The sequence below is a fragment of the Chryseobacterium pennae genome, assembly GCF_003385515.1.
Lineage (GTDB): Bacteria > Bacteroidota > Bacteroidia > Flavobacteriales > Weeksellaceae > Chryseobacterium > Chryseobacterium pennae.
Genome location: NZ_QNVT01000003.1, coordinates 115,344 through 173,014, shown reverse-complemented (window position 1 = coordinate 173,014; position 57,671 = coordinate 115,344). Strand labels below are relative to the sequence as shown.

Annotated in this window: 57 protein-coding genes and 1 riboswitch (2 of these 58 cut by a window edge); of the genes, 21 read left to right on the top strand and 36 right to left on the bottom strand. The window is 35.1% G+C overall.

Going from position 1 to position 57,671, the window contains the following annotated elements; genetic code table 11:
• Positions 1-7, top strand: the 3' end of a protein-coding gene (locus DRF65_RS05365; RefSeq protein WP_115969505.1) for a hypothetical protein. It extends 371 nt beyond the left edge of the window; only the last 7 of its 378 coding nucleotides appear in the window; the start codon falls outside the window, past its left edge; it ends in the stop codon at positions 5-7.
• 29 nt (positions 8-36) lie between these two features.
• Here the strand turns inward: DRF65_RS05365 and hemL are convergent, their stop codons facing one another.
• The 4 genes from hemL to DRF65_RS05345 all read right to left on the bottom strand — a co-directional run bounded on the left by hemL (position 37) and on the right by DRF65_RS05345 (position 4,005).
• Complete coding sequence (gene hemL / locus DRF65_RS05360; RefSeq protein ID WP_115969503.1) at positions 37-1,326, bottom strand: glutamate-1-semialdehyde 2,1-aminomutase; 1,290 nt, start codon at positions 1,324-1,326, stop codon at positions 37-39.
• Between the two features lie 72 nt (positions 1,327-1,398).
• A complete protein-coding gene (locus tag DRF65_RS05355; protein WP_115969501.1) occupies positions 1,399-2,457 on the bottom strand; it encodes a glucosaminidase domain-containing protein in 1,059 nt (352 codons plus the stop codon).
• A 15-nt stretch (positions 2,458-2,472) separates the two neighbouring features.
• Positions 2,473-3,381, bottom strand: coding sequence for a 1-aminocyclopropane-1-carboxylate deaminase/D-cysteine desulfhydrase (locus tag DRF65_RS05350; RefSeq protein WP_115969499.1), 909 nt, complete (start codon positions 3,379-3,381; stop codon positions 2,473-2,475).
• 285 nt (positions 3,382-3,666) lie between these two features.
• A complete protein-coding gene (locus tag DRF65_RS05345) occupies positions 3,667-4,005 on the bottom strand; it encodes a hypothetical protein (RefSeq protein ID WP_115969497.1) in 339 nt (112 codons plus the stop codon).
• A gap of 40 nt (positions 4,006-4,045) precedes the next feature.
• On the opposite strand from DRF65_RS05345, the gene DRF65_RS05340 reads away from it, so the two are divergent.
• The 3 genes from DRF65_RS05340 (at position 4,046) to DRF65_RS05330 (ending at position 6,942) form a co-directional block, all read left to right on the top strand.
• Entirely contained in the window at positions 4,046-4,228 is a 183-nt protein-coding gene (locus DRF65_RS05340; protein ID WP_034745671.1) for a DUF5522 domain-containing protein, read from the top strand.
• Position 4,229: 1 nt separating this feature from the next.
• Entirely contained in the window at positions 4,230-4,757 is a 528-nt protein-coding gene (locus DRF65_RS05335; protein WP_115969659.1) for a DUF4136 domain-containing protein, read from the top strand.
• A gap of 394 nt (positions 4,758-5,151) precedes the next feature.
• The gene (locus DRF65_RS05330; protein ID WP_115969495.1) at positions 5,152-6,942 is read left to right on the top strand and encodes an endonuclease; all 1,791 of its coding nucleotides are present in this window, start codon (positions 5,152-5,154) and stop codon (positions 6,940-6,942) included.
• 425 nt (positions 6,943-7,367) lie between these two features.
• Here the strand turns inward: DRF65_RS05330 and DRF65_RS05325 are convergent, their stop codons facing one another.
• From DRF65_RS05325 to namA, 21 genes are all read right to left on the bottom strand, one after another.
• Positions 7,368-7,751, bottom strand: a complete 384-nt coding sequence (locus DRF65_RS05325) for a hypothetical protein (protein WP_115969493.1) — start codon at positions 7,749-7,751, stop codon at positions 7,368-7,370.
• The gene (locus tag DRF65_RS05320; protein ID WP_115969491.1) at positions 7,735-8,295 is read right to left on the bottom strand and encodes a LemA family protein; all 561 of its coding nucleotides are present in this window, start codon (positions 8,293-8,295) and stop codon (positions 7,735-7,737) included. Before DRF65_RS05320 ends, DRF65_RS05325 begins: the two co-directional genes overlap by 17 nt.
• Complete coding sequence (locus DRF65_RS05315) at positions 8,295-9,074, bottom strand: hypothetical protein (protein WP_123947283.1); 780 nt, start codon at positions 9,072-9,074, stop codon at positions 8,295-8,297. The genes DRF65_RS05320 and DRF65_RS05315 overlap by 1 nt, the downstream gene beginning before the upstream one ends.
• 106 nt (positions 9,075-9,180) lie before the next feature.
• Positions 9,181-9,702 (bottom strand): hypothetical protein, encoded by a 522-nt coding sequence (locus DRF65_RS05310; protein ID WP_123947282.1) that lies wholly within the window; start codon positions 9,700-9,702, stop codon positions 9,181-9,183.
• 305 nt (positions 9,703-10,007) lie between these two features.
• Positions 10,008-11,027 carry a hypothetical protein gene (locus tag DRF65_RS05305; RefSeq protein ID WP_115969485.1) on the bottom strand — a complete coding sequence of 340 codons (1,020 nt, stop codon included), beginning with the start codon at positions 11,025-11,027 and terminating at the stop codon, positions 10,008-10,010.
• The gene (locus tag DRF65_RS05300; protein WP_115969483.1) at positions 11,028-12,005 is read right to left on the bottom strand and encodes a hypothetical protein; all 978 of its coding nucleotides are present in this window, start codon (positions 12,003-12,005) and stop codon (positions 11,028-11,030) included. It lies immediately after the preceding gene.
• 7 nt (positions 12,006-12,012) lie between these two features.
• Complete coding sequence (locus tag DRF65_RS05295; RefSeq protein ID WP_115969481.1) at positions 12,013-14,865, bottom strand: OmpA family protein; 2,853 nt, start codon at positions 14,863-14,865, stop codon at positions 12,013-12,015.
• Between the two features lie 11 nt (positions 14,866-14,876).
• Positions 14,877-15,365: a DUF4280 domain-containing protein gene (locus DRF65_RS05290; protein WP_115969479.1), complete on the bottom strand. Its 489-nt coding sequence runs from the start codon at positions 15,363-15,365 to the stop codon at positions 14,877-14,879.
• Positions 15,366-15,367: 2 nt separating this feature from the next.
• Complete coding sequence (locus DRF65_RS05285; protein ID WP_115969477.1) at positions 15,368-16,429, bottom strand: hypothetical protein; 1,062 nt, start codon at positions 16,427-16,429, stop codon at positions 15,368-15,370.
• Positions 16,430-16,442: 13 nt separating this feature from the next.
• On the bottom strand, positions 16,443-17,483 hold the full coding sequence (locus DRF65_RS05280) for a hypothetical protein (RefSeq protein WP_123947281.1): 1,041 nt from the start codon (positions 17,481-17,483) through the stop codon (positions 16,443-16,445).
• Between the two features lie 73 nt (positions 17,484-17,556).
• Positions 17,557-18,504, bottom strand: coding sequence for a DUF2931 family protein (locus tag DRF65_RS05275; protein WP_228438545.1), 948 nt, complete (start codon positions 18,502-18,504; stop codon positions 17,557-17,559).
• 194 nt (positions 18,505-18,698) lie between these two features.
• Positions 18,699-19,817, bottom strand: coding sequence for a DUF2931 family protein (locus tag DRF65_RS05270; protein ID WP_115969471.1), 1,119 nt, complete (start codon positions 19,815-19,817; stop codon positions 18,699-18,701).
• Between the two features lie 302 nt (positions 19,818-20,119).
• Positions 20,120-21,079 (bottom strand): DUF2931 family protein, encoded by a 960-nt coding sequence (locus DRF65_RS05265; protein WP_228438544.1) that lies wholly within the window; start codon positions 21,077-21,079, stop codon positions 20,120-20,122.
• A gap of 362 nt (positions 21,080-21,441) precedes the next feature.
• Entirely contained in the window at positions 21,442-22,902 is a 1,461-nt protein-coding gene (locus DRF65_RS05255; RefSeq protein ID WP_115969465.1) for a phospholipase effector Tle1 domain-containing protein, read from the bottom strand.
• 14 nt (positions 22,903-22,916) lie between these two features.
• Positions 22,917-23,234 carry a hypothetical protein gene (locus tag DRF65_RS05250; RefSeq protein ID WP_115969463.1) on the bottom strand — a complete coding sequence of 106 codons (318 nt, stop codon included), beginning with the start codon at positions 23,232-23,234 and terminating at the stop codon, positions 22,917-22,919.
• Positions 23,191-23,958: a DUF2931 family protein gene (locus tag DRF65_RS05245; protein ID WP_115969461.1), complete on the bottom strand. Its 768-nt coding sequence runs from the start codon at positions 23,956-23,958 to the stop codon at positions 23,191-23,193. Before DRF65_RS05245 ends, DRF65_RS05250 begins: the two co-directional genes overlap by 44 nt.
• Complete coding sequence (locus DRF65_RS28385) at positions 23,945-24,115, bottom strand: hypothetical protein (protein ID WP_165852175.1); 171 nt, start codon at positions 24,113-24,115, stop codon at positions 23,945-23,947. The genes DRF65_RS05245 and DRF65_RS28385 overlap by 14 nt, the downstream gene beginning before the upstream one ends.
• A 1-nt stretch (position 24,116) precedes the next feature.
• On the bottom strand, positions 24,117-26,045 hold the full coding sequence (locus DRF65_RS05240; RefSeq protein WP_115969459.1) for a type VI secretion system Vgr family protein: 1,929 nt from the start codon (positions 26,043-26,045) through the stop codon (positions 24,117-24,119).
• 133 nt (positions 26,046-26,178) lie between these two features.
• Positions 26,179-26,583, bottom strand: coding sequence for a type VI secretion system tube protein TssD (gene tssD, locus DRF65_RS05235; RefSeq protein ID WP_115969457.1), 405 nt, complete (start codon positions 26,581-26,583; stop codon positions 26,179-26,181).
• Between the two features lie 193 nt (positions 26,584-26,776).
• Complete coding sequence (locus DRF65_RS05230) at positions 26,777-27,055, bottom strand: DUF2752 domain-containing protein (RefSeq protein WP_115969455.1); 279 nt, start codon at positions 27,053-27,055, stop codon at positions 26,777-26,779.
• 30 nt (positions 27,056-27,085) lie between these two features.
• The gene (gene namA / locus DRF65_RS05225) at positions 27,086-28,138 is read right to left on the bottom strand and encodes an NADPH dehydrogenase NamA (RefSeq protein ID WP_115969453.1); all 1,053 of its coding nucleotides are present in this window, start codon (positions 28,136-28,138) and stop codon (positions 27,086-27,088) included.
• Positions 28,139-28,237: 99 nt separating this feature from the next.
• Here namA and DRF65_RS05220 point away from each other — a divergent pair, with 99 nt between their 5' ends.
• Positions 28,238-28,720: a cytidine deaminase gene (locus DRF65_RS05220; RefSeq protein ID WP_115969451.1), complete on the top strand. Its 483-nt coding sequence runs from the start codon at positions 28,238-28,240 to the stop codon at positions 28,718-28,720.
• 579 nt (positions 28,721-29,299) lie between these two features.
• On the opposite strand, the gene DRF65_RS05215 is transcribed toward DRF65_RS05220, so the two are convergent.
• From DRF65_RS05215 to DRF65_RS05185, 7 genes are all read right to left on the bottom strand, one after another.
• Positions 29,300-29,608 (bottom strand): barstar family protein, encoded by a 309-nt coding sequence (locus DRF65_RS05215; RefSeq protein WP_115969449.1) that lies wholly within the window; start codon positions 29,606-29,608, stop codon positions 29,300-29,302.
• Positions 29,605-30,225, bottom strand: coding sequence for a Zn-dependent protease (locus tag DRF65_RS05210; protein WP_115969447.1), 621 nt, complete (start codon positions 30,223-30,225; stop codon positions 29,605-29,607). The genes DRF65_RS05215 and DRF65_RS05210 overlap by 4 nt, the downstream gene beginning before the upstream one ends.
• A 76-nt stretch (positions 30,226-30,301) precedes the next feature.
• Entirely contained in the window at positions 30,302-30,817 is a 516-nt protein-coding gene (locus tag DRF65_RS05205; RefSeq protein WP_228438542.1) for a ribonuclease domain-containing protein, read from the bottom strand.
• A 79-nt stretch (positions 30,818-30,896) separates the two neighbouring features.
• Positions 30,897-31,691, bottom strand: coding sequence for an NAD(+) synthase (gene nadE, locus DRF65_RS05200; protein ID WP_115969445.1), 795 nt, complete (start codon positions 31,689-31,691; stop codon positions 30,897-30,899).
• Between the two features lie 13 nt (positions 31,692-31,704).
• A complete protein-coding gene (locus DRF65_RS05195) occupies positions 31,705-32,238 on the bottom strand; it encodes a GNAT family N-acetyltransferase (protein WP_165852174.1) in 534 nt (177 codons plus the stop codon).
• 6 nt (positions 32,239-32,244) lie between these two features.
• Complete coding sequence (locus tag DRF65_RS05190) at positions 32,245-32,766, bottom strand: GNAT family N-acetyltransferase (protein WP_115969653.1); 522 nt, start codon at positions 32,764-32,766, stop codon at positions 32,245-32,247.
• Positions 32,767-32,776: 10 nt separating this feature from the next.
• Positions 32,777-33,415: a leucine-rich repeat domain-containing protein gene (locus DRF65_RS05185; RefSeq protein ID WP_115969443.1), complete on the bottom strand. Its 639-nt coding sequence runs from the start codon at positions 33,413-33,415 to the stop codon at positions 32,777-32,779.
• A 52-nt stretch (positions 33,416-33,467) separates the two neighbouring features.
• On the opposite strand from DRF65_RS05185, the gene gldB reads away from it, so the two are divergent.
• The 12 genes from gldB to DRF65_RS05125 all read left to right on the top strand — a co-directional run bounded on the left by gldB (position 33,468) and on the right by DRF65_RS05125 (position 44,832).
• Positions 33,468-34,454: a gliding motility lipoprotein GldB gene (gene gldB, locus DRF65_RS05180; RefSeq protein WP_115969441.1), complete on the top strand. Its 987-nt coding sequence runs from the start codon at positions 33,468-33,470 to the stop codon at positions 34,452-34,454.
• Positions 34,455-34,532: 78 nt separating this feature from the next.
• Complete coding sequence (locus DRF65_RS05175; RefSeq protein ID WP_115969439.1) at positions 34,533-35,435, top strand: ABC transporter ATP-binding protein; 903 nt, start codon at positions 34,533-34,535, stop codon at positions 35,433-35,435.
• A gap of 11 nt (positions 35,436-35,446) precedes the next feature.
• Positions 35,447-37,645 (top strand): thioredoxin-like domain-containing protein, encoded by a 2,199-nt coding sequence (locus DRF65_RS05170; RefSeq protein WP_115969437.1) that lies wholly within the window; start codon positions 35,447-35,449, stop codon positions 37,643-37,645.
• A gap of 24 nt (positions 37,646-37,669) precedes the next feature.
• Positions 37,670-37,996 (top strand): gliding motility protein GldC, encoded by a 327-nt coding sequence (gene gldC / locus DRF65_RS05165; RefSeq protein ID WP_115969435.1) that lies wholly within the window; start codon positions 37,670-37,672, stop codon positions 37,994-37,996.
• 105 nt (positions 37,997-38,101) lie between these two features.
• On the top strand, positions 38,102-38,893 hold the full coding sequence (locus DRF65_RS05160) for a T9SS type A sorting domain-containing protein (RefSeq protein ID WP_115969433.1): 792 nt from the start codon (positions 38,102-38,104) through the stop codon (positions 38,891-38,893).
• Between the two features lie 144 nt (positions 38,894-39,037).
• Complete coding sequence (locus tag DRF65_RS05155) at positions 39,038-40,177, top strand: cystathionine gamma-synthase (RefSeq protein WP_047492187.1); 1,140 nt, start codon at positions 39,038-39,040, stop codon at positions 40,175-40,177.
• Positions 40,178-40,244: 67 nt separating this feature from the next.
• The gene (locus DRF65_RS05150; RefSeq protein ID WP_115969431.1) at positions 40,245-40,691 is read left to right on the top strand and encodes a GNAT family N-acetyltransferase; all 447 of its coding nucleotides are present in this window, start codon (positions 40,245-40,247) and stop codon (positions 40,689-40,691) included.
• 98 nt (positions 40,692-40,789) lie between these two features.
• A complete protein-coding gene (locus tag DRF65_RS05145; RefSeq protein ID WP_115969429.1) occupies positions 40,790-41,302 on the top strand; it encodes a DinB family protein in 513 nt (170 codons plus the stop codon).
• 250 nt (positions 41,303-41,552) lie between these two features.
• Positions 41,553-42,143 (top strand): hypothetical protein, encoded by a 591-nt coding sequence (locus tag DRF65_RS05140; RefSeq protein WP_115969427.1) that lies wholly within the window; start codon positions 41,553-41,555, stop codon positions 42,141-42,143.
• Positions 42,144-42,296: 153 nt separating this feature from the next.
• Positions 42,297-42,845, top strand: coding sequence for an L-threonylcarbamoyladenylate synthase (locus DRF65_RS05135; protein ID WP_115969425.1), 549 nt, complete (start codon positions 42,297-42,299; stop codon positions 42,843-42,845).
• 183 nt (positions 42,846-43,028) lie between these two features.
• A complete protein-coding gene (locus DRF65_RS05130; RefSeq protein ID WP_115969423.1) occupies positions 43,029-43,373 on the top strand; it encodes a nuclear transport factor 2 family protein in 345 nt (114 codons plus the stop codon).
• Positions 43,374-43,410: 37 nt separating this feature from the next.
• On the top strand, positions 43,411-44,832 hold the full coding sequence (locus DRF65_RS05125; RefSeq protein ID WP_115969421.1) for a CCA tRNA nucleotidyltransferase: 1,422 nt from the start codon (positions 43,411-43,413) through the stop codon (positions 44,830-44,832).
• A gap of 169 nt (positions 44,833-45,001) precedes the next feature.
• Here the strand turns inward: DRF65_RS05125 and DRF65_RS05120 are convergent, their stop codons facing one another.
• The 3 genes from DRF65_RS05120 to DRF65_RS05110 all read right to left on the bottom strand — a co-directional run bounded on the left by DRF65_RS05120 (position 45,002) and on the right by DRF65_RS05110 (position 49,680).
• A complete protein-coding gene (locus tag DRF65_RS05120) occupies positions 45,002-46,063 on the bottom strand; it encodes a hypothetical protein (RefSeq protein WP_115969419.1) in 1,062 nt (353 codons plus the stop codon).
• Between the two features lie 18 nt (positions 46,064-46,081).
• On the bottom strand, positions 46,082-47,914 hold the full coding sequence (locus tag DRF65_RS05115; RefSeq protein WP_115969417.1) for a TonB-dependent receptor plug domain-containing protein: 1,833 nt from the start codon (positions 47,912-47,914) through the stop codon (positions 46,082-46,084).
• A gap of 32 nt (positions 47,915-47,946) precedes the next feature.
• A riboswitch (cobalamin riboswitch) is annotated at positions 47,947-48,123 on the bottom strand.
• Positions 48,124-48,378: 255 nt separating this feature from the next.
• Positions 48,379-49,680 carry a T9SS type A sorting domain-containing protein gene (locus tag DRF65_RS05110; RefSeq protein ID WP_228438540.1) on the bottom strand — a complete coding sequence of 434 codons (1,302 nt, stop codon included), beginning with the start codon at positions 49,678-49,680 and terminating at the stop codon, positions 48,379-48,381.
• Positions 49,681-49,883: 203 nt separating this feature from the next.
• On the opposite strand from DRF65_RS05110, the gene DRF65_RS05105 reads away from it, so the two are divergent.
• From DRF65_RS05105 to DRF65_RS05090, 4 genes are all read left to right on the top strand, one after another.
• The gene (locus tag DRF65_RS05105) at positions 49,884-51,488 is read left to right on the top strand and encodes a helix-turn-helix domain-containing protein (RefSeq protein ID WP_115969413.1); all 1,605 of its coding nucleotides are present in this window, start codon (positions 49,884-49,886) and stop codon (positions 51,486-51,488) included.
• Complete coding sequence (locus tag DRF65_RS05100; protein ID WP_115969411.1) at positions 51,485-52,615, top strand: tetratricopeptide repeat protein; 1,131 nt, start codon at positions 51,485-51,487, stop codon at positions 52,613-52,615. Before DRF65_RS05105 ends, DRF65_RS05100 begins: the two co-directional genes overlap by 4 nt.
• 147 nt (positions 52,616-52,762) lie before the next feature.
• Entirely contained in the window at positions 52,763-54,592 is a 1,830-nt protein-coding gene (locus DRF65_RS05095; RefSeq protein WP_115969409.1) for a DUF262 domain-containing protein, read from the top strand.
• Positions 54,582-56,822, top strand: a complete 2,241-nt coding sequence (locus DRF65_RS05090) for a DUF262 domain-containing protein (RefSeq protein WP_115969407.1) — start codon at positions 54,582-54,584, stop codon at positions 56,820-56,822. The genes DRF65_RS05095 and DRF65_RS05090 overlap by 11 nt, the downstream gene beginning before the upstream one ends.
• A gap of 199 nt (positions 56,823-57,021) precedes the next feature.
• Here DRF65_RS05090 and pafA read toward each other — a convergent pair whose 3' ends face one another.
• On the bottom strand, positions 57,022-57,671 hold the final stretch of the coding sequence (gene pafA / locus DRF65_RS05085; RefSeq protein ID WP_115969405.1) for an alkaline phosphatase PafA. It continues 997 nt past the right edge of the window; the window shows 650 of its 1,647 coding nt (coding positions 998-1,647); its start codon lies beyond the right edge, outside the window; its stop codon occupies positions 57,022-57,024.

Genomic DNA, 57,671 nt, shown 5'->3' with positions numbered 1-57,671 from the left:
AAAATAGACTGTCTTAAAAGGCAGTCTATTTTTTTATTATAAATTAGAATATTCAAATTTTCTTACAGCTTCCAGCGTCATATCAATTTCTTTTTCTTTGATCGCATCACTGATGAAGTACGTTTCATAACCGCTTGGTGGCAGATATACTCCATTCTGAAGCATCTGATGGAAGAAGTTATTGAACAATGAATGATTAGCTTCCTGTGCCTCATCAAAGTTAGAAACTCTGTTGGTATGGAAGAATACAGACATCATTGAACCTTTTCTGTTGATCTTATGAGCAATTCCTTTTTCATTTAAAATCTTTCCGATTTCAAGATCCAAAGTTTGTGTTGTTTTGCTTAATCTGTTAAAAAATTCAGGATCATTTTTAATTAGCTGAAGTGTTTTTAATCCAGCTCGCATGGCCAATGGATTTCCGCTTAATGTTCCAGCCTGATATACACCTCCTTTTGGAGCCAGATGATCCATGATTTCGTTTCTTCCGGCAAAAGCGCCTACTGGCAATCCGCCTCCGATTACTTTTCCATAAGTTACCAGGTCAGCTTTTACATCAAAAAGTTCCTGCGCTCCTCCGAATGCTAATCTGAAACCGGTCATTACCTCATCAAAGATCAGTAAAGCTCCGTTTTCATCACAGATTTGTCTTAAATTCTGCAGGAAATTATTTTCTGGCAATACACACCCCATATTTCCGGCAACGGGCTCAATGATTACCGCAGCAATTTCTCCCGGATTGTGACGGAATAAATCCTGAACCTGTTCAAAATCATTATAACGGGCTAATAAAGTATCTTTAGCAGTACCTTCTGTTACTCCCGGAGAATTTGGATTTCCAAAAGTAGCAGCACCGCTTCCCGCTTTGATCAGAAATGAATCTGAATGCCCATGGTAACAACCTTCGAATTTTACGATCTTATCTCTTTTGGTATATCCTCTTGCCAGTCTTACAGCACTCATACATGCTTCTGTTCCTGAAGAAACCATTCTGATCTGATCGATATTCGGAACGTTTTCAACAATGAATTTTGCAATTTCAGTTTCCAGTTCTGTAGGAGCCCCGAAAGAGAAACCTTTTTCAGCCTGGATTTTCAGTTCTTCCAATACTTCAGGATGTGTGTGTCCCAGAATAGCTGGTCCCCATGAATTGATATAATCAATATAAGTATTATCATCGGCATCAGTAAGATAAGCACCTTTTGCCGATTTCATGAACACGGGAACTCCTCCCACTGATTTAAATGCTCTTACCGGAGAGTTTACCCCTCCCGGAATGTATTTGTAGGCTTCATCAAATAAAGCCGAACTTCTTTGATACTTCATATATATTTGTCGTTGGTTGACAGTTGCTGGTTGGCATAAATGTCAACAATAAACTCTCAACAAAAAATTAAATTAGTTTCTTGGTTTTTTATCAATCAGATAAATCAGCTGTCCTGCAGATGGCTGTTGTCCTTCATCCATTCTGTTTTTAGCATATAATTTATGTAATTTGATTCCGAATTTCTGAGCGATATCATGCATATCCTCTCCAGAGATAGCTTTGTAAGTCGCTGTATTTCCTGATGAGTTTTTAGACTCCAAAAAGACAATATCGTTTTTCTTCAAGGTTTCATTGTCCAGTTCATTCCACTTCATCAGACGGCTTTCACTGACCTTGAATTTATTGGCAATGAATCTAATATCGGTATCTTCAGGAATTACAATATATTTCAACCCGTCATTCGGGTGACTTTTAATGAGAATAGAGTTTAGAATCTCAGCTTTTGTCTTGATTCTTTCCACTCTTTTTTGCTGTTGCGCGTAAGAAGTCTGCTTATAAGGAACTTCAACAGTCACCGGTTCTTTGGCTTTCTTTGTAGCTTTTGAAGGCTCCAATTGTGCCATGAAAGTTCTGTCATCTTTCAGATCCGGGTACATTTTAAGAACAGCATACAACACTTCATTAGAATTGGTGTTGTCATATTCGTATAACTTATACTTTTCAATTTTAGTGATCAAGATGGATGCATAACGGGGATTGGTTGCATATCCTGCTTTTTTTAATCCTGTAGCCCATGCTCTGTAATCTTTCATATCAAGCTTGAAAAGATTGGCGTAGTATTTTCTGGTGGACAAAAATATAGAATGATCTTCGTAAGACTGTCTTGGATCGTCATATACCCGGAAACATTCATTGGGAGCATCGTCCGTGTGTTTCATCGTTTTACCGGTCCAGTCTTCTTTACATTTTATTCCGAAGTGATTTTTACCTTCCTGTGCCAATCTGCTCTGTCCGCCTCCTGTTTCAAGAAGTCCCTGAGCAAGAGTAATAGAAGCCGGAATTTTATATTTTTCCATTTCCTCTACTGCATATTTAGCAAATTTCTGAATGTACTGATCTTCGGTTGCCCAGCTTTGGGCAGAAAATTTTGATAAAACTAAAAGGCTTATGGATAGGAAAAGTCTTTTCATGTTTTTCAATTTTACTTATATAATTAAATTTCTATTCTGTTTTTCTAAAAGCAGATTAGCTCCCTCAATCCCCTGTAATCCACCAGTATGAAAGCACAATATTCTGCTGTCTTCAGGAAAATACTCTTCTTCTATCAGTTCAAAAACTCTCTGCATCATCTTTCCTGTATAAATCGGTTCCAGAGGAATATCGTATTTCTCTTTGAAATCATTGATAAAACGGATATTTTCATCACTTATTTTACCATAACCTCCAAAACATGAATCTATTAGATCAAAATTATGTTTCAAAGTTAATTCAAATATTTTATTTTCAAGTGAAGCATCATCAACAACGTTACATCCTATAACTTTCTGATTGTCTTCACAGAATTTTGAAATTCCGGCAATGGTTCCTCCTGTTCCAACTGCGGTGCAAAGATAGTCAAAATCTTTGGTTTGCTCATTGAGCATCATTTTCACCCCTTCTACAGCCTCTTCATTGGTTCCTCCCTCCGGAACTACTAAGGCCTCCGGAAACTCCTGTTGCAGGAATTCTGTAAGTTTTTCTTTGTGACGATATTCTTCACGGGTGACAAATTTCAGGTTCATGCCGTTTCTTTTGGCAAAAAGTAAAGTGGGATTATCCCTCCATTTGTGCTGTAATTCTTCTCCCCTGATGATTCCCAACGTGGGAATTCCTGCAAGGTTTCCAACTGCAGAAACAGCAGCAATATGATTGGAAAAAGCGCCCCCAAATGTAATGATATAAGGCTTTTCAGGATTGTTTTCCAGATAACGATTGACATTATAAAACAGTTTCCAGTATTTATTCCCTGAAATCTGAGGATGAATAAGGTCTTCTCTCTTAATAAAGAGTTTTACATTTCTATGAATCGGGATTTCCTGAATAGGAATAGGTTCTGTAGGGAATTGTAATAGCATTTTAGTTTTTTGGACTACTCATGGTTTATAGAGTACAAAAATAATAAAAGATTAATTATTGAGTTTTTGTGGTGTTGCCATTATTCTTTGCTGTTTTTTTAACCACAGATGGCTGGGGTATAATGCTGTGCAAAATGTTTGTGTTATTTGTGCAATTATTTGTGATGTTTGTGTTTAAATTTTCAGGTTTTGGCTAAAGCCCGCCCCTATTAATGTTGATATCCGAATGCATAATTGTTGTTTAACAACAAGATCTTTTATCTTTTATCTTTTATCTTTTATCTTTTATCTTTTATCTTTTAAATACTTCCTGAAATTCCAGAATTTTCTTTTCTGTAAATAATCCAGGTTGCTTTCATTCGCGTAAGCTTCTCTTTCAAATGAGATTCTCATATAAGCTTTATAGCCGTTTTTGAGTTTGAAAAACCAGTAATAATATTCGATGACGTAAAAGATGTAGAAAAATATGACCAGCATCTCCAGCTGTTGTCGTAAATGGATCTTTTCGTGATTAATAAGTGTATTATTTTCCTTATCTTCGGGTTTCCTAATGAAGATAAAGGGAAAAAGAGCAATGCCGTTAATTTTTAGTTTTTTTAATGGCTTTTGGCATACAATTATCATACTAACAAATATAAAAAGTTTTTTGACTTACATTTAACTTATGGCCCATTATGACATCAAAGAAGGTGAAGACTTTTATTATAATGAACAGGGATACAAGGTTTTTACAGAAAAATTCCATCTGAAAAGAGGACATTGCTGTAAAAGCGGCTGCAGACACTGTCCTTATGGGTACGATAAAAAGACTGATACATTCATTAAAAATGATAAAAAAAATAAATAAAATGAAAAAATATATTTTTATTTTGTTGGCTTCCGCTACATTAGGTTTAACTTCCTGTAGCCCTTTTCAGGTACGTTCAGACTACGCTGAAACTGCCAATTTCAATTCTTACAAAACGTATAAAATAAGAATTGATGATCTAAAACTGAATGATATTGATAAAGACAGAGTTCTGAATGAGCTTTCAAGACAGCTTCAAACCAAAGGACTTCAATCGGGAGAAAATCCAGATCTCATTATCAACGTAAAAGCAAACCATAAAAAAATCACTGATGTGAATTCTTCTTCTCCTTACGGAATGTGGGGATGGGGCGGACCTTTCGGATGGGGTGTTGGAATGAACAGAACATGGACAAGCAATTATAATGAAGGTGCCATTATTGTAGACCTTATTGATTCAAAATCCAATAAACTGGTTTGGCAGGGTATCGGAAGCGGAATTTCTGTAGATTCACCAAAATCTAAACAGAGACAGATTCCTGAAATAATGGCTGAGATTATGAAAAATTATCCGCCACAGAGAAAATAAGATTTTTAGCTATTATTATATATGCCGGTACTTTTGTGCCGGCTTTTTTGCTTTAATTAAACATAGATCTGCATGGATAAGAATATTATTTTAATTCCGAGTACAGGAGATGGATATTACATTTTCAGAGGTGAGGTTTAAGGTCATTTCTTACCTTTTTTAATTAGGCTTATGAACAACTAAGTTTAGATTCTTACAGAATGACAAAGACCGGGAATCTATTGATTTTTTAATGATATTCATCTACTGTACCTGCTAATTGGATATCAATTATCATGCATCAATCATCACTTATCATTTATAGGTGAAAGCTGAATGCGGTACATTTCAAAATTAACGATAATGTAATTTTTTATTCATGAAAATGTAGTAATCTTGTTGGAAATTAATTAATATGAAAAAAATTATCTTATTCACTTTATTCTCGGGACTTGCGTATGCACAGGCTCCTGCAGGATACTATAATTCGGCCAACGGACTGAACGGTGCCGCACTTAAAACTGCTTTGAGCAGCATTATCACCAGCGGACATCAGGATAAAGGCTACAACGGATTATGGACTGCCTATAAAACTACTGATATTGACAAAGATTACGAAAATGACGGATCTATCCTTGATATTTATTCGGAAAGACCTGTAGGTACTGATCCTTATAAATATACTCCGGGTTCTAACCAGTGCGGAACTTATTCTACGGAAGGGAACTGCTACAACAGAGAACATGTTGTTCCTCAAAGTTTATTTAATCAGGCATCTCCAATGGTTGCTGACATTCATTTCATCAGAGCTACAGATGGTAAAGTAAATGGAATGAGAAGCAACTATCCGTTTGGTAAGGTTGGAAGTACAACTTTTACGTCTATGAACGGATCAAAACTGGGTAATTCTGCTTCTTCTGGATATTCAGGGACGGTTTTTGAGCCGATTGATGAATTCAAAGGGGATGTAGCCCGTATGATCTTTTATTTTGTAACGCGTTATCAGAGTAAACTTTCTTCTTTTTCTTCAGGAAATATGTTGGGAAGTTCTGCATTTCCAGGGCTTCAGTCATGGGAGCTGAATGTTCTTCTGGCATGGCATAATCAGGATCCGGTTTCTCAGGCTGAGATCAAAAGAAATAATGCGTCTTATTCTTATCAGGGGAACAGAAATCCTTTTATTGATAATCCAGGCTATGTGAATCTTATCTGGGGTTCTCAGCAGCCTACAACTGATACTCAGGCTCCAACAGCTGCTACAGGTTTAGCTATTTCTGCAAAGACATCCAACAGTATTTCTCTTACATGGAATGCTGCTACGGATAATGTGGGCGTTTCTTCTTACAATGTTTACATGAACGGAAGTCTGAAAACAACAATAAGTTCAACTTCTACTACAATTTCAGGATTAAATCCTTCAACAGCTTACAGTTTCTATGTTGTAGCCAAGGATGCTGCAGGAAATTCATCTTCCAACAGCTCTACAGTTTCCGGAACAACCAATACGGGAACGTCTACTCCATCTACGGATTGCGCCAATGAAAATTTTGAATCAATTCCTGCGGCAAGTTCTACCTATTCTAACAAAACATGGAGCAATGGTGGTATTTCCTGGACCGCTACAGATTCAAGAACTGATCAGACAATCAATAATAAAGCTATAACTGTAAGAAGCGGATCATTAACATCCGGAAGCTCAGCGAATGGTATTGGATCTTTAACTGTTACTACACAACTGAAATTCTCCGGAAGCAATGGCGTGCTTGATGTAAAAGTAAACGGAACAACGGTAGGAACAGTTCCTTACAGTACTTCAGCTACGACAACAACCATCAGCAATATTAATATTTCAGGAAATGTAACGGTAAGCCTTGTGAATAATTCTACCAGCAACAGAGTGGCTATTGATGATCTGAAATGGACTTGTTATTCAGGGTCTTCTGCCAGGCAAGCCCAAAATATTGCAGCAGAGACCTCAGCGTCGAGTTTTAAAATCACCCCTAACCCGGTAACCAATCAGGAGATTGCTGTAAAAGGTGATGTTCAGAATGTTAAAAAGGCAGAGATCTATACCCTGCAGGGGAAAGTTCTTCAGACCATTGACAGACCTTTCAGAAATGGAAATGTAATCAGAACGGGAAACCTTAATCAGGGAGTTTATATTTTAAAACTGGATGGTGCTTCGATGCAATTTATAGTAAAATAATTCAAGTATATTTATTATAGAAATGGCTGGTCTTCTTGTGAGACCGGCCATTTTTTTAATGTAAATGTTTTATTTCCTAATGCTTTGTTTTAGGAATGGAGATTTAAATCAGTAAGCTAATCTGATGAAACTGGCAGATAGTTTGGTAAAATAATTCAGGAAACTTATTATAGAAATGAATTGCCCTGGCATCATTGTTAAACGCAAAGTTTTTATTATCAGACTGAATATTTTAAGGGAGCAAAAGATGGAATCAATTCATTGATTCTTATTAAGCGAGTGCATATCCATAAAGGCTATATGTAATGCAAGACTCTGCAATAAATTTATCATTCAAATATCATTGCTGCTCTGTTCTCACGAATTCATATGTTTATCAGACTTCAGAAACTCCCATACTCCGGCTTCCCTCTTCCTTACCACTCTTACCTCCTGCTCTTGTCTTTTTCTTCAATCAATTTAGACCAATCGGCAAACATTTTAGTGATGGTATTTTCATTAATCAGGCTGAAAAAGAACATTCCTGCGAAAACGGTTAGCCAGCAGTAGGCCAATTTAATTCCATTTTTATCTGTAATGAAATAAAGGACAAAAATGGTAAGTATTCCCAATAAAAAGGTAAACATCATTGTGTACAATAGTACATTGATGATATACATATTGAATTTAAGTTTTCTAAAAATCCAGCCTACTAAAGCAATGGGAAGCATCAGCAATATCGGGATAAGAAGTGCCGCAAAAATCAGCATTTCGGGGTGAGCTGTAAGGTCTTTTTCAAGACCGAAAAAGGTATTAAAACTGAACTCCATGGTATTCTTTTTCCTGATTGGTTACTGCTAAAAGGGTTTTATCTTTATACCCTAACATTTTTGCCAGTATTACATTCGGGAATTCATGGATTCCAATGTTATAAAGATTAACACTGTCATTGAAAAATTCTCTTCTGTCTGAGATCTTGTTTTCCAATTCGGAAATCCGCTTCTGAAGTTCCAGAAAATTATTATTGGATTTCAGTTCCGGATAGTTTTCTGATACAGCAAAGAATGAATTTAGAGCCTTGGAAGTTTCATTAGCCACTTCTGTTTTCTTATCTGAATCGGTGGTGCTATTGTAAACAGTTCTCAATTCGGTAAGTCTGGTAAGCAGATCTTTTTCATAATTCATGAAGCCTTTGGCTATGTTGACGAGGTTGGGAATTTCATCTGCTCTCTGCTTCAGAACAACATCGATATTGTTGTATGCTTTATCTACATTGAATCTGAGCAATACCAGTTTATTATACAGATTAATCAAAAAGCTTATGACTGCTACAGTCAGCAGTACGAGTAATATGATAGCTACAGTCTGGTTCATTATTGTATAAGGATATAAATGATAATTAATAAAATAATTGAGCACGTGAAAAGAAATGACCTCAACAACGGCTGGTATTTGTTCCACACTGTGATTCCTGATGATGAGGTGATTCCAAGAACTTTATAATGTTCATCTTTTCTGATGAATGGAACTCCATTTTTTGAATCAGCATACCCTACCAGCAGCATTTTCTGACCGTGTTTTAAGAGGGTTTCTTTATATCTTTTGTTGTAAGTACTGCTTATATTGGTTTCTCCCAGTAAGACCAGTTCAATTCCTTCCGGTTGTATTTCTATTGTTCCTGTCTCATCTTTGATTTGAAAGAGATTACATTGAGTTTCTCTATGCACAGTGGTATATGTATTTTTACCATCCGAGTCTTTGTCTACGTCTTCAATGGTGTAATAATATCCGATACATTCTTCATTATTTACCGGAGAACGCAATGGAGCTTGCATCATCAGGGTTCCTTCTACTTCCACCAAACCTTTTGCCAGGGATTGTATTTTAGAGGTGGGAAGTGATGCCTGTAATCTTAAAAACCGTTTGGAAGCGGAAGGTTTCAGAATGGTAAAAAATATCAGGATAAAGATCACCAGGGGTATACAATACAAAACACGACCTGCATACTCATCATAGTGGGTATTAATATCTGAAAGGTATTCATGAAACGGCATTTTTTCCTTAAAGATCAGCCATAAGATATAATAGAGAAAGCAGAACAGAATTATTCCCAGAACGGAATAGCTTGCTGGTGACATTTTCTTATTCTCCATAGATATTTTTAAGTTTGAATCCTATTTTGGGTTAGTTTTATTCCAAAAATACATTTTATTTCAAAATAACACTATGTTTTATTCTATTCATTGATGTTTCTAAGCATCAATATTTCAACCACATCAGCAATATACATACTCCATTGAGGACCCATATCACAAGAGCTCCGTATAGGGAGATACTCACCCTTTTTTTAAAAGCTTCATTTCGAAGATAGGTAGTGAGCAAACATGCAAAAAAGGCTGTCAGTCCTGTGAAAACACTTCCAAAAGCCATCATGATCCAATTGAGTTCAATCCTGTTGGCTTTTTCACTGACTTCAGTATCCGTAATTTTCAGAGTCTGTCCTATTGCAGGGGGAATGTTATCTGTAAGATCCAGTGCTTTTATGACTTCTTTCCCATTGACATTGATATATTTCACTTCCGGAAAATATACCTGTTTGTTATAATATCCTGAAGTAGAAAAATTACGGGTTGCAATGGTTTCTTTTTTATAGCCAATGACAACAGCTTCGTACTGTTTCTCTGAAATACCCCTGTACGCTTTCTCCCAAAAGAAACTATAGGACAGAACCAACGTTAAGGAATTAACAGTAATGATCAGCAGGCTTATAAAAATCAGCATAAAACCTTTTTCTATAAACCCAATTTTCCCTTTTACTGCACTTTTGCTTTTTAGAATTTTATTAAAAATCCTATATGCAATATAAAGGGAAAACAAGCATACGGCTGAAAAGAAGTATCCTAAAAAGGTCATATTTTATATTGATATAAAGGTCAGAGATGTTTAATTAATCCCTAGTATTTAGCAAGTCCTCATGTTTATAAATGACAACAATTTCGTTGTAATGAATTCTTTCTTTTATTTCAGATCAAACTTATTGTTTCAAAGACTAAACCAGAGATTTCTTCCTGTTTTTAACGGGCAGACTAATATACTTTAAATTCAGTTTCGCCCTGAGGGATATAAAAATATCTGTTCAGGAAAAAACCTCTTGTACCGCCATCATAATTTACCTTGGCCCACAGTGCTGTATTTCCTCTCAACTGATTATCGTTAGTATCAAGCATTAATGCAGCCAATTTACCATCAGCAAAAAATTCTAATTTATATTTTTCAATAGGCTGCATTTGAAATGAACTATTTTTATAGATATCATTAAACATGGTTGAAATATTCTTGTTAATCACTTCCTTTGAATCATAGGTAGAAACATATAAATCATGCAGTGTATTATATTCTAATCGCGCAATATTATCTAATTCTTTATTTTGATAGATATTCCAAACTTCCTTGTACTTTTTCAGTAATTTTTCTTGCAGCTCTTTTTTATCAACTTTTCGTAAGTCCTGCGCTTTTTCAAAAGCTGAATGAGAGGTATAAGGCACATCTATATTAATTTCAAAGCTACCTTCGTAAAAAGTTTTTCCTGAGCCTGCAAATTTGTCTTTAAAATATCCAGGCGATAGCTCTTGTGAAATCTGTGGAGCTTTATGAGTGGTATATTCTACATCCTGTGCATTTGCATTCTTTTTATCATAAGAGGTCAAATCAAATTCTAATGTGGTACCATCTACTAAAGTATTAAACACCTCTTCATATTCTTTAGATTTACCCAGCGGATACATTTTATAGGAAACGGTATGTTTCCCACTTTTAAAAATAACATTATTGATTTCGACAGCTGTATTTCCAAGCGCCTTATTAAAAGCCTTACTGAGCTTTACCCCATCAATATACATATCGAAATAACATTTATCATTTGAATATCCCAGATTATATATTTTTTCTGAAGGATAATGTTTTACCTGCTTTGCAATTTCTTCTACAATGTTATCTGCTGTAATGTCTGGATTTTGATTGATAATATCTTCTTTCTTTTGGGAACAGGATAGAAAACTTATTCCCAATAAAAGAAGTAATATATATTTTTTGTTGACAGATTTCACTTAGTAAACTTTAAATTCAGTTTCACCCTGAGGGATATAGAATAAATGTTTAAGCTCAAGAAATCCTTTCCCATAACCAGATTTCAAGTGACAAACCAAAGCATTCCCTCCTCTTGTATTTGGATTTGAACCGTCTGCATAGAGTGCTACAAGCTTACCATTACCAAAAAATCTCATCTCATACTTTTCTATTGGCAAAATTTCCATATCACTATTAAACAGAATTTCTTTAGCTTCTTCCCACGTTGCCTTTACTTTTTGAGGAGAAGCGTATTCTGTTACCATTTGATTTTTAAGTTTATCATACAGCAGTCTTGCCACCTTATCTTTATCTTTACTTTGATAGATATTGCGTATTTTGTTATATTCTTTCACTAATTTCTCTTCAAGGCTCTTTTTATCTATTTTTCTAAGATCCTGAGCATTTTCAAATGGAGACTGTAAGTCATATGGAACTTCTACATTAACGTCAAAACTACCTTCGTAATATGTTTTTCCAGCCCCTGAAAATTTGAATTTAGAATAGTTTTCTGCTATTTTTTCTTCTATTTGAGGAAGCGTGAATTTTGAATACTCTACATCATCCGCATTTTTATTTTTTTGATCATAGGACAATAATGTGAGTTGCAATTCTGTATTATCCTTTAATTCTGTTCCCTCTGAAGGCAATAGTTTATATGACACCTTTTGTTTGCCGCTTTTAAAAATCAAATCATTAATCAAAAATGCGGATCCGTTTTGTGAACTTTGATAGTCTTTAAATGATGGAATATCATTAATAGATATTTCAAAATAGCACATACTGTTATTATACCTGTATTTATATTGTTTTTCAACAGGATAATGTTTTATTTGTTTTGTAATTTCTTCTGCTATATTATTGGCAGTAATATTCGGATTTTGCATCATATCATTTTTATTTTGAGAACATGCAATAATGCTCGCTATAAGTATAAAGCCTAAAACTATTTTTTTCATTTATTTTTTATTTATTAAATAATTGAACTTTATATAAGGAAACTTCAAACGGCTCAATGAGTGTAAAAGGTGTTGGCTTTCCATCATTTGTTTCAATTTTATTTACACCAAAAATAGACGTTCCCATCAAACTTCCTTTATATTTTCCTTCTATTCCGGAACATGCCAAAATTTTCTCTAAGAAAAGTCCTTTTCCCTCTCTGGGATTAGCTCCATACTTTAGCTTGGACCCTACTCCTCCACTCAGTTGAACATCTATTTTCCCTTCAATTTTTGTTTGAAGAGGACCAAATGTAAATAATAACTCATGCTCTCCTGTTATGGTAGCTTCAAATTTAATCTGTTCCTGAATTAAAACCTCATCTTTTGCAGTAAAAACACCATTTTTTAACTTATCTTCTATTTTATAAGTATTGGTCAATACATTATACTTAATATTATGTTCAAATATTATATCTCCTTTTATATTGATAGTTCCTTTTATTTTTGGTACTCCTATTTTTTCAAAATATTGCGAAATTTTACTGTTATTATTTTTATTGCGCTCCATTTTTTTCTTCGCAGCGGCATCATCTGGGTATTTTGCATTTTTTATGTCCTGTATAGTCTTGGTGATCAACTGCAATAAATCAAATTCTCTTTTGAAATTAACTGCAATCAATGGATCTGCCTTTATATTAGCTTCATAAACAACTCCTAACCTGCCATCTTTCTGCTTTTGATAATACATCCCCGCATTCACTGCTATTGCCGGTGGAATAAGCTCTACTCCTGCATCTTCCATTCTTTTCAGAACTGCCTGTGCCTTTCTTGCCATTTTAGCAAACTTTTGAAGCTTGGTAGCAATATTTCGACCTCTTGTTAAATAGATCATCAACAGTTCTATAAGAATTCCTACAACTACAAAACCATAAATAACTGCTGCTGCTGCAAACCTTGTATAATCGGTCTGCTTAATAATGTTTGTTTGCGTACCAACAAGAGAAAGTTCCTGTCCTGATTTCTCCACGGTACGGTTATGAATGGTATGAATTCCGTAGAAATAGCTTTTTGCCTGGCTTTCAATATATTTCAACAGGGTATGTTCCATGATAAAGTTTGCAGGGAACAGCCTGAATATTTTATAGAATGTTGTATCCTTCAACTCATTAAGAACATCAGAGATTCCTTGTTCCAGATCAAAGTTTTTTTGATGGAAATAATAAGGCATTACTTTCTCTTCACCATTATACTGAAAATGACCGATCCAGATAATATCCGGATATACTCTTACTTCCAGGGTAGCATTTTTCTTACTGGCATAATAGGCACAGCTATTGATAAAAAAAGCAAATTTATAATCAATTCCGGACCACGGATTGAGATACCTCATCAAGATTCCCGCATAGTTTTTAGGGAATCCGGACTGCTGTGAAAATACAGTTTGTTTTACTTTGTCCCCTTTCTTCGGAATTAAGTCTTTGCCATTTGTTTCATTAATATAGATAATGGTTTTATCATGCTTTTCTTTTCTGAAACATCCTTTGTCTACCCGATCTATGACATTCACAGTAATATCCTTGGCCTTTTTTGCGTCCGGACCGATGGTTTCATAGATCAATGCTTCCTGATTATATTCCAGATAACTGAAATCTATTTCTACTCTTCGGTTCTTTTTATAGGCATCTTCTGTTTTCCCAGTTACAGCAGGGTTTACTTCGCCATAGCCTCTTGTTTTAATTCTGCTTTTAACAAGCCCTCCCTTTACAAAGAAATCTTTTACCGCATTTGCTCTTCTTTCTGAAAGTGCCTGGTTGTAGTCCAGTGTTCCCCTGTCATCGGCATGTCCGGAAAGGGTCATATCCAAATGCTGGTTATACAGCAGAAAATCAAGAAGGGTCTGCAGGAATGCTCTTTCCTCTGTACGAATTTCTGATCTGTCAAAGGCAAAATGTATTCTCCTCGTTACCAGCTGAGTTTCGGAAGTTACTTTTTTAAATTTGGTACTTCCTTCTTTAAAGACTACAAAATGTTCTCCATTATCATCTACACTTATTTCCTTGTATTTACAGGAATGGGTATTCTTTTGATTTTTATCGGGTAAATCAACTTTTGTCGGGGTATTATTAGTTGAGCTTTCTACTCCTTTACTTACCACTCTGTTCTGAATTCTCAAAAAACGGGCATGAACTTTATCTTTACCGTCAGTTACCACAAGTCCTGAAGCTGTTTTTACTTTTACATAAAACTCCTCTTTATCTTTGGGTCTGCCGATTTTACCATACCATTGGTAGGTATTTCCAATTTTCAGATTTACCTGCCCATCAATTACTTTTGCCGTATAAACAGACATAAGCTTATCATCATTAAGACCTCCACCTCCTGTTACTACTTTATAAACTTCCACAATCAGGCTGTCTCCATTAAGGCCTTCTGTATCTAAATGAAGATAGATAAGATGTCCGTAGGAAAAGACATACGTTTTCCGTTCATCTTCACCACCTGGCTGCTTACACCATCTGCTGTCTGCAATTCTGGGTTCACACCATCCTTTTACATAAAGTCCTGAATTATGAGTGGTATCTCTTTTCCCCGAAAAACTGGCTTCTATATAATAATGATAATTTCCACAGTATTTTTTCCCAATCACAAATCTAAATCCGGATGCTGATTCCTTCTTAGTGAGCACTGAAAGCCTATCCATACTCTGGCTCATCCACACTACAGGTTTCTTTTTATCTTCAGCGGTAGTCCCCGGAAGCCATTGGTCTACTTCAAAAAGCCCAGGCTGATCAGCCTTTAAAGTGATTCTCTTTCCAGGTACAGTCATAGCCGGATAATGTGGACCCTGAAATTTTATTGTTTTAACTCCTTTCGCCATTTTTTTTCATTTTAGATTACGCCATCCTCTCCCTGGTGAGCAGGCTGATCTTTATACATTGATTCTGTATTCACCAAAGGATTGATCTGCTGCTGCACATCCTTATTGGCATTTTTAAAGTTCTGCTGGCTGGCTTCTGTTCTCTGGCCATGGTCTGTAATTTCGATACATGGAGTTCCGGCAACAGCACAGATGGCTTTGCTGTCTTCCAGAATCATATATCCGCCATTGCTTAGCTGTACTTTGTCATAGAAGTTCTGCCATTCGGTGACCATGATCTTGCATGGCGGTGGTGGGCCTCCGTTTTTGGTACAGTTTCCGAATGTATTTTTCTCAAATGTTGTTCCACCTATTTCTTTTGTGGTAACGATGAGTTTTTTGGACGCATTTTTATCGTTAGCGTATTCTTTCTGGTGTGAAAGTACTTTGAGCATATCCGGAGCCTGTCCGAACTGGCATTTGCACATTGCTCCCTGTACTACAATATGTTTTTCAGCCATGGTTATTGTTCTTTATTTGATACGTGAAGTCTCGTCAGATATTGATTTCCGAATTCAAGACGGATAAAGCTGCCATTCATTTTGAAGGTAACCACCGTTAATGCACTGGATGTATTGGCATCAACTTCTACTGCAGTCTGGTATAGCTGTGCATTATATCTTTCAAATTTGGCTTTACATTCTGAGGGTGAACTTTCATTGAATACAAGCCCGTAAGGTAAACCTGAAACTTTTTTATCACCATAATACTGTAGCGCATAATATTCCTGTCCGTCATTCATTTTAGCATAGATCAGATTAAAAACATCTTCAATATCCCAGCTTGAATATTTTCCTCCTTTACAATCCTCACACTCCGGTTCAGTTGGCTGTATCTGTAAGAGTTTTGTAAAGCTATCTGCTGTGGTTGGCAGAGTGATAAACTGCTTTTTACTGAATAGTGCCTGCAGTTTTTTTGAAGTTGTTTTCTGGATAATTTTTCTGTTTTCAAGCTCTGCCATCTGAGCAACTGCCTGTGCTTCTGCTGCGGCAATCTGTTCTGCTGTAGGCTCTGCTGCCGCATCTGCTGTAGCATGAGCGGATGAAGATTTTGGTTTCTTATAATGTAAAAGAAATTCTTTGATTTCGTTTTCTACTTTTCCTGTGGACTGGGTAAGCTTTACATCTACTTCTTTCTTTGACCATCGATCGGGAATGATGGATTCAATATCGATGCTTACTTTTGTACTTTTTTTGGAAATCTTTTTAAAGGTTACGGTCCAGCTTGCTCTTTCGATGAACTGTTTGGCTTTTGCACCTTTATTTAATGCCAGATTCAGGTAAGGATTTTTGTTGTTATCATCATATTTCAGATCAAAAAGATCAACGGTCGTTGAGAAATCATCAGGTGTAGCAGCGGCATCTACTGCAATAGGTTTCGTAAAGTCGTTCTGAAAATCAAAAATGATATTTTCCAAAACGTCAATACTCTTTGGTACGGTAAATTCTACTTTTTGTGCAAAAGATAAACTGCAGCAAAGCATACCGATGAGCGTAAAAATTTTATGGTCTAATTTAAATTTCATTGTATTTGTTTTTTTATTCTGTTATAGCAGTTACCACCACTGATATTTTCTTTTCTTCTTCCTGCATAATACTGCATTCCAGATATAGGGATTCGGGAAGTAATGTTTCTCCGTTCAGATAATACTCTATCCTGAAGTTTCCCTCTTCTTTCATTACCGGATCATCTGCAATAATCATTGAGAAAGGATATCCGTTGATCAGATCGGATACGGATCTTTCATCATTTAATTTCCCCTCTCCTGCTATATGCACCAGATCATATTGGTCTTTTACCGGATCTGTTTCTATGTGGATTTTATATTTTGGTTCTATCGGGTTATTGATGATTGGAAAACTTTTTTCAATTTCAATCTGAAAGGTATTTCCGAAACTCTGATAGATTCCGAGAAATATCGTTCTGAGGAAATAATCATTTTTAAGATAAAGATTAATAGCATCTTCTTCGTATATAATTTCTTCTATCTTCCTGCAATATTCGTCTACGATTTCCCCTTCAAACTCTTTATAAACTTCTTCTCTTACCCTATCCCATCTTTCTTTAAAGGATTCAATATTTTCTACCTGATTGAATTTTCCATATTCATCTACACTTACCTGCAAAGGGTATAAAACCTTTGATGTTTTATAGGCCAGTGTATCTGCAATTTCGTTGACTTCTTCCTGATTCAGATATAGGTTTGAAATACGGTCGATCTCAAAAAAATGCAGCTTATTCTCATATTTCAACCACCGGACTGATGTTTCATATTTCAGTTCATTTTTATGATTTCCGGTTTCGAAACTAATGACCACCCCATATTTACAGAATGAGTTTTCCGGCTGAAAAACCAAACGGCTTCCTCTTCCGAACTTTACCAGTTTATTTTTATCTGCAACAGCTGTTCGCGGAATAAAAAGTTCCGTCTGCCTGGTAAGGTCTATAAGGATCATATCTTTTACCTCGCAGCGATTGTTATGAAATAGCTTTAAAGCATCTGCTTCTATCCCGTAAAGGGCAGCAATGCTTTTTAGATTTTCATTTTTCTGAACAGAATGTATATTAAACTTCTTCATAATAAACGGCTTCATTGCTCTTTTTATGAGCCCGATTCTTTATATAATAAATAACATGTTTTTTTACAGCTTATCATTCTTCATATTTCCAGAAATTACCCATATCTATTTTTTTGATCAGGATTTCCTTGTTCTCTTGTTTAAAGATTAATTTTTTATTATTCAGACTTCCGTCCATTTGTAATATGATCTCTATAGGTTTATTTTTATCAGCATTCTTAAATAACTCAAGCATTTCGTCTTCATACGCATATTTAACTTCAAAAACATATTTTTCTCCTTTTGCATTTGATAATAAAAACGAGAAATATCTTGGTATTGCTCTTGCTTTGAACTGATTATTGGTTATTGTACCTCCAAATAAGGTTTCCATTTCTCCATTAAACATTTCAAAAATGACATGATCTAAGGTATACCCCGGAATCTGTATTTCCGGCTTCCATGAATACTTTTCACGATAGCTATCCCATAAGCCGTACTGAATCCCTTTTTTATTCATATTCTCATAAGCTGCAGGTACGGAACTGCTGATATCAAAGAACTCATTGGGTGTAATATCGGGATTACCCGGTACATATTCAGCCATACTGATATTCGTTTCTTTTGCCTGAAAACGTCCTATCTCAACCTGCTGATCGTCTCCATATATCCATACCACAACAACTCCTCCTGGAGCACAGCCTACTACAATGTAGGAATAGTTGTCTTTAGCTCCTGTGCGCCAATTGACAACTCCTTTACTGAACAACTCCTTTATCTTATCTACTGGCAGATCCCAGCTTCCTTTATAAAACTTCTTTTCCATGAATGAAGCCCAGGTAAGTTCCAATTTTACCGGCACTGCCTTAAGATCATTCCCCTGTACATGAGTGGAACCTGTATGCCCCCATATTTCATTGGAAATTCCGGAGGATGGGATATAAACACTGCTTCCGTCTTCTAAAATCAAAGTTCCCTTATGTATATTCATAGGATACATTTTAGGAGAACTTTCCGTTGGCGTCCATGCGTATTTATTCATATTTTTTTGACATGAGATTAAGAAATATTGAAATATCAGTATATAAATCAAGAGTCTATTCATATCTCAATCACTAAGTGTTATGGTCATTTGCAATCATATTACCCATTCTACTATTATCTTTTCTTTTTCAATTGATTGGTGGATTCTGACATTTAATTTTTCTCTTGAAATAATACATTGTAATGTATCATTTACTGTTCAAAAGTTTTGGCAATAACATTTTTGAAAGGAAAATTCTGGTCTCCCTGTTTTAATGAAACATTGACAGACTGATCATCATCTACATTAATACTAAGCTTTGCAGATTCATTCGGTTTCAACAGATGAAAGTTTTTATACACTTCTTCCTGTCTGAAATCAGAGGGTCTTGCATCTTTGGCAGAAGCTTTTGTAGCTTTATAAATTGCATTGTAATAATTCATATTCTCACCAAAAACAATCCTGGAATTATAGTATTTTCCATTAAGTGACCAAAAGAATTCTATATTGTAAGGTACGGCTCTCTTTTTATCTCCTTGAGCAGAGTTGTATAACGTTTCTGTCTCAGCATTGATTGTTTTCATCGAAATATTCTCCAGCTTCCCTCCTGATGGCAGGTTTACCAGAGGTCCCCAACTGAACTGCTCTTCATAGGTTTTCCAAAGACCTAAAGGAAGTGTTTTGGTAAGGATTTCATTTTTAACTTTCGGAGTGTATACATCATTGTTTAGTCCGTATTCAACTTTTTCCTTACGGCTCGAGTCTTCAAAAACAGAACTCCATTCAGGGAAGGCTTCTTTGGCAGTGAATGTGGCAAGTACTTTCTGAGCATCTTCCCCTTTCATCCATAGAACAACCATTCCTCCTAATGTAAATCCTACTTCTATGCGGTCATATTTATGAAAAAAACCGTCTTTGCTGTTTTCATTTTTCTTATTGGCATATTCCGGATCGTCTGCTTTTTCGTTAAGGTATTCCTTGATCTTCTCAGCAGGCAGATTGAATTCTCCTTCATAAAATTTATCTTCTGCATAGGAATAATACCCTACTTTCATTGTAGCAGGAAGTTCTTTATCCTGTTTTTCATTTTTCACATAGGTTACTCCTCCATTTCCCCATGGTCCTCTCTGAAATCCAAGTCCGTCTATTTGAATCATTTTATTATCCTTAGAATAAAATACCTGGCGATAAGTATCTATAGGATAGTTTTCATCACATCCCGAACCGGTTTCATAAACATACGTATCATTCATTGCATTCCCTTTTTGACAATTATAGAGCAAACTACTCAGAATTGCAGATAATAGAAATATTTGTATTATTTTTTTCATGGATCAGCCGTTTATAATTCCTCTTCTTCCATCGCTTCTTGGACCATGCCCTGCTTTCTCTGTTGCAGACCAATGTACATAATTATTGATGAGCTTTTTTTCATTCTCAAAATCAAGATACTTTTTGATAAGAAATTTTGCCTCTTTCGAAGACTCTCAGATTTTTTGTTTCATCAATATATTTCTGCAGCCTGCTTTTTACATAACTGAGCAGGTGAGTCCCGTTTTGTCCTGCCTTTTGTGGAATCTGAAATTTGAACTCCACGGAGGAGGTATTAAATTCTAATTTTTATATAATATGCTTATTTTAATTTATTTTTTTTCAAATCCCAGATATTCTCAAAGTCTATTTTTTGTATTGGAAATTCTTTATCTCCTTGTTTTAAAAACAGCTTTCTGTTGGTAAGCCCTTCATTCATTTGAAGAACTACTTCAATCGGTTGATTAGCATCTATCTTTTTAAATAATGAAAAGATTTCTTCTTCATCAAAATATCGTACTTCAAAAACAGTCTCTTTTCCATTTTTATCTTCAAACAGGAAAGACAATAAACGTGGAACTGCTCTTTCTTTAAACGGATTTTTGTTAATAGTTTCGTTAAATAATGTTTCCATTTCTCCGTTGTACATCTCCATCGTCACATTTTTCAATGTATGGTTGGGAATTTCTATACTTGTTCTCCAATTGTACTTTTTTCGATAGGTATCCCAGATTCCAAATGGAATTCCATTTTTCTTCATATTTTCATAAGCCTCGGGAGCTGACGCACTCATATCAAAATATTCTTTCTGACTGATTGTTGGATTTCCTGGAACATAATCTTTCATGGCCACTTGAGTTTCTTTTGCCTGATATCTTCCTATTTCTATCTGCTGATCATTACCATACATCCAGACTACAACAACTCCGCCCGGTGCCAATCCTACAACCATTGAAGAATAAGTTCCTTTCTCATTATTTCTCCAGTTAACTGTTCCCTCTTTAAATAGCTTTTTTATCTTATCTACAGGGAGTTCCCAGCTTCCAGTATAAAATTTATTCTCTAAAAAAGATGCCCATGTCACTTCCAGTTTTACAGGAACAGCTTTTAGATCATCTCCCTGTGTATGGCTAGAACCACTATATCCCCAACCTGTATGGGAAATACCGGAACATGGAATATAAACACTGGTGCCATCTTCAAGATATAGATTCCCTTTATAGATATTCATAGGATATAAAAGAGGTGAGCTTTCTGTAGGAAGCCATTTGTATTTTTCCATTTTATTTTGACATGAGATTAGTGTACTTATGAAAAGTAAAAGGTAGATTATGTTGTTTTTAAAATTCATTTTAATTCTTAGATTTTAGGTAAAAAAGTCCCTGTGGGGAAGTATAAAATAAAGCAATATAAAAAATACTATCAAATCTACATTTTCTTTAAGCTTATTTTTATTCTTCATACATTTCCAAAGAAAAGTTTCTGCAAATACATAAACAAAAATAATAAAGAAGAGATATAGTGGTAGTTTATCCAATTCATACGTTTGTCCTTTGAAGTTACTTTCTGCAAACATAAAATAGAACCCTAGATAAGGAATCAATAATATAACAAGCCTAAAGAGTATATGTTTAAAAGGTATTTTCATGAATTAAATGCCATTACTCTGAATCTTTTTATCTCCAATGTTTTTTTATTAAAGGTGAAATGAGGTCTATATCCAATTTCTCCAAACATAGAGTTCCAGTGTAAATATCTGTTTCTTAAAAATATTAATAAATTATGATCCTGTACAATTCTATTAAATTTCTCGGTTGTTATTTTTTTTGTTGCTAATTGTTTTCTTAATTCTTCGATCTGCTTGTTTGTGTAATAGGTCATCTGAGGTGCTCCCTCTTTCACATATTCATCAAGTCTCTTTTTAACCTTTGTTAAATCTAAAGGGAAATACTCATCCTCAGTTCCATTAGGAATACGATAGGATTTATTTAAATTAATGAGATCAATTGCATTTGGATAGTATTCGTTTACCTGCTCACTCATAATATGCAAAGGAATAAAGCTATATCTATTGCTAATTCTTGCTCTATTAATATAAGTTTCATGCCAGGAATTTGGAGCGACTACCTCACTACGATGTACCCACCCCTGCTCAATTAGATTATTTAAATCATTATTTAAAGCAGTGTTGTACTGTTTATCACTCACTCCATCTCCCCATACGCTATCGAAATCCATTACCTGTTTATTTTCTGACATATTGTTAGTATAACATCCTCCCACATCAGAATGAACTCCTGGCAAAAAAAAGTCTTGTCCTCCCGCAAGCCTTACTCTTGTGAGCATAAAATTTTCTCTATGTTCATCAGAAGCACATAAATGAATAATCTTCTTTGCTTTTAAAGTATTTAAATTTAATTCCTCTACGTCATTATTGAAGTCTGGGTTTACCGTAATCTCGCTTGCATTAGGATCATAAGATGAAACCGTATCATAAACTCCAAGGAATCTAACCTGAATGGAATCATAATCTACATTATCATTATCTAATATAAACCCCAACAACCCATTTCTAGGCTTAGTTTGAGAGACTTCAAATACAAAGTTTCTTGCAGCAGCAGCCCCTCTACTAAAGCCAAAAACATCCAGTATAATCGTATTGATTTCAAACCTGCCCTTAAGCTCATTGATCTTCTCCGCAACTCTTTGACATCCCCTCTGTACTTTGGCTATTACTCCTGTACTTCCTGCACCATAAGCAACTCCTTTGTGATTTGTTTTTTTATCTATGTCTCCTTGCAAGTCTTCGGTACCAATTCCTTCAATATATACTTTTCCTATATATTTACCTTTATCTTCCTTGTACCAATATTCTTTCCTTGCAACATTTGATAAATCATTTGTATAGCTGTCATCCTTTTTATTTGATTGTTTTTTATAAACTTCCTTTTCATTAGCTGAAGGCTTATATCCTGGCTCATTGCCTGCAGCTCTGGTATTGCTTCTGTTGTTTTGTGTACCATCGAAAAAGACTCCAATTCTAATGTCTATTTCACCTTTTGGCGGTGCCGGCGGTGTATAATCTCCAAATTGATTATTATGCATCGTTCTTTTTTTAATTAATTAGCTGCTGTTTCCATTTTACGGGACAACCTCATCTTTGCTTTCGTAATAGAAACCTCTCCCTCATCCGTAATGAGAGATAATACAACCTGGGTGTTCTTTTCATTTACTTTAATGGTCAGATCAATCTCTTCTTCTTTTCCTATTTTTCTGAATAATTCGAAAATTTCTTTTTCGTTGAAAGAATCGATCCATACAGCATATCTGTTTTTATCTTTATCACGCCAGTAAAAACCAAAATTTCTTGGAACAGCTCTTTCTTTATAGGTGTTATCCTTCAGACTTTTGGCAAAAAAGATTTTCCTCCTCACCATTATAAGTAATAAATCCAAAGTCCAGCCATACTCCTCCTTCCGGAAGAACTACTACTGGTCTCCAACTATATCTTTCCCGGTATGTTTCATAACTAACTTCAGCCGGACATCCATCTTCCTCAATTTTTTTGCGAAGCTCTGGTTTGAACGCTTTATACAATGCTCCCTCCACAAAACCATCTTTGAACATATATTGAGCATCCTTAATTGCATTTTCCTTAGTGATAAGGATATCATGAGCCTGAAAAAAACCTACTTCTTTTTGGTTTTTAGGACCTTTTGTCCATAGAACGACTTTTCCCTTAGGAGCCAGTCCGACAATAAAGGTATTATAAGTCATCCATTTGCGGGTATCCTGATCTATAAAACCTTCATCAAAAAGTTTTTTGATGTTACTCTTATTAAGATTCCATTTTCCGGTATAAAAATTTTTTTCAGTTAAAGAATACCAGGTAAACTCCAGCTGATGTGGAAGATCCATTTTTTCAGTCTTTACCTTTCTGATATTTCCTTCATTTCCCCATCCTGTGTTCTGTGTTCCCAAAGAAGCATTAAAATCATAGGTAAAATCGTTAGCAACAATAGCTCCTCTGTAAATTTCCACAGGATATTCCTGAGGTGCGGAAACTGATCCCAGCCAGCTGTATTTTTCGTTCTGGCCATTCATCATAGAAAGACTGCATAAAACACCAAGCAAAAGGAACTTAAATTTATTTATTACCATGAGACACAATCTTCTTGTTACTCGCTAAAATAAGGTTTTCCCGCTGTGCCTCAACATTAATTTTCTTAGCCATCTTTTCCACTTTATTTCCAACATTCAGGTGATAAGAGTCTTTTACTTTTATATGAATATTGGTTGCCGTCTTGATAATTGCCATATCAGAAAAGTTTAGATTTCTCAGCACTGTTGAATTCCACTATTTTTCCGCTCTGCATAGTCATATTTTCTACCTCGCTAAACATGGAAATTTCACCTGCTATTTCGTGAGAAGTTTCGGATTCTCTTTTGAATTCCTTATCTACAAGTTCGGTTCTTGTATCTGAAGATTCTCTGATATCCCCGGATGCCGTCTGCATAATATCTTTTCCGGCTGTAGAATTGATGTCTTCATTAGCTGTACTGGTAATGCTTGCCCCTGCATCAATGGAAATTTCTTTTCCTGCGGTAATATTAATATTCTCTCCTGCATTTAAAGTGAAATTTTTAGGAGCTTTCATATTGATATTCCCTTTTCCATCCATGAAATAGCTGTTTCCGCTTGGATCCAGGATGGTTACGCTCCCTTCATCATCATTCAGTAAAATTCTGATTCCGCTTCTGGTTTGTATAGATTTTAAATGATTATTGATACCACCTCCCAAAGCGACTCCACCATGAAACATTCCTCCCATCACAAAAGGTCTGTCCGGATGACTGTGAACAAAATTCACCATCACCTGATCGCCTACTTCAGGAATTGCCACATATCCTCTGTTTTGAGATATCTGGTCGGTTCCCCCTGCATCCGGGCTCATCATACGGATAAAATGAGTAGTATCATTGGTCTGCCAGTCGAACCTTACCTGTACCCTTCCCTGTCCTTCCGGATCAATATTGGAGATTACAGTTGCCGTCTGTGGTTCTGCCTTTGGCACCATATACTCCGGCCTTGGTAAAAATCCTGTATCGGCAGCAATTCCTACGAAGCTTCCCTGATAATGACCAATTGTGTCAATTTCATGCTCTGCTTCTGTAATCATGATTCTCGTAAAGTAGGAAGTCTCATTTGAATCCGGTTTACGCATCTGTACATCAGCCACACAACCGGGATGCAGGAAAGGCACTGTTGTATTTCCTGAAATGGTAAAAACATTCACGGCCTCACTTCCGGAAGCACTTTTCTGTGAATATTCAACATCCAGGTGCGTGGTTGCTTTGATCGGAGCCATTTGCAGTGCCGGTGTTTTATAAATTGAATCGTTATGACTGTATGCTGTTTTAGCAAGGTCTCCAACATGTTTGATGGGAGTAGTACCTGAAATCAGTTTTTCATTTTTATTACTGTTATAACCGTAGAATTTTGGTTTGGTGTGAACCGCTTTTAATTCCACTTTTATATCGTGGGCACTGCTGCCATACGTCAGGGTAATAGCTTTATTCTGGGGCGGAAGTTTTCCGAAATGCAGTACTTCACCGTCATAATAGAACTGTTCGCCATAAGCTTCTGCCATTCTTGCCAGATAATTGTAATGGGTTTCATCATATTGGCTGCTGTAGATAATCTGTGAAAAATTATTCGCATCTATCCTGATATCGAAACGGCTTTTATCCATTCCCTGTTTAATGACATCTTCTGCAATGATCCCCATATTGACAGGTTGGTTTCCGCCAAAACTCTGAATATGCGGAGCACCATCCAACAGAACCGTGGGGCTGCTACCCGTAAGTACAATATTTCCCAGACTCATTTTTTCCTGGCTGAATCCTACTCCGGTGATCACTCCTACGAATGTTCTTTCAGGGCTGTTGTCTATATCTTTGTATGAAATAATAGCAGTAAGACGTTTCCCAAGGAATTTATTAGCATCTTCCAGTGAATGGGTTTGCTTTTCTTCCAGGGTATCATGGGCTAAGGTCAACGTAAACTCATGATGCCTTTTTGTACTTTGTTTAAGTTTGAAATGTTTATAGTATTTGATAATCTTTCCTTCTATAACAATGGAAAGCTTTACCAGACGATTAATACCTGTATGATGATTTTCAGATATACCATCCGCATTCTGTGTAGGACGGAATGAGGCATTGGATATTCCAGGTGTGCTTGACATATTTTGCTGTGATTTGTTTTTAAATAGTGTTTAGTGAGACGGGAATTTAAGGTTCCTGTCAGAATATGGTTTTAATAAGGTAAAAAAGACCGTCTTATGAAGACAGTCTTTTTATTTTTTAAATAACAGAGACTTAGCTGTTTGGCCAAAGTCCTGCATATTCAGAATTACCATAAGTAATGGTTTCAGCACTTATCACAAAGCTGATCAGCATATTATTGCTGTCTATTGCATCAAAATCTACTTCGTGTTGGATTACGTATCCGTTCTCCCACTTCAGGTTGATTAATGTACCTTCTTCATGAGATTTGTTGAAATTAATTTCTCCTGTTGTAGGCTTATATTTACTGTTGAGTAAACTTTCCAAAACATCAGATTTTTCTGTTGCTTCAATAGTTACTTTAATCAGTGCATTAGACGGATCTGATGCTACACGTCCTGAAACATCTGTTGCTCTTGAAACGCTGTAATTAAGTTTTAATAACTTCTGACCTTCACCTCCATTGAATTTTAAGATTCCTCTTGAATTTCCTGCCATATTCTTAAATTTAAATCATTAACGATAGCCCTGTTTAAAGGATTTCTCATAACAAAGATAGACTTCACGTTCTAATCTCAAAAGTTTTCAGACAAGAGTTTCAAAAATTGTAGTAGTTCTACGACTTTAGACTTTTCAGAATTATATAAAACTCAAAAAATAGCTTTAATATTTAATATTTTAAAACATATAATTAAAAATGTTTATAAACATAAGAAACAACCATTATCACAAGATTGATCACAACTAGTGTCATAAGAACAGAAGAGTACTTTCTCTTTCTATCTATAAAGCTTAATCCAAGCATAAAAAAAAACAGCAATACTGTATATACGGCCGGATACATTTTAAACGCTTCTGAAAATCTACCTTCAAAGACCAGAACAATAGCACGCTGAGCACCGCATCCCAGGCATTCCACTCCCAGAAATTTCTTACTCGGGCAGGTCAGCATAAAGTCTTCTATATTCATTTCCTTAAGAACTAAGATGTTCTGATATTATTATGAAGAGATTTTGGCTCTGGTATATTGATGTGGGAAGAAACAATCTTCTTTCATTTCAAAACTTCCCTGAACGGCAAGATATGGATTTCTTAATATTTCCCTGGCTACAAAAATCAAATCTGCTTCCCCATTCTGAAGAATTCCCTCGGCCTGTTCTGTTTTTGTAATTAAGCCTACAGCTCCAGTTTTCACACCAGCTTCACTTCTGATCTGAGAAGAAAAAGGAACCTGATAGCTATTGAAAACTGAAATTTTTGCTCCATGGATATTTCCACCACTTGAAACATCTACCAGATCAACAGAATGCTCTTTTAAAATTTTTGCCAGCGCAACACTATCCTGAATATCCCAACCATTCTCAGCATATTCTGTACCGGAAATTCTTACAAAAAGGGCTGTATTTTCGTTCAGCTCTTCATTGATAGCATCTACAATTTCAATAAGAAAACGGGTTCTGTTTTCAAAGCTTCCCCCATATTCATCGGTCCTGACATTGGACAATGGTGACAGAAACTGATGGATAAGATATCCATGCGCTCCGTGAATTTCAATGACATCAAAACCAGCTTTTACAGCTCTTTGTGCAGCGTTTTTAAAATTCCGAACCTGCTCTTTTACCTCATCAGTACTCAAAGCATGCGGAATTCTCTCTGACGGATGATAAGGAATAGAACTTGGTGCTATAGTTTCCCAACCTTCTTCCATCGGGATCTGCAGATTATTCCAAGTGGAACCTTTTCGTCCTGCGTGAGCCAGTTGAATTCCGATCTTGCTGTCTGAGTTTTGATGAACAAATTCTACAATTTTTTGTAGTTTTTCTGCTTGTTCATCATTCCAGATGCCCATACAGTGATTGGTAATTCGTCCTCTTGGTTCTATTCCTGTAGCTTCCACCACAAGCAAACCGGTTCCTCCCTGTGCCCTGCTTCCGTAATGCACAAAATGGAAGTCATTGGCCATTCCGTTTTCACATGAATACATACACATGGGAGACATTACCCAGCGATTTTTCAACTCTATATTTCTGAATTGTATTGGAGTATATAACATTTTGTCGTCTTAAAAAATTCAAATTTCTATCAGAAGAATAAATATTGCCCACCTCATTAAAAAAAGCTAATTTTACCCCCCTTTTTTAGTCTACAATATATGAAAAAAGACATACAGATCAGTTACGAATATTTTAAAAATAGCAGCGAACTGAGCGATATAGAAAAACAATTATTTGAAAGAGCCAAGGAGGCCCGCGCAAAAGCTTATGCACCCTATTCACAATTTTTTGTAGGATGTGCTGTGTTGCTTGAAAACGGAGAAATATACTCCGGAAATAACCAGGAAAATGCAGCCTTCCCATCAGGACTTTGTGCAGAGAGAACTACTCTTTTCTGGGTAGCGGCCAACTTTCCTGATGTGAAGGTAAAAAAGATCTTCGTTGTGGGTGGCCCTAAAGAGTTTCATGAGAAAAACCCACCAATCCCACCTTGTGGAGCTTGCCGTCAGAGTTTGATAGAATACGAAACCAAGCAAAATGAGAACATTGATCTTTACTTTTCAAGCATGAATGAGGAGGTTGTGAAAGTTCATGCAGTGAAGGATTTGTTGCCTTTCTATTTTGATGCGACGTTTCTATAAAACGAACTTGTAGAATTGCAATACATGATTTTAAATTAGATATTCAGCTTTTGCTGTAATATTAAAAATAATATGGACTTACATTTTATGGTAAGTCTTATATGATTAGACCAACAGAACTTCTGTTGGTTTTTTATTTGGATAGTCAAGTTGGAAGGCGCAAATGATTCTCTAAATGCAATGTTTTTAAGGCGCTAAGATTTTATCTACGATAAAATTTAATACAATTATACTTGTATTCATATAACCATGAATCCACTAATAAAATAATTCATAAATGATATGTCGCCTGAAAACTATGTGTCTATGTAGTTTAATTTTTTTAACTGCGTAAACACATAGATATTATTCCTAAAAATATACGTTTGCTGAAAATCTTTGATTTTCTAGCGCCTTAAAAACAGCATAATGATTTAAAAACTTTGCGCCCTTGTTTTTTCCAACATCTGCGAGAAAAATATTCTTTGTGGAGTTTTTAAGCTCTCGAATATTTTGCTGATTAAGCAGATCTTTAAAAATTATTAGAAAATAAAAAGGTTGTCTTATTTCTAAAACAACCTTTATTTTTTACATTACCAATTAGTCTTCTGTTTCCTCTTCGTCTTCGTCATCTTCATACTGCTCCAGGTAGTAGCTGAAAGTGAAATCTTCCACTTCTTCTTCCGCATCTTCTAATGTTGTTAAAAGATCTTCAAAGATTTCAAGCTGATCTACTGTCATATTCACGAATTCAAAGTGAAGCGGCATTTCAAGGCTGCCGGTAATGGTATCGAAAAGCGCATCAAGGTTATCTCCGAAATGCTCAGGAAGCTGAATTTTCTCTTTCAGCTGAGCATAAAAATCCTCGTAATCGCCTATGTCTGTAAAATCTATATATACTGTCTTCATATTGAACTAAATTTCCAATTTTTACTGATTAAAAAAGTTTTGCATTTTTTACAAAAATCTGTTTCTTCATTGGTAGGGTTTTTACCTTCCGCATCTCTCATAAAACACATTTTTTCCGGGCAATGTGGCAATCCCTGTGTATGTCCAAGTTCATGAATGGCAATCTTATAAAACTGTTCATCCGAATTGATCTTGTTCAACCTAAAGTTTGAAGCTACACAAGCTTTTCCAGGTCTATATCCCAAGCCCATTACACCAAAATCCTTTACATTCCCTTTCGTTACACTGATGTCTTTTGAAGTAAGCCCAATGGTAACAAAACCTTCCTTTGTCTCAGCGCTTAAAAACTTAATGATTGAATCTGCTCTATAACGGTTTCGCTCCTTATAATAAGCATTTCCAGGAAAGTCTATGGCATCAAGAACTTTAATATTAGGATACACTTTTCTAATTCCCTCAGTTACTTTTCCTACTTTTTCAGAAGGTATATCTCTGAATGGCTGAATCAGTATGGTTATTGCAGCCTTTTGTTCCTGTTGTTTTACAGTCTTTTGTTTTTCTGAACATGAGAACATCAGAAATAAAAACAGTAAATAAGCAAAACTATTATTTTTCAAAAATACTACTTATCTTAATTTAAATGCAAATTATATATTGGTCATTGCTTCGTCGCTACGCTCCTCGCAATGACAATTACTGCTTTTCAAAACTCTTATAATGGTTTTTGGTAAGATAAACATCACCATTTTTAGTATAAATGATCCGGTCTGCATTTCTTCCGCCACAATCGTAATTGACATCGGCTTCAAAATATTTATCTCCATCCGGCAATCTTCCTTCTCTGTTTCCAAATTTATCTCCACCAATAGCTTTTCCGGGAAGTACTTCACATAGATTTCCTTTTGATGGATTCCAGCCCTGTTTTCTGGCTTCGTTTTTTGTGATGTAGTAATCCGGCAGTTTATGGTTTTGCTTTACATAGCTGATCACCATTTTTTCTTCAGTCAGTTTTTCAATAGAAACCTGTGCTGATGAATTTCCGGTAGTATACTGATCTTCTGTGGAAGCACTTCCATAGCTTACATTCTCAGTTTTAACCGAAGATGAATCATCTTTACTTTTAATGAAATTATTATAGATATACATCACCGACATTCCGAAAAGAAGGCCCAGACATATAAAAAATACGGCTCTTATTCTGCTGTTCATAATAACAAGGTTTAATGTTACAATATATCAGTCTAAATAACTGGTAATCTATTACATTACTAGACTGGGTATATCGTATTTATGATTCTCTCCAGTCTTCAGGAATATCACAAACCGGGATAGGGTCCATCTTATGTTTTGCAGCCTTATGCATTCTGTCAAAGATCAGGAATACTTCTTTGTCTCTGCCTTCATAATCTTCAGCTGTTTTGGTTCCGTATTCTTTCTGAATTTTTTCCAACTCAGGATAAGTGGCACCAATCTGCTGCTCATCAGTACGGTCTACATCCCAAAGTCCGTCTGTAGGGATGGCTTCCTGAATACTTTTAATAAGGTTTAAACCTTTTGCTAAAGCGTAAACTTCTGTTTTATAAAGGTCTCCGATCGGAGATACATCTACTCCACCATCACCATATTTGGTATAAAACCCAATTCCAAAATCTTCCACTTTATTTCCGGTTCCGCACACTAAAAGCCCGTTAAGCTGGCCATAATAATAGAGTGTAAGCATTCTCAAACGGGATCTTGTATTGGCAAATGCCAGTTTTTCATTTGGGTACAAATCATCATGTACATCAAAAGTTTTATAAAGCTCTTCAAAAGCTGGTGTTAGATCTACAGACATAATTTCCACATTGGGAAATCTGGATTTCAGGTCATTCATATGATCCTTAGCTCTGTCTACCTGATCAGCTTTCTGACGGATCGGCATTTCGATCAGTAAGGTTTTCAGCCCGGTCATAGCTGCCAGTGTAGAAACCACTCCGGAATCTACTCCTCCGGAAACTCCTATTACATATCCGTTTACTCTGGCTTTTGTGGCATAATCTTTTAACCAGCCCACAATATGATCTATTGCTTTCTGTGTCTGCATCGTTTATATTTTTTTAGTCTATTCCAAATTCTTTGGGATATTTTACCCTCCCTTTTTTATTTTTTAATCCATCTTCTACCAGCTCAATGGCCATTCCGTTTTCTTCAGGAATGTCAAACGGAAATGAAATCCCAAAATTACTTGTTTTTTCGTAACCAAACCTTGGATAATACTCTTCATGTCCAATTAAAATCACCGATTGGTATCCTAATTTCTGAGCTCTAAGATGACCTTCACGAATTAATTGTCCGCCAATTCCCTGGTTTTGAAAATCAGGTTTTACAGAAACAGGGGCCAGAGCCAATGATTCAAACGTTTCTAAACCATTTTCAATCATAAGCTTTGTAAACAAAATATGTCCGGCAACAATACCATGTTCATCCTCAGCAACCAAAGATAACTCAGGAATAAATGCCTCAGATTTTCTTAATTTTTCAACGAGAAAATGTTCCTGATGGTCACTATGTTCCATATCCCTGAAGGCTTCTTCTGTAAGTTTAAAAACCGCCTCATAATCTTTTACCTCTTCCTTTCTTATTGTTATCATTGTATATTAAAGATATTTTTCACGTTTCAGTTCATACCAGGAGCATTTAACTCCTGAGTCTTCAAATTCGCCTGTATTTTCAAATCCCATTTTGTTTAGGATATATTTAGAGCCTGTATTTCCAGAATCTGCAAAAGCATATATGGAATCTGCTTTCAATTCATTAAAACCATAATCAAGGGTAGCTTTTGCCGCTTCCCATGCATATCCTTTACCCCAGAATTCCGGAATAAAGCGATATCCAAGATCCAGAGTTTCTACATATCCGTTTATAGGTTCTTTTAATAACTTTAAACCACACCATCCTATGAGTAATCCACTTGCTTTTTCAATAACAGCAAGCCGCCCGACTCCGTTTTCTTCGTATTGTTTTTGGATCATTCTGATGACTTCCTTCGATTCTTCTTTGTTTTGCACTGGAGGTCCCAGGTATTTCATTACCTCAGGATCAGAATCCATAAGGAACATCCTTTCAAAATCAGTATCTTCAAGCTTTCTTAAAATCAGTCTTTGAGTTTCTATTTTCATACTATTAGTTTTATTCATTGGCTCCAAAAATTGTAACATCTGTCTTTACACCTTTCTTTATATCCGCATCCTTCATTTTATTTCCTTCTACATTAAGCGTTTGCAGAGCTGGATTTCCGGAGATATCAATTTTAGAGATCTTATTGTGTTCTACATTCAGTCTTCTTATACTTTTAAGCTGTGACAGATCTATTGCTTTTAATTGATTTAAAGATAATGTTAATTGGTCAATTTTTGGTATTTCTTTCAATGAAATAGCCTCCAAAAGGTTATTATCCATATATAAAGAAGTCAGGTTTTTCAAGTTTTCGGTTTTAAATGATGTTACTTTACATCCTGTACATGAAAATAGGTTAAGTTTGTCCATATCTTTCAGTATAATGGACGAAATAGTATTATCATCCAGCATAATCATTTTGGCATTTTTAAAAAACTTCAGATCATCCGTGGAAGTAATTCCTTTCTGCACCAGAAACAAGTTATTGACTGCTTCAGCTTCGGGCTGACTGATCGTTCCGTCTTTATTTAAGTCGAAATTTTCAACAACTGCCTTTTCCAGGTTTTTATCTTTAAAATCAAGCTTTTGAGACCTACATAAAATAAATACTGAAATAAACAGTAGGGTTGTAAATATTTTAATTTTCATCATGAATTTTCCATTTAATCCTTACTTTTGTAAACTTTAAATCCATGTAAAAATAATGAAGATTTTCAGATATATTGCCCTTTCGTCTATTTTAGTTGTAGGATTCAATTCATGTAAAAAAGAACCTGAAAACCAATGGAAAATAGAGGTAAAAGATACTACCGAAAAAATTGAAATGACGGATATTTCTAAAGAACTTTATAACCCCAATATTCCGTTGGATCAGTTTAAAGCTCAGTTTCCGTGGTTCCAGGGAACTGTTTCTGATGCTGATTTCTCCAAAAGAAGAGCTGATGCTGAAGAAATTAAAATCTATAAAGAAGCCATTGGAAAAATAGACCAGGCTAAATTGCAGAAAGAACTTCAGGATTTATTTTCACATATCAAACATTACTTTCCACAGTTTAAAAGCCCAAAAGTATATCTGTTTTCATCAGCCTTACAAATGGTTCAGGATCCTATCTTTTATGATGAAGCGAAAAATCTTTTATTTATAGATGTCACTGGCTTTATGGGAGATGGAAATGTACATTACAAAGGATTGGAGCTTTATTTTCAAAAATCGATGAATCCACAGAATATTGTTCCTAAAGTTTCTCTGCTTTTTGCTGAAAATATTGTAACGGAATCTCCGGATCATCAAAAATTCATCGACCAGGTGATTCTTAACGGAAAAGTGATGATTCTACAGGATGCATTCCTTCCGGATTTTCCGGATTATCTGAAAATGAATTATACTAAAAAACAGTATGAATGGGCCACTTACAATGAAGCCAACATCTGGAATTATTTTGTAGAAAGCAATCTGTTATTTGGAGATGATCCAAGACTGGGAGAACGTTTTATTGCTCCGGGACCATTCTCAAAGTTTTATACTGAAATAGACAATGAATCTTCTCCACAAATCGGAATTTTCACAGGATGGCAGATCTGTAAAGCTTATCTTAAAGAAAAGCCTGAAACGAAACTAACTGACTTCCTGAAAAAGGATGCCACACAAATTTTTAACGAATCTGGTTATAAGCCGCGTGTAACAAAGTAACCTTTACTTCATACCTATATAAGACTTTTTGTAACTACAGAAAGTCTTTTTTTATAACCAAAACTCACACAGATATCTATGGAAAATTTAATCAATATCCAGCATCTGAACTATGGATTTACTCAAAATAAGCTTATCCTTAAAAATGTAAGCCTTTCTGTTCCCAAGGGAAGTATTTTCGGCTTTTTAGGAGCCAACGGAGCCGGAAAATCTACAACAATGAAGGTGATGTTGGGTAACCTTCCGGATGAAAACAATTCCATCGAAATCTTTAATAAAAGTCTTACTTCACTGTATCCTGATGGTTTTCAGAAAATAGGCAGTTTGATAGACAGTCCTGCTTTTTATGATCATTTATCGGGCTGGGATAACCTTATTGTTCTGTCCAAATTAAGAGGTCTTCCCGATTCGGAATGTGAGCGGGTTTTACATCTCGTGGATCTTTGGGAAAACAGAAATGTAAAAATGAAGAAATATTCATTAGGAATGAAACAAAGGCTGGCTATTGCAATGACACTTCTCGGGTCACCGGAACTTTTAATTCTTGATGAACCAGTAAACGGCCTTGACCCGAACGGAATGCTGGAAATCCGTGAATTATTGTTAAAACTAAATAGAGAACAGGGAATCACCATATTTATTTCAAGCCATTTATTACAGGAAGTAGAAAAAATGGTGACGCATCTTGCCATCATCTCCAACGGCTCTATTAAATTTTCAGGTAGTGTTGAAGAGCTCAACTCCTATTACCGTCATAACCGTGTAAGAATAGGATTAAATGATCCCTCCGTTTTTATACAATATATTCCGGAGAATTATTCTCCACAGATCATCGATCATCAAACCATAGAGATCACTGTTCAGTCCCGAGAGGATATTATCAATCTTACCAAAATCCTGGTTCTTAAAGATGCTGAAATCTTTGAGATCAGAAACAGTGCAGGACTGGAAGACTGGTTCATGGAAATCACCAAAAACTAAAATCAGCCCCAATGAAAAAATTAATAACATTAGTTCATACCGAATGGCTTAAAATAAAAGGATTAGGATTAGTTTACCTGGCATTGATTATGGGACTTTTAATTCCTTTTACAGGTTTTTTGTTCCAAGTTTATGATCCACGTTTCCTCACCTCTGAGGATTTACCTTATTCTGTTTTCGAAGAGGCTATTACCGGAAATTTTAAAGCATTTTGTATGTTTCTGCTACTGCTTTATATTGTGATTGCTGCTAACAGAGTTGCTCAGGTTGACCACAAAAATAATGGCTGGCAGCTTATGGAAACACAGCCAATCAGTAAATTCCAGCTTTATTTTTCAAAATATCTGATTGTACTGATTTTAACCTTTATTTGTATTATTTCTTATCTGGGGTTTACTATTCTGTTTTCCTTTCTCGATTACTATATAAACCCTCATGAGGTAAAACTGCTCACTTTTGATATCATATGGGTTTTAAAAACATTTTTAAGATTATGTGTTGCCGTAATGGGAATTGCAGCTCTTCAATTGTGCGTATCTGTAGTTTTTCCAGGTTTTATCTGGGCTTTTCTTATAGGAATCCTCGGACTCATAGTTAACACATTTTCTTTGGTTCAGAGAATTACGCTTCCTTACTGCCCTTACAATTCCCTGTATATCTTATGCAAAACACCCAATATAAAAAGTCTGAATCATTTTATTACCTACAGCGAATATTTAAGCTTATTCTGGGCCATTGTATTTCTTATTATCGGGTATTTCTGGTATAGAGGAAAAGGTTTTAAAACTGCTTTTTTAAATAGTAAAAAACAAATCGCTTTTTCATCGGCCTTCATCATCATAACTGCTGGGATATTTTTTATTTTGCAAAAGCCTAAACCTTATGTAAGCAAAGGTTCAGAAGTAGTGATTCAGGGAACAATAGATACCGATCTGAAAATAGATTCGGTGAAGATTTTCTCCAAAGATTTTCATAAAAAAATGGGGAGTGCAGCCATCAAAAACGGTACTTTTTTATGGGAAACCAAACAACAGATTCCATTTGACCAATACAGCCTTGAATTTGGAACTAAAAAAATTGATTTCATGATGGGAAGCGGTGATCATTTTAAGATTGAGATCCACTGCAATGCTTCCAATATTGATTATTTCCTTACTTCCAACCGATCCGCAGAGCAGGAATATAAAAATAAAGAAGACGGATTTGGATATGAGTTCTCCTACGCTATTAAACAACAAAAACATAATGATGATCCGAAAAAATTTTATGAACTGGCCCAGGCTGACTGGAAAAAAAATATTGACAAGCTCAGTCATTACACGGATACGGAAAACAATGCATTATCCGATGAATATTTAACCTATAGAAAACAACTATTGGCGATCCAATATTTAAATGAAATCAGCAATTACAGAAAAATGACATCATGGGACGACTCAAAATTCGCAGCTCCAAAAGTATTTTTAGATGAATTGAATTCCAGAGTTACCAACCCAACCGCTCTGTTAAACAAAAATGATGACTACCTTCAGTATAAACTGGATCAGATGCTTACAGATAAAGAAAGATTATCCAATCCAGACAGTATTCTTTTTGTGAAACTCAATGCCCTACCCAACAATATTAATAAAGACCGTTTATTAACTAAACATCTTGTAAAAAGCATGGAACTGGAATCTGACAGTACATCCCGAAATCAGCTTTTTGCAAGAGAATTTAAATTGCTGAATAATACCGATTATAAAAAATTAGCAGCTTTCAAACTTGAGCAGCTCAACATATCTCAAAAAGGAGCTCTGTTTCCGGATTTAAAATTCCTTGACGCTCAGGGAAAGGCTCATCTTCTGTCAGAATACAGAGGGAAATATGTAATCATTGACCTATGGGCAACCTGGTGTGGACCATGTAAGCAGATCCGTCCGGTATTTGATACCAGAAGCCATCAGTACCGTTATTATGATAACATTCAGTTTATTTCCATCAGTCTGGATGAAAGTCAATCCAAATGGCAGAACTATTTAAAAACAAAACCATCAAAAATTCCGCAATTCTGGTTATCTGATGCCAATGAATTTATGAATAGATATAAGATACAGTCAATCCCAAGATTTATTATTATTGATCCTGCAGGTAAAATTTTCAACCTAAACAGTCCGTTTCCAGATGAAGATAATTTCATAGAAATTTTGGATAAGCTTAAGAAGTATTAACTTTGCAAAAAATTTTAGATTGATATGAGAAAAACTCAGATTACGATAGATGTAGAGCTTGATGAAAACCACGTTCCGGAAAACATTACTTGGAATGCACAGGATGGAGGAATTGAAAAAGAGGAAACAAAGGCAACTATGATCTCTGTATGGGATGATAAAACAAAGGAGGCTTTAAGAATCGATCTTTGGACAAAGGAAATGCCTGTAGACCAGATGAAAATGTTTATTCATCAGATTTTAGTCTCTTTAGGAAGCACTTACCAAAGAGCAACCGGAGAGGAAGATGTTGCACAATGGATGGAAGAAGTAGCGGAAGAATTTGCTGTAAAATCAGCTATAAAAATGTAAATCAAATTATTTAATACATAAATAATATTCACATAAGAAGGTTTTTTCATAACAAAATATTAATAAAATTATATATTTGTATGATTTTATTTTTAATATACCCTTATGAAAAAACTTTCTTTTTTTATGGTTTCATTATTTGTTTCCATTTCTTCGGTAGCATTTGCTCAGTTTTCATGTTCTGGTGCTGTTCCTATTACCAATGGTTATACAGCTTCTGGAATCACAACCCCGGGTACCGGTGCCGGCAGTCCGGAGGCATGGGTTACGCTGGCCCCGACTTGTAGTGGAGGATACAGTACATCTCAACCTACTTCTACCCAAAGCCATCATCAGGTCTTTACTACTGCTGGTGATGACTATGTTTTCTCTTATACTACAGGACCCGTTGCTGGTGAATCTGTTTCATTTGAGATCTTAACACATCAACCTTACATGGGTCTTATGGCATTCACAGAATGTAATGGCACAGAGCTTTCCGGTTGCCAGACTGGAGCTTATTCTCCATCTACCAATGCAACTTTACGGGTTACTGCCAATAACTTACCAGCCAACCAAACCGTATATTTTGGAGTAGGAATCTGGAGTACTCCGAACAATTTAAATTTTGACGTCACCAATTTCACGGTTACCCCTTCTTCTCTAGGTTTAAATGAAACGGAAATGAAGAAAAACAGTCTTGAAGTTTACCCTAACCCTGTACAGGACATTCTTAATTTTTCTAACCTTAAAGGAAACGCTGATGTAACTGTATTTAATATGCAGGGACAAAAGGTTATGGAAAAACATATTAAAGCTGATGAAACGATGAATGTATCAGAGCTGATATCTGGAACTTATATGGTAAACGTTATTAATAACAATAATAAAAAGACATTTAAAGTCTTAAAAAAGTAATTACAAATAACGATAATACACACGAGGATAATTGATCATTTCAATTATCCTCATTTTATTAAAATCAACTTTATTTTAGTACTTTTACAATTCAGAATAGATTAGTAAAATCTTATTTCTTAAAGTAAAAATTTACAATAAATTATGAATTTTAATACCAAAGTAATTCACGGAGGGCAGCATCATGAGTCTGCAACAGGATCTGTAAACGTTCCTGTATTTTTAACCTCTACGTTTGCACAGAAAAGCCCTGGAGTACACTCCGGTTATGAATATTCAAGAGCTGCCAATCCTACAAGACAGGCGTTGGAAGATTCTCTAGCCAGCATTGAAAACGGAGCCAGAGGTCTGGCTTTCGGTTCCGGTCTTGCTGCTATCGACTGTGTTTTGAAATTATTAAATCCTGGTGATGAAGTGATTGCTGTAGATGACCTTTATGGTGGTACTTACAGAATGTTCACCAGACTTTTTGAAAAATATCAGCTGAAGTTCACTTTTGTGAATTTTGATGATGTTTCTAAAATTGCTGATGTAATCACTGATAAAACTAAACTGATCTGGGTAGAAACTCCAACAAATCCATTGATGAAATTGGTAGATATCAAGGCTGTCGTGGAAATTGCCAAAGGAAAAGATATCTTAGTGGCGGTAGACAATACTTTTGCAACCCCTTATATTCAAAGACCTATTGATCTGGGAGCAGATATCGTAATGCACTCTGCAACCAAATATTTAGGAGGACACTCTGATGTCATTGCAGGTGCTCTTATTGCTAAGGATGCTGAATTAGGTGAAAAACTTCACTTTATCCAATTTGCCAGTGGTGGTATTTTAGGACCTCACGATTCTTATCTTGTATTAAGAGGGATCAAAACGTTGGCATTAAGAATGCAGAGACACTCTGACAATGGTCTTGCCGTAGCTAAATATCTTGAAACTCACCCAGCAGTTGATAAAGTAATCTATCCGGGATTAGAATCTCACCCTCAATATGAGCTTGCAAAATCTCAGATGAAAGAATCAGGAGGAATGGTTTCATTCACTTTCAAATCCGGAAAAAAAGAAGATGCTATCAAATTCCTTGAAAAGGTAAGAGTATTCACACTGGCAGAATCTTTAGGAGGTGTAGAATCTTTAGCGAATCACCCTGCTTTAATGACCCACGCTTCTATCCCTGCAGAAAAACGTGCGGAACTGGGAATCACTGATGATCTTGTCCGTTTAAGTGTTGGAATTGAAGATGCTGAGGATCTTATCGCAGATCTGGAAAAAGCTTTTTCTTAAAATATCACAATAAAAAATGAGAAGGATTTAATATCTTTCTCATTTTTATTATCACCATCACATATCTATGAAAAATACGAGAAAAGCAGTCATTGCAGATTTGTCTCAGTTGGCTGAGCTGTTCGATCAATACAGAATATTCTATCATAAGGCATCTGATATCCCTGCTGCTGCAGATTTTCTTCAGGAAAGACTTCAAAACAAAGATTCTGAAATTTTTGTTGCAGAAGAAAATGGATTACTTACTGGCTTTGTTCAGTTATATCCAATATTTTCATCCACAAGAATGCAGCGCTATTGGCTTCTGAATGATTTGTATATCAATGCTAACCATAGAGGAAAAGGGTATTCAAAAGAACTTATCGAAAAATCAAAAGAACTATGTAAAGCTTCAAATGCCTGCGGCATCCTGCTTGAAACAGGAAAAAGCAATGACGTGGGTAATCAGCTATATCCTTCCTGTGGTTTTGAGCTCTATGACTCTGTGAATTTCTATGAATGGAGCAATTCATAAGAAATGGAAAATAAGTAATGAATAATAGAACACTATTAATCAATTCATTTACATCCGAAAAACCGAATTTTAACCCTAACTTATAATTCTCAAAAACCATGACCGATTTTCAAAAATACATCCAAAGATATTTAGACCTGATTCCTCAAGGTGACTGGCTAGCCGAATTAAAAAAAACAGAAGAAAAAACTGTGGGAATTTATTCCAATCTTACTGAAGAGCAGTCAAAGTTTGCCTACGCTGAAGGTAAATGGACTTTAAAAGGATTACTTCTTCACTTATCAGATACTGAAAGAGTTTTTCAATACAGAATATTAGCTTTTGCAAGAGGTGATAAAAACAACCTTCCCGGATTTGATGAAAATGAATACGCTGAACAATCTTTCGCCAGTGAAAGATCTCTGGAATCTTTACTGGAAGAATACAAACTGGTAAGAAAATCTTCTCAGATTCTATTGGAAACCATGAATCCTGTAGCTTTACAGTACACAGGTATTGCCAATGGCAATGAAATTTCAGTGGAAACCATAGGAAAATTGATTATCGGACATAATTATCACCACCTGAACATTATTGAGGAAAGATATTTGCCAAAAATAGGATGGATGTAATGAAATAGTAAGTTTTGGCTAAAGCCAATTGAATGTATTATTTATTGTTGATAAAGAATAAATAACACATTTACAATTTCCACATACATAAAACATCAATAAGGACGGACTTTAGCCGAAACTTAATAAATCCAGATTATTTGTACTATCCCACTTTTATTTTTAACTATTACTATTCTATTTAATAATAATTATTAAATTTATTAGAATTTAAAACTACAATCTGGTTCCAAACTCATCTATTTTCAACATGAGATCATTAAAAAAACTAGACATTACAAAAAGTATTCAATCTAAAAAGTTAATCTTTGAAGAAGAGTGGTTGGATCAATTTGATAATTTGATATTATATGTTCTTTTTTTAATGTTAGCAGGAATTTCTATATGGGGATTTAGAAAAACCATACTATCACTTAATAATAGTCTGGAATATACTATTCTAGTTTGCTTATTTTTCTCTAGTTTATATCTACTATATTGTAAGTTCACCGAAAAACATTTAAAGGAAGTTAAATTTAATATTTCAAAAAATGAAGCAAAAGATAGAATTATCAGATATGCTCAAAAGCGCTACAGAATATCCAGACCTGCCAATAATCTAATATATCTTAACGAACCAATAGACTTATACAGTCCAGGAATTTATGAGCAAACAACAATTATCTTTTTCAAAGACCATTCTATCCTTTATACTTTAATCAAAGAAGGTTCTAAATCTAATTTTCCAGTATTATTATCTCAGCATTTGATGAGAATGGATCTTAAAAAAATTCTCCAACAGAAAAAGATTGAAACGAAAGCTAAAAATAAAGGTTATTTCAGTTCTCTGTTTCATGGATAGATCTCCTGATCTATTAGTTTGATCTTTATAGCCCCTCCATCCATTTTATCCAAAATTAAAAACCTTCAATACACTGTCCTTTTTATCCTCATTTTTTTGTTCAAAATTCACAGATTCTCTACCTTTATCCATTGTTTTGAATACATAAAAAATATGGAACCTATTATTGAAATATTAAAATCTGGCGGAACGATTCTTTACCCTACTGATACCATTTGGGGAATTGGTTGTGATGCGACCAATATAGAAGCTGTCAACAAAATTTTTGATATCAAAAAACGCGAGAAAAATAAATCTATGATTATTCTGGTAGAATCTGAAAAGAGACTTCAGGATCTGGTAGATGTTCCCGAAATGGCATGGGAAATTATTGATTTAAGTGAAAAACCGGTAACTATTGTTTACGAAAACCCAAGAGGTTTGCCTAAAGAATTATTAGCAGAAGATGGCAGTATCGGAATCAGATTGGTAAAAAATGACTTTTGTAAAAAACTAATCACTAAACTGAACAAGCCATTGGTTTCTACATCTGCTAATTTCAGTGGTGATAAAAGCCCGTTGAAGTTTTCGGATATTTCTTCAGAAATTATTGAACTTGTGGATTATGCTGTGGAAGAAGACAGAGATAAGGTTTCAAAATATTCAGGATCCTCAGTGATCAAAATCTGGAGCGATAACAGGATCAAAGTTCTTAGAGAATAAAAAGAACGCCAGAGGATGGAATCAGGAAGTTACTGAATTCTAATGTGAACTTCCAGCCTCTATCTTCCTTACTTTAAAATTCAGGGTAATAGATTTAATTTTTAGAGTCTTGTCTGTTCATATCGACAGGATTTCTTTTTTTTAATTCTATCTTTGCAAAATCCAACTTGTAAAATACATGCTATGAATCATCAGGAATTCGCTCAAACATGGATAAATGTCTGGAACTCTCATGATTTGGAGGATATCCTCTCCCACTATTCCGATGATATTGAGATTACCACTCCCATGATTGTCATGGCTACCGGAGGAAGAGAAAGTTCTTTGAAAGGAAAAGACACCGTTCGTGAATATTGGAGAAAGGCATTGAATAAATTTCCTGATCTGTATTTTGATCTGATCCATTCCACGGCAGGAGTAAATTCTGTAGCATTATTTTATAAATCCATTATGGATAAACGCGCTGTAGAAGTGATGTTTTTTGATGAAGAAGGAAAAATAAACAGAATGTACGCTCATTATGACTAATGAACGGAATTGGTAGAAATTGACGCTATTATAAACGATGAAAATTAATCTTACTCAAAATAAGAATTTAAAACTTTTTAAAATAATTTCTGAAGCTGCAGAAAAGAACAACCAGTCGGTATATATTGTCGGTGGATATGTCCGTGATCTTCTGATGAAGAGAAAGGCATCTACGGATATAGATTTTGTAACTGAACAAAGCGGTATTGAACTGGCTCAGAATGTAGCTCAGGATATTGATCCTAAATTAAAGGTTTCTGTATTCAAAACCTATGGAACCGCTATGATTAAATATAAAGATCTTGAGCTGGAATTTGTAGGTGCAAGAAAAGAAAGCTACACAGAAAACAGCCGAAAGCCGGAAGTAGAGGGCGGAACTTTGGAAGATGATCAGAAAAGAAGAGATTTCACCATCAATGCGATGGCCATTTCTCTGAACAAAGATAATTTCGGAGATCTTATTGATCCGTTCAACGGAGTTGAAGATCTTGAAAAAGAAATTTTAAGAACTCCTTTAGAACCTGCTCAAACCTATTCTGATGATCCTTTGAGAATGATGAGAGCAGTGCGATTTGCCTCCACCTTAAACTTTACGATTGAAGAGCATTCTTTAGAAGCCATCAGGCAGGAAGCAGAAAGGATCAAGATTGTTTCTATGGAAAGGATTATGGTGGAATTTAACAAGATTATGTTATCTGAAAAACCTTCTGCAGGATTAAAATTAATGGAACAAACAGGGCTTTTAAAGCTTGTTATTCCCGAATTGATCGAGCTTAAAGGTGTAGAAGAAGTTGAAGGACAAACTCACAAAGATAATTTCTATCACACTCTTGAAGTAGTAGATAATATTTCTGTAAATACCGATAACCTTTGGCTGCGTTGGGCTGCTCTGCTTCACGATATAGGAAAGGCCCCTACGAAAAAATTTGTGGAAGGCACAGGATGGACGTTCCATGGACATGAATTCTTAGGTTCCAAGATGGTAAAAACTCTTTTCCAAAGATTAAAATTGCCATTGGGAAGTGATATGAAATACGTTCAGAAGATGGTAAAACTTTCTTCCAGACCTATTGCCCTGATTACAGATGATACTTCAGATTCTGCATTAAGAAGGCTTTTATTTGATGCCGGGGAAAACCTTGAAGATCTGTTTACACTTTGTAAAGCAGATATCACGACTAAAAACTCTAAAAAGCAGGAAAAGTTTAAGAAAAATTTTGAATATGTAGCTGTTAAGATCAAAGAGGTAGAGGAAAAGGACCAGGTAAGAAACTTCCAACCTCCTATTACCGGAGAAGAGATTATGCAAATGTTCAACCTTCAGCCGGGCCGTGAGATCGGGATTTTAAAGGAAAAAGTAAAAGAAGCTATCCTTGAAGGAGAAATACCTAATGAAAAGGAAGAAGCTACAAAATTTGTCATTGCTGAAGCTGAAAAGCTGGGATTAACAATGAGCTAAATTTTTACTCAATAATAAAGTAAAGCTGGATAATGAAAGATCATCCAGCTTTTTTTATGCCTCAATGAAGTATATACCAAAGCCGGGCGGGTTCTTTAGAACCCGCCCGGAAAAAAACACAAATGATGAAAAAATAAAAAATTATATTATATACGCCGAAGCGCAATTTTTAGTTTTTATAGAAACCGTTTGTTCCAACACCTGCAGTAAAGGTTTTTACTAAAGTACCACTTAATGCATCATAAACATTCACTTTACCATCTTCAGTAAAGTTTGTTTCAGCAGCAAATATCTTTCCATCAATAACATCAAACCCATACACATTCCCTACAGCTGTTGCAACAGGCATTATTGGAGCTCCCGCAACAATAGGCTTTTCATATATTTTTCTGGTATCGGTAATAAAAAAGAATTCATTATTATAAGCTCTCAATTTCTGCACATTAGGAATGCTGGTAAGCGTAGTGGTAGTATAGTTTCCTGCTGCTGAATTGATTTTGTAAATATATGAATCTGTTGTATCAGCAACTAATACATAAGCAATCCCTTTGTAAGCAATAAGGTCTTTTATAATTCCTTTTGCAGGTAATGTAATGGTGGTAGGATTCACCATCGTAGAAGGATTTACGACAGTAATAGTGTACCCAGTTGGAATCTCATTAAAAACAGCATCATACCCAACACCATCTGTCTGCACTATGATATTACCTTCTGCTTCTACTACCTTTTCAGCTAAACGTGGAAATTCAATGCTCCCAACATAAGCGTTATCTGAAATATTATAAGCATTTACTTTCTTTTTACCGGAAAAGTTATTATTTGTTACAAAAAATTTATTCCCTGAGAATGCAATATATCTTGGATTGTCAAGATTCTCCGTTACTGTAGTTTGTACTTTAAATGTTTTTCGGTTTACAATATCAATTTTGTTAGGAATATTGGCAACAAGATATGCTTTATCTCCGCTAAAACCTATACTCTGAAGTACTTTTCCGAAAGCTTCCCCTTTATTATTGTTAGCATAAATATTACTATAAACTGTTCCCAGATTATTACTAATAAAAGTAACATCAGAAGTAGGTTTTGTAAAACCACCTTCATTAGAAACAAGTATTCCGTTTGTATAATCCACTTGCGTTTCATTTGTTTCAGCATCATTATCGCTGCTACATGAAACGTTAAAAAGTAGCATTGAAGCAAATGCAAGAGGTAAAATTCTTTTGATATTCATATATATTAAATTTTATTTTTAAAAATTGATATTTAAATTCACACTGTAATTCCTTCCGGGTAGCGGATAAGCAAACATGGTATAATAAGTCTGATTGAATATATTATTGATTTTAAAACCCAGTGTATAATTTTTAAAAAATGTAGCTCCAACGCCAGCATTCATTATAAAATATTCTTTCAGAGCCTCACTTTTCTTCTCATTGGAGTCTGTATAAGTAAGCCCGGTAAACAATCCCTGAGCATATACTTTTATGAATTCATACTGATAATCAACATTTCCGGTAAATTTATGGAAGGGAACGTACATCAGCTGTTTCTTTTTTTCCAAATCCTGAGAATTTGTGTAACTATATCCTAAACCTACATTCAGAAAATGCTTACCAAAACGTTTAGCAAATTCCGCTTGGGTTTCCACTCCGTAAGATCTTACATGCTCTGTATTTACAGGGCTATAAATCCCTAAAGAATTAGGAAGCCATCTTATCATATCTCTGATATCCATATAATAAGGAACCACGGAAAGTTTGAAATCACCGACTTTAAACTGATTTCTCAATTCAAACTGGTAAGAGGTTTCCGGTTTTAGATCTTCATTTCCTCCAGGTCTCCAGTACAGATCATTGAAAGAAGGGGCTCTGAAATTCCTTGAAACACTTAATCCAAGATTATACCAGCGTAAAGCATTCCATTTTCCTGAAAAAGAAAATAAAAGAGGTGACTTAGTCACTCCAACAAAATCCTGTCTTATTCCAGCTTCAATACGTAAATCAGTGGTAGGAAAATATCTTATCAAACCGGCAACAGACCCCATATTCCGGCTTACCTGATCTATTCCGGATCCATAGCCTTCGCCTTTATTCAGCTGGTATTCTCCAATGATATTGAAGTTCCATTTTGAGGTAAGAAAATAATTGAAATCATTCTTCAGAATATAGTTCCTTCCGGTCCCACTACTGAATTTAGGTCTTTCTATATCATTAAAATACTGAAAATTTTCTTCTGTATAAGCTACTTTAAAAGAGTTATTAAAGCTTGTTTTATTCCAGTCCCAGGAAATCAGACTTCTTACATTTTGAGTCTCATATTTCGTTTTCGTTTCCTTATCAAAGATAATTGGAAAATGTTGTTGTCCGTTAAACCATTCTGAAATCCATGAAATCTGATGATGAGGAGCTAATTTATAAGCGGCAGCAATATTAAAGTTCGTATTATAATACTCCCCGTTAAGATTTATATAATTCCTAGGTTCTTTGTTTACTTCGTAAGCATTCTTACTAACAGAATAATTTCCGGAAGCTTTAAAACTGAATTTATCATTGCTGTAAGAGCCTTTAACAAAATTATTGTAGGTATTGAAAGAACCTGCCTCAGAGAACAATGTTCCATGAAAGCCTTTATTGAAATTAAGGCTATTATCCAGATGAATACTACCTCCAATAGCTCCGGAACCATAAGTAACACTTCCGCCGCCTGCCTTTATTCCAATCTGATCATACCCGAACAGGGAAAGATTGTTTACATCTCCCTGGCCCAGAAAATTGGAATTAACATTAATTCCGTTCCAGACAAAGGATGTCTGCTGAGCAGTAGTTCCTCTAAAAGATGGTGAAGCAGATCCACCACGTGCATTTTCTTTAATATAAATTGAAGACTGAAATCTTAAGAGTTCTGAAAGATTGCTGGAGTTTTTTTCAACCTCTTCAGCATTGATTGTTTTCACAGGATGAAATTGTTTCACCTTGTTCATCTGGCTATCGAAGATATAAATTGTATCAACAGCTTTCTCCTGTCCGAAAAGAAAGCAGCCATATGATGACAAAAACAGTATTAGAGATCTTTTTATATCCATATTATTCTACTTTTCCTCCGAAAGCAATATGTTTTTTGATTATTATTCTGGCAGGTCTCCTGACTTTCGCTTTCTGCGCCTTCCCGTTTTATACAGTGGCTGTGTACAGAAATTTTTATTGCGATCTACAGTTGCGGGGACAGTTTGGGAGTTTCACCCAATTCCCTTTTCATTCCAATATACTGGAAACCAAAATTTTTGCAAAGATAGTTTTTTAAATGTATTAGACAAGAACGGACTTATTTGGATATAACCTGAAGTCAGGAAACTGAAAGTCATTTTTAACTTTACTATTCCTGAAAGTCGTCATAAAACTACTTTAAAAAGGGGAAAAAGATGGTATTATTACTCTTTATCATCTTTCATCATTTCCTTTTTCTGATATTTATCAATTTACAAAAATAGCTACCTCCAATATTGAAAGCAGCTATTCATGGTATAACTATTATTAAAATTTGCTGATTTTACTTCTTGATAAATTTATGGTTCTGTTGTTTACCTCCTTTCTCTGAAAGCTGAAGTACATAGTTTCCTTTCGGTAAAGATGATACATCAATCTGATCCTCTATGGATGGGAATGCTTTCACTATTTGCCCTACCATATTATAAACTTCTGCCTTTTCAATTTTTCCGGATCCTTTAAAGTATAAAATATCATTTACCGGATTAGGATAAATACTGATTGAGCTTTTATTTTTATCATTTTCTACATCTCTCACAGATAAATATCCTGTAAGGTCCAGATAAAATGCGACCATCTGATTAGAGGCATTCATTCCCATTCCTGCTATTTTTTTACCATCCTGAGAAATGGCCAATGGAAGCCCCATTATCACACCATTAGTATCAATTCCTAAACTTGTTGCATAGTCATTGAGGTTAATACGTCCACTCTCTTCTGTCCAGATAAAACCTTCTCCAGACATTGGTGGCGCTCCAAATGCCCTGTAAAAGCCGATAACCCTTGTGCCATCTCCAGAAACCCCCGTTGCCCCTCCTTTAAAAGAAAATGAAGCATTGGGGTGCGTTATATACGTCACTCCGGTTGCTGCCTTCCAGACATAAGGATTCGGATTTGCGGAACCAATAATCGTATTCCCGTCCGCGGAAACAGCTCCTGCTTCTCCTACATTGCTCCCGTTGGCATCCGTAATGAAGCTTTCCACCCCATCTATCCATTTTGCACCACTTCTGGTTCCTGTAGGTTCATCCTGCCATCCTACAACAACAGATCCGTCTGCATTTATTGCATTTGCTCTCGAGCTTCGCCCGCTTACCATACTCCCCAGATCTACCACCCCGTTTGTTCCATCCCATTTTACAGCATGGGCATTTGCTGCAGTAAGCCATCCAAGTCCTACAATTGCATTTCCATCCGGAGACATTCCCCATGTAGAACTTACACTGCCATCCCAACCGGTGGGAACGAGCCCGCCTCTATTCGTCCAGGTAGAAGAACTTACTTCATAGGTTGAAATTTCATTAAAACCTGTCGCTGTATTGGTCACTGAAGATGCGATCTTCATTCCATCGTTAGAAACAACTGTTTTTCCGGCAGCCGGATATCCGTTTGATACTGTACCTATCTGTACGATCCCTGTATTTGCTGTCCACATAAATATTCCACCGCCAGTAGTGTGCATGCTTACTACTCCTTTATCAGAAACCGCACCCACATTATAATTTCCAAGTCCCATTACAGTAAACTGAGCTTCCACTATACCAAAATTAAAAAAGAAACAAGCAGCTAACACCTTTATTGACATTTTATAAAAATTTACCATATATAATTATATTTAATATTTTAAATTACCGAAAACAATATTAATATTATATTTACTCAAACAAAAGAAATAGGCTTTCACAATTCGTGAATTTCAAAAGAATCATAATTTTAAAAACCTAGTAACCAAACACTTAAACAAATACCGTTTTGAAGACTTATTTCAGGAGGATTATTGAAAGAAACATGAAAAACAAATTGTTATTCAGAAAAATGTTTGAAAATAGCAGATGGATTTTTCTGCTGATCTTCGCATTCTCTTCCTTTATTGCCAAAGGGCAGACCGGTCCTGATTTTAATATTATAGCAGATAAGGCATTCCAGAAATTATATCAGAATCCTGACGACTGTATAAGTTATACCCAAGGAATTCTGGTAAGCGATCAGGATATAGAGCATAAGATTATTCTTCAAAATATCATTTCACAGGCATTTGCTATGAAGGGAGACTATATGCAGTCTGTCAACAGTTTTTCTCAAAAAGAAGATCAGGATCAAAATCTTTCTTATTTCATGCAGGTTTTTGGTAACTATAATCTTGCAGACCAGTATCAGAATCTGGGTTTATATAATCAATCAAAAAAAATCATTGCCAGCCTCTTATCAGATCAGAAACTTCTGAAAAGCAATCATCCAAAATTCAGGATCACCACAGCCAAACTCTATCAGCTACAGGCTTTAAATCTGGGCATTAACAAGGATTATCCGAATGCGTTAAAAAATCTTGACAAAAGTGATCAGTACATCAGTAATACTGATGATGAGAATAAAATCATACAAACAGAAAATAGGATTTTCCGCTCTTCTTATTTGATGAAAGAAAATAACCTGATTGAGTATAAAAACCTGATAGAAAGTATCATTTCTGACCTTGAGCAACAGCAAAACCAACCATTTTTACTCAGCTTAGCTTATGAAAACTTATCGCGGTACTATTTTTTGATACAGGATTATAAAATGTCTGCCCAAAAACTGGAACAAGGACTGTCGTTGATTGAAGACCTTCCTTTTAACAATTTAAAAATCAAAATCTACGAATCGTTGTCGCAAACCTATTTTGCTCTTCATGATGATATGAAATACCATCAATATAACAAATACTATAATGATTTAAGAATAAAAACAGACTCCAATACAAGAGAAGGAATACGGTATATTGTAAAACTGGTAGAAACAAATCAGAATAAAACACTTGAATTTCAGAAGCAAACTTATTTAACATCTTTCTGGTCTTCCACTCTGGTCATATTATTCATCGTCATTGGTTTGTTCATCTATTTTTTAATCATTAAAAGCAAAAATAGAGATCTAAAAAAGCAATTTGATTTCTTTGAAAAACAGAGTACCCGAAAGGAACAAACAATATTACTATCTACTTCCATAATAAAAAATACAGCGGATGCCGAAAAGAGCTCTCATAAAATTTCAAAGGAAAAAGAGGAAGAAATCCTTCAAAAACTCAAAGAATTTGAACAATCTGACCGATATCTGAATAAAAACATGTCACTTTCTTTGCTTTCTTCCCAATTGGAAGTCAATACCAAATACCTTTCGGAGGTCATCAATACCAATAAGGAAAAAAACTTCAATGGCTACATTAACAAATTAAGAATCAATCATATTGCTCAACTATTAAGAACAGAACCTACCTTTCTCAATTATAAAGTCAGTTATCTGGCTGAATATTCAGGTTTTTCTTCACATAGTGCCTTCACAACCGTTTTCAAATCCGTTACCGGAATGTCTCCTAACGCTTACATTCAGGAAATCAGTAAAAATAAAGTATCATGAAACTAAGATTGAAAATTTTCTCGTTGATCCTTTTTTCCTATATTTTTATAAACGGTCAAAACACTTCGGATAGTTCTCTGTTAAAAAAAGCCAAGCTGGAAATCTATGACAATCCTGATAAAGCGATTCAAATTGGAAAGCAGCTACTGAAAAAAGACAGTGATCTCAAAACGTCTATTGAAATTTATATGCTCCTTTCCACCGCCAATGTAGCCAAAAGGAATTTTGATGAATCTTTAAAATATATTTTAAAAGCCAAAGAACTTTCTCAGAAAACGAATGACACCAAAAGCCAGGTTGGTGTCCTCGTAGCCGTTGCTATCCAGTATCAGCAAATGGAACTTTTCAGCAAAAGCCTTGAAACACTGAATGAGGCAGATCAATATCTGGCGAAAATTACTGAGAAAACACCTGAAAAATATATTGAAACAGCTACCATCTATGCCATAAGAGGAATGATCTATAAAAGTCAGTCCAATTCTGAAATTGCTCTGGAAAAGTTTTTGATCTCCATAGAAAATTTTGAGAAAGTGCCTGTAAAGAAAACAACCTATTCCAATATGAGTGTGGTCTATTACAATATTGGCTACTGCTATCTTAATCTTAACCAGATTGACAAGGCAGAACATGCATTTTTACAGGCAATAAACTACGCCGGAAGAAATCATGCAAAGAGCCTGGAAGCATTTGCATTAAAGGGAATATCTGAGGTACATAAACAGAAACATGAAAACCAAACGGCATTGGACCTTTTGATAAAAGCTGAAAACCTCAGTAAAAATACGGGGGATATTATTCTGAATGAAGGTATTTACAAAGAAATGGCAGACAATTATCTGGCAATGAGACAACAGAACTTATACCAGCTGTATAATAAGAAATATTTTGAAATGCGCTTCAAAAGGAAACAAAATGAGCTGTCATCCATTAATCAGGTTATTGATAATCATAATAAAGAAACAATCATCAAAAGTCAAAAAATGGAATCCCGGTATCATTATATGAAGATTCTATCCTTTGCTATTGCAGGAATCCTTATCCCTATTCTACTCTATTTTATTCTAAAAATAAGAAAGCAGAACAAAAGGTTTCAGAAAGAGATCCAGCAGATCATCCGGACCTCGTGAGTTACAATCAGATTTTGACAAAAATACCTCATCAACTTTATACGAAGTTCAAATCAAAACATCTGTTGCTTAATCTGATAAAAAAATCAAAATTTGGTATGTTTTGATGAAATGACTTTTTATCTTCGCAAAAACTATTGAACTATTATGAATGAAAACTCAATAAAGACCTTAAGCATTACGGAGCTTTTGGGACATAATTTTTACATTCCTGAATACCAACGGGGATATAGATGGACAAAAACCAACGTTTCACAATTACTGGAAGACATTTGGGAATACCGTAAAAAAGGAATAGCTAAAACCTACTATTGCCTTCAGCCTGTAGTTGTAAAGAAGCATATATGGAAAGATATTGACGGAAACTCTATAGAAGGTTTTGAGCTTATTGACGGACAGCAGCGTTTAACAACTCTTCACCGGATTATCACCTATTTAACACTGGAATATCTTCACAACAATTTAAAATCTGAGGGTTATACTGATAATCTATATTCCATTTATTACAAAACAAGACTTGAATCCAAAACATTTTTGGAGACTAATGAAATTAACTGTACTAAACCTGATCTGTACTATATGAGCGAAGCTTATCAGTGTATTAAGGAATGGTTTGAAAACGGTGATAAAGGTATTCCAAGACAGGTAAAGGATGAAATGTTAAAAATTATCCTACCTAGTATCTCCCTCAATGATAAAGAGGAAAAAGAAACCCCTGAATGGAGTGTACAGGTAATTTGGTATGAAGTAAAAGATGAACAAAAGAAAAGTGAAGAACTGTTTACCCGTTTAAATCGCGGTAAAATCCCACTTACAAGTGCTGAACTTATTAAAGCTAAGTTTGTGAATTCTGACAGCTTCAAAGGAATGGCTGAAGATGACAAAATTAAACGCAGAACACAATTGGTTCAGATTTGGGATGAGATCGAAAACCAACTCAATAATCCAAAATTCTGGGCATTTATTTCAAACGAAAAGCCAGATACCTACAACAATAAAATTGAATATTTATTTGATATTATTGCCAAGAAAAAACCAGATGAAAGAGATCCTTTATTCAGCTTTATTCATTTCTTTGATGAAAAAGAAACGTTTGATTCTCTTTGGAAAAAATGGGTAGAAGTAGAAGAAATTTATCGTTCATTAGTTTATTGGTATTCAAACAAAAACCTTTATCACAAAATCGGTTATCTTATTACAACAGGCATTTCGATTGGTAATCTTATAAAAATAAAAAAAGAAAATACCAAACTGAAGTTTGAAAAAGAAATAGATCAATTAATTGCAGATAGTATTGATGATAATTGGGAAGAACTGAGCTATGACAAAAGCAGTGATCATGATAAAATAATCAGAGTTTTACTTTTAATCAATATAGAATTAATAAGAGCCAATAATAACAGTCATGAGTTTTTTCCTTTTGAGATGTATAAAAGTATAACAAAAAGTCTGGAACATATTCATGCACAAAACATTGAGGGTATTAATGAAAATAAAAGAGAAGAATGGTTCAACTGGCTTCGTTCCCATACCAATATATTATTAAATGTAGCGATTGATAAAGAGAAAGCAGAAAAAATAATCAAAGAAGTTCATTCAATTGATGAAAAGACGTACCGATACGAGGAGTTTAAAGCTCTAAGCGAAAAGATTTTAAAACTCATTCCTTCTGACGACAGTAATGAAAACGATTATCTGCATACCATTCAGAATATGGCATTACTTGGGCTTACTGAAAATATTTCATTAAGCAATTCTGTTTTTGAAGTGAAACGAAAAAAAATCATTGAGATGGACAGATCAGGAGCATTTATTCCTTTGGCTACCAAAAGAATTTTTCTGAAATACTATGCATCCGATAACAGCCGTCATTATTCTGTCTGGACCCAACATGAACGGGAAACTTATTTAGATGAAATACGTGACTGCATCAAATTATACAAAAAAACCATAACCGTTGAAGAGCATGAGAAATAATTATATTGAAATATTGAACAATAAAGTTGAAATCCCTATCATTCAACGAGATTATGCACAGGGAAGAACAGACCATAAAACGAATAAAATCCGAAAGGATTTTTTAGATGTTCTGTTTGATTTTATCTGTAAAAAACAATCCGATCCCAAGCTTGAAATTGAGCTCGACTTCATTTATGGATTTAATGAAAAGGACGACAACAACTCCATCACTTTTGTTCCTATTGACGGGCAACAAAGATTAACCACACTTTGGCTCCTGTATTGGTTTGTCTCTGTAAAAGAAAATATTTCTGAGGATAGTACAGCTTTTCTGGCTAATTTTCTCTATGAAACAAGGCACAGTACTACTGAGTTTTACAGGAATTTAATTCTCTTCAGACCTGATTTTTCACAACAAACAATCGATAAAGAAATCACTAACCAATCCTGGTATTTTGAAACATGGAATTACGATCCCAGTATTCTGGCTATGCTTGTTGTACTTAAGGACATTGAGTCAAGATATGAAAAACTAGATATTGATTCTGTTTGGGACATTATCAGTGATTCTCCTTTTTATTTCTACAAATTGGATATGAATAAAGTAGGGCTTACTGATGATTTATATATCAAGATGAACTCCCGTGGGAAACCTTTAACTGAGTTTGAATATTTTAAGGCCGGATTTACAGAGATCATTTCAGAACCTGCGCAGAGAAAACGTTTCGAAGAATCTATAGACGGGATCTGGATAGATTCTGTGTGGCATATTATTTTTGAATCCGGATCAACGGAAGATAATGATATTGCATTAATGGTTGATAATTCTTTCCTTAACCTTTTCAACTTCATTACTTCTATGCTATCTTTCAAAAAAGACCTGAAAGATCATAATGATGTCCGCTATAAAAATACAGTTGAGTCTGCAGAATTACTCAGAACAATATATACCGATCCCGAGAACCAGAACTTTCTGTTTGATACTTTAGATGCTATTTGCAAGCAGGAACAGGAAAATCCGATGTTCTGGAATACCATATTTTATACAGATAAAAATGAATTTGAATCTACCAAGACAAGATTATTTTTCCAGCAGAAAGAAATAAATCTGTTGAAACGCTGTCTGCTTTCTCTTTCTGATTCCAAAGGTCTTTCTCTTCCCGAGCAGATTTTGCTTTCAGCCTGCTTTATCCATCTGAAAACACCAAGTAACACATTCCACGATCAAATCAGAACGTTAAGAAATCTGGTCGTAAATTCTGAAAACGAATTACGTGAAACTGTATTAGGTGCGTGTTTTGATGAAGCTGAACATTTTATTAAGTATGGGGATTTAAAAATTTTCAAAACGTTTAAAACCGATCAGATCGAAGAAGAAAAAGACAAGAAAGAATACATCAGGCAAATACCGGCAAATAAAATGATACTTCAAAAACTTGAAGACAGTGATCTTCTTAGAGGAAGCATATCATTATTTCCTTTGAGTGAAGACTTTAAAAATCGGGCAAAGAAATTTTTAGAATTATTTGATGAACATGATAGCGTTTCCGATTTCAATGTAAAAAGCAATCTTTTATTAAGTTTTGGAGACTACTCCCAAGGTAATGGATCATTAACGAATCTGATGTCAGGACATTCCAGGATCATCAGAAAATTTCTCACAACACCAGGGTATGATAAAACACATTTTCACGAAAAAACCCGGCCTGTTATTCTACAATGCCTGGATTTTTTCATTACCAATCCAACAGCCTCTAGTCAACAAAATATTGAACAAGCAATTACTGACTATTCAGCAGATCCGAAAGACTGGAAATATTACTTTATGAAATATTCTTCATTCAGAGAAGACTCTAATCAAGGATATTACTTCTTTTGGGAAGGTAACGATTATTGTATCTGGAAAATGAAAGAACGACAGTTTAATGGCTGGCATTGGGATCCTTATTTAAGAGAAATTGCGGACTCCAAAAGGATCAACAATGTAAGTCTCGAGAATTATGGGGCAAGGCTTGTTTTCTCACACAACCGTAAGAAAATTTTGATTTCTTCTACTCCCAATGGATTTTTCTTCGAAAATGGAATGACCAATAGAGCTGCAAACACTTTACTTGATACATTGGTACAAAATAAAACTATTGAAAGCAATGGCGAGTATATTGTACCACAAACAGACGAAAAATTTGATTTGCTTGATAGAATACAGTTGCTTGAACAGGTATTGAGCAGAATTACACAAAACGCTTAAATAATCTGAATTCGGGTGAAAGGTAAATTACATCTTTATAATTTCATTGTTTTTAAATTTATGAATCAGACGTTTTACCTTAAAATAGTATTGTTATAGATTCTGTTTTAGAATTTTGCTTCAAAAATACTTTCCCATTAATTAATAATAAAGCCGCTCCAGTTATGGAGCGGCTCATTTTTTTGTATGATATTTCAGTTTACTGACCTATAACTTCTGTGATTGGGTTTCCAACATTTCCACTTGGGAACTGAATTTTCAGTAATGATGAAACGGTAGGCGCAATATCTGTCATGTGATAAGCTTTATTACTTTCTCCCTGTTTCACTCCCCATCCCATAAAGATCAATGGAATGTGTGAGTCGTAAGAGTTCCATACACTGTGGGTAGTTCCTGTTTTAGAATATGGCGGAAGCATAGAATCATGAGAGATCAATTGGATATCACCACTTCTCTGTCTGTTGATTCCGTTGATAATTCTTTGTTTGATTGGTTCCGGAATACTTGCTTCAGCAACTTTGTCTACAGAAACAGCATATAAAACAGTAGGATCTTTTTCCAGCTCTTTTACAGCGAAGTTTCTTACATCATCCAGTTCAAGCTTGCTGTCCGCCAATACTTTTCTGTCAAAATAGATCTGGTAATTATCAATTGCGTTAATCAATTTATCAGCTCCGAATTTATCTTTCAGCTTTTGGTTAAGGTTCTTTTCAGCACCTTCTCCAAAGAAACCTGTCGGAATTTTATGCTCTTTTAAGAATCCTACAGAATGGGCTCCACCGTGATCAGCAGAAAGGAAAACCGTATACTCTCCTTTTCCTACTTTTGAATCCAGATAATTGAAGAATT

What these genes read in the sequence shown, in the direction of transcription:
- hemL (WP_115969503.1), bottom strand. Translation starts at nt 1,326, where the DNA reads ATGAAGTATCAAAGAAGTTCGGCTTTATTTGATGAAGCCTACAAATAC.
- DRF65_RS05355 (WP_115969501.1), bottom strand. Translation starts at nt 2,457, where the DNA reads ATGAAAAGACTTTTCCTATCCATAAGCCTTTTAGTTTTATCAAAATTT.
- DRF65_RS05350 (WP_115969499.1), bottom strand. Translation starts at nt 3,381, where the DNA reads ATGCTATTACAATTCCCTACAGAACCTATTCCTATTCAGGAAATCCCG.
- DRF65_RS05345 (WP_115969497.1), bottom strand. Translation starts at nt 4,005, where the DNA reads ATGATAATTGTATGCCAAAAGCCATTAAAAAAACTAAAAATTAACGGC.
- DRF65_RS05340 (WP_034745671.1), top strand. Translation starts at nt 4,046, where the DNA reads ATGGCCCATTATGACATCAAAGAAGGTGAAGACTTTTATTATAATGAA.
- DRF65_RS05335 (WP_115969659.1), top strand. Translation starts at nt 4,230, where the DNA reads ATGAAAAAATATATTTTTATTTTGTTGGCTTCCGCTACATTAGGTTTA.
- DRF65_RS05330 (WP_115969495.1), top strand. Translation starts at nt 5,152, where the DNA reads ATGAAAAAAATTATCTTATTCACTTTATTCTCGGGACTTGCGTATGCA.
- DRF65_RS05325 (WP_115969493.1), bottom strand. Translation starts at nt 7,751, where the DNA reads ATGGAGTTCAGTTTTAATACCTTTTTCGGTCTTGAAAAAGACCTTACA.
- DRF65_RS05320 (WP_115969491.1), bottom strand. Translation starts at nt 8,295, where the DNA reads ATGAACCAGACTGTAGCTATCATATTACTCGTACTGCTGACTGTAGCA.
- DRF65_RS05315 (WP_123947283.1), bottom strand. Translation starts at nt 9,074, where the DNA reads ATGGAGAATAAGAAAATGTCACCAGCAAGCTATTCCGTTCTGGGAATA.
- DRF65_RS05310 (WP_123947282.1), bottom strand. Translation starts at nt 9,702, where the DNA reads ATGCTGATTTTTATAAGCCTGCTGATCATTACTGTTAATTCCTTAACG.
- DRF65_RS05300 (WP_115969483.1), bottom strand. Translation starts at nt 12,005, where the DNA reads ATGAAAAAAATAGTTTTAGGCTTTATACTTATAGCGAGCATTATTGCA.
- DRF65_RS05295 (WP_115969481.1), bottom strand. Translation starts at nt 14,865, where the DNA reads ATGGCGAAAGGAGTTAAAACAATAAAATTTCAGGGTCCACATTATCCG.
- DRF65_RS05290 (WP_115969479.1), bottom strand. Translation starts at nt 15,365, where the DNA reads ATGGCTGAAAAACATATTGTAGTACAGGGAGCAATGTGCAAATGCCAG.
- DRF65_RS05285 (WP_115969477.1), bottom strand. Translation starts at nt 16,429, where the DNA reads ATGAAATTTAAATTAGACCATAAAATTTTTACGCTCATCGGTATGCTT.
- DRF65_RS05280 (WP_123947281.1), bottom strand. Translation starts at nt 17,483, where the DNA reads ATGAAGAAGTTTAATATACATTCTGTTCAGAAAAATGAAAATCTAAAA.
- DRF65_RS05275 (WP_228438545.1), bottom strand. Translation starts at nt 18,504, where the DNA reads ATGAATAAATACGCATGGACGCCAACGGAAAGTTCTCCTAAAATGTAT.
- DRF65_RS05270 (WP_115969471.1), bottom strand. Translation starts at nt 19,817, where the DNA reads ATGAAAAAAATAATACAAATATTTCTATTATCTGCAATTCTGAGTAGT.
- DRF65_RS05265 (WP_228438544.1), bottom strand. Translation starts at nt 21,079, where the DNA reads ATGGAAAAATACAAATGGCTTCCTACAGAAAGCTCACCTCTTTTATAT.
- DRF65_RS05255 (WP_115969465.1), bottom strand. Translation starts at nt 22,902, where the DNA reads ATGCATAATAATCAATTTGGAGATTATACACCGCCGGCACCGCCAAAA.
- DRF65_RS05250 (WP_115969463.1), bottom strand. Translation starts at nt 23,234, where the DNA reads ATGGTGAGGAGGAAAATCTTTTTTGCCAAAAGTCTGAAGGATAACACC.
- DRF65_RS05245 (WP_115969461.1), bottom strand. Translation starts at nt 23,958, where the DNA reads ATGGTAATAAATAAATTTAAGTTCCTTTTGCTTGGTGTTTTATGCAGT.
- DRF65_RS28385 (WP_165852175.1), bottom strand. Translation starts at nt 24,115, where the DNA reads ATGGCAATTATCAAGACGGCAACCAATATTCATATAAAAGTAAAAGAC.
- DRF65_RS05240 (WP_115969459.1), bottom strand. Translation starts at nt 26,045, where the DNA reads ATGTCAAGCACACCTGGAATATCCAATGCCTCATTCCGTCCTACACAG.
- tssD (WP_115969457.1), bottom strand. Translation starts at nt 26,583, where the DNA reads ATGGCAGGAAATTCAAGAGGAATCTTAAAATTCAATGGAGGTGAAGGT.
- DRF65_RS05230 (WP_115969455.1), bottom strand. Translation starts at nt 27,055, where the DNA reads ATGAATATAGAAGACTTTATGCTGACCTGCCCGAGTAAGAAATTTCTG.
- namA (WP_115969453.1), bottom strand. Translation starts at nt 28,138, where the DNA reads ATGTTATATACTCCAATACAATTCAGAAATATAGAGTTGAAAAATCGC.
- DRF65_RS05220 (WP_115969451.1), top strand. Translation starts at nt 28,238, where the DNA reads ATGAAAAAAGACATACAGATCAGTTACGAATATTTTAAAAATAGCAGC.
- DRF65_RS05215 (WP_115969449.1), bottom strand. Translation starts at nt 29,608, where the DNA reads ATGAAGACAGTATATATAGATTTTACAGACATAGGCGATTACGAGGAT.
- DRF65_RS05205 (WP_228438542.1), bottom strand. Translation starts at nt 30,817, where the DNA reads ATGAACAGCAGAATAAGAGCCGTATTTTTTATATGTCTGGGCCTTCTT.
- nadE (WP_115969445.1), bottom strand. Translation starts at nt 31,691, where the DNA reads ATGCAGACACAGAAAGCAATAGATCATATTGTGGGCTGGTTAAAAGAT.
- DRF65_RS05195 (WP_165852174.1), bottom strand. Translation starts at nt 32,238, where the DNA reads ATGATAACAATAAGAAAGGAAGAGGTAAAAGATTATGAGGCGGTTTTT.
- DRF65_RS05190 (WP_115969653.1), bottom strand. Translation starts at nt 32,766, where the DNA reads ATGAAAATAGAAACTCAAAGACTGATTTTAAGAAAGCTTGAAGATACT.
- DRF65_RS05185 (WP_115969443.1), bottom strand. Translation starts at nt 33,415, where the DNA reads ATGATGAAAATTAAAATATTTACAACCCTACTGTTTATTTCAGTATTT.
- gldB (WP_115969441.1), top strand. Translation starts at nt 33,468, where the DNA reads ATGAAGATTTTCAGATATATTGCCCTTTCGTCTATTTTAGTTGTAGGA.
- DRF65_RS05175 (WP_115969439.1), top strand. Translation starts at nt 34,533, where the DNA reads ATGGAAAATTTAATCAATATCCAGCATCTGAACTATGGATTTACTCAA.
- DRF65_RS05170 (WP_115969437.1), top strand. Translation starts at nt 35,447, where the DNA reads ATGAAAAAATTAATAACATTAGTTCATACCGAATGGCTTAAAATAAAA.
- gldC (WP_115969435.1), top strand. Translation starts at nt 37,670, where the DNA reads ATGAGAAAAACTCAGATTACGATAGATGTAGAGCTTGATGAAAACCAC.
- DRF65_RS05160 (WP_115969433.1), top strand. Translation starts at nt 38,102, where the DNA reads ATGAAAAAACTTTCTTTTTTTATGGTTTCATTATTTGTTTCCATTTCT.
- DRF65_RS05155 (WP_047492187.1), top strand. Translation starts at nt 39,038, where the DNA reads ATGAATTTTAATACCAAAGTAATTCACGGAGGGCAGCATCATGAGTCT.
- DRF65_RS05150 (WP_115969431.1), top strand. Translation starts at nt 40,245, where the DNA reads ATGAAAAATACGAGAAAAGCAGTCATTGCAGATTTGTCTCAGTTGGCT.
- DRF65_RS05145 (WP_115969429.1), top strand. Translation starts at nt 40,790, where the DNA reads ATGACCGATTTTCAAAAATACATCCAAAGATATTTAGACCTGATTCCT.
- DRF65_RS05140 (WP_115969427.1), top strand. Translation starts at nt 41,553, where the DNA reads ATGAGATCATTAAAAAAACTAGACATTACAAAAAGTATTCAATCTAAA.
- DRF65_RS05135 (WP_115969425.1), top strand. Translation starts at nt 42,297, where the DNA reads ATGGAACCTATTATTGAAATATTAAAATCTGGCGGAACGATTCTTTAC.
- DRF65_RS05130 (WP_115969423.1), top strand. Translation starts at nt 43,029, where the DNA reads ATGAATCATCAGGAATTCGCTCAAACATGGATAAATGTCTGGAACTCT.
- DRF65_RS05125 (WP_115969421.1), top strand. Translation starts at nt 43,411, where the DNA reads ATGAAAATTAATCTTACTCAAAATAAGAATTTAAAACTTTTTAAAATA.
- DRF65_RS05120 (WP_115969419.1), bottom strand. Translation starts at nt 46,063, where the DNA reads ATGAATATCAAAAGAATTTTACCTCTTGCATTTGCTTCAATGCTACTT.
- DRF65_RS05115 (WP_115969417.1), bottom strand. Translation starts at nt 47,914, where the DNA reads ATGGATATAAAAAGATCTCTAATACTGTTTTTGTCATCATATGGCTGC.
- DRF65_RS05110 (WP_228438540.1), bottom strand. Translation starts at nt 49,680, where the DNA reads ATGTCAATAAAGGTGTTAGCTGCTTGTTTCTTTTTTAATTTTGGTATA.
- DRF65_RS05105 (WP_115969413.1), top strand. Translation starts at nt 49,884, where the DNA reads ATGAAAAACAAATTGTTATTCAGAAAAATGTTTGAAAATAGCAGATGG.
- DRF65_RS05100 (WP_115969411.1), top strand. Translation starts at nt 51,485, where the DNA reads ATGAAACTAAGATTGAAAATTTTCTCGTTGATCCTTTTTTCCTATATT.
- DRF65_RS05095 (WP_115969409.1), top strand. Translation starts at nt 52,763, where the DNA reads ATGAATGAAAACTCAATAAAGACCTTAAGCATTACGGAGCTTTTGGGA.
- DRF65_RS05090 (WP_115969407.1), top strand. Translation starts at nt 54,582, where the DNA reads ATGAGAAATAATTATATTGAAATATTGAACAATAAAGTTGAAATCCCT.